The 57,286-nt window shown below is 71.8% G+C and carries 51 protein-coding genes, 3 pseudogenes and 1 riboswitch (1 of these 55 cut by a window edge); of the genes and pseudogenes, 21 read left to right on the plus strand and 33 right to left on the minus strand.

Annotated features, from left to right (window positions below; all coding sequences use genetic code 11):
* Window positions 1-760 (minus strand): ATP-binding protein (locus AB0M46_RS34265; protein WP_363342949.1); only part of this gene is annotated, 760 nt, incomplete at its 3' end.
* Window positions 761-910: 150 nt separating this feature from the next.
* Window positions 911-1,423 carry an alpha/beta hydrolase fold domain-containing protein gene (locus tag AB0M46_RS34270; protein WP_363342951.1) on the minus strand — a complete coding sequence of 171 codons (513 nt, stop codon included), beginning with the start codon at window positions 1,421-1,423 and terminating at the stop codon, window positions 911-913.
* A gap of 165 nt (window positions 1,424-1,588) precedes the next feature.
* Here AB0M46_RS34270 and AB0M46_RS34275 point away from each other — a divergent pair, with 165 nt between their 5' ends.
* Entirely contained in the window at window positions 1,589-2,206 is a 618-nt protein-coding gene (locus tag AB0M46_RS34275) for an adenylate kinase (protein ID WP_363342953.1), read from the plus strand.
* Window positions 2,207-2,232: 26 nt separating this feature from the next.
* Here the strand turns inward: AB0M46_RS34275 and AB0M46_RS34280 are convergent, their stop codons facing one another.
* Entirely contained in the window at window positions 2,233-3,090 is an 858-nt protein-coding gene (locus AB0M46_RS34280) for a helix-turn-helix transcriptional regulator (protein WP_363342955.1), read from the minus strand.
* A 145-nt stretch (window positions 3,091-3,235) separates the two neighbouring features.
* Between AB0M46_RS34280 and AB0M46_RS34285 the strand changes: the two genes are divergently transcribed.
* Entirely contained in the window at window positions 3,236-3,877 is a 642-nt protein-coding gene (locus AB0M46_RS34285) for an FAD-dependent oxidoreductase (protein WP_363342957.1), read from the plus strand.
* Between the two features lie 48 nt (window positions 3,878-3,925).
* The gene (locus tag AB0M46_RS34290; RefSeq protein WP_363342959.1) at window positions 3,926-4,846 is read left to right on the plus strand and encodes an LLM class flavin-dependent oxidoreductase; all 921 of its coding nucleotides are present in this window, start codon (window positions 3,926-3,928) and stop codon (window positions 4,844-4,846) included.
* Between the two features lie 76 nt (window positions 4,847-4,922).
* Here AB0M46_RS34290 and AB0M46_RS34295 read toward each other — a convergent pair.
* Window positions 4,923-5,081, minus strand: a pseudogene (locus AB0M46_RS34295) (epoxide hydrolase N-terminal domain-containing protein); the annotation flags it as partial.
* A 47-nt stretch (window positions 5,082-5,128) separates the two neighbouring features.
* Between AB0M46_RS34295 and AB0M46_RS34300 the strand changes: the two are divergent.
* Both AB0M46_RS34300 and AB0M46_RS34305 read left to right on the plus strand, forming a co-directional pair.
* A complete protein-coding gene (locus AB0M46_RS34300) occupies window positions 5,129-5,254 on the plus strand; it encodes a hypothetical protein (protein WP_363342961.1) in 126 nt (41 codons plus the stop codon).
* A gap of 225 nt (window positions 5,255-5,479) precedes the next feature.
* Window positions 5,480-7,105 (plus strand): metallophosphoesterase family protein, encoded by a 1,626-nt coding sequence (locus AB0M46_RS34305; RefSeq protein WP_363342963.1) that lies wholly within the window; start codon window positions 5,480-5,482, stop codon window positions 7,103-7,105.
* 54 nt (window positions 7,106-7,159) lie between these two features.
* On the opposite strand, the gene AB0M46_RS34310 is transcribed toward AB0M46_RS34305, so the two are convergent.
* The 8 genes and pseudogenes from AB0M46_RS34310 to AB0M46_RS34345 form a co-directional block, all read right to left on the minus strand.
* A complete protein-coding gene (locus AB0M46_RS34310; protein ID WP_363342965.1) occupies window positions 7,160-8,401 on the minus strand; it encodes a LamG-like jellyroll fold domain-containing protein in 1,242 nt (413 codons plus the stop codon).
* 157 nt (window positions 8,402-8,558) lie between these two features.
* Window positions 8,559-9,005: pseudogene (locus tag AB0M46_RS34315) on the minus strand (metallophosphoesterase); the annotation flags it as partial.
* 152 nt (window positions 9,006-9,157) lie between these two features.
* The gene (locus tag AB0M46_RS34320; protein WP_363342967.1) at window positions 9,158-9,778 is read right to left on the minus strand and encodes a dihydrofolate reductase family protein; all 621 of its coding nucleotides are present in this window, start codon (window positions 9,776-9,778) and stop codon (window positions 9,158-9,160) included.
* Complete coding sequence (locus tag AB0M46_RS34325; RefSeq protein ID WP_363342969.1) at window positions 9,778-10,272, minus strand: SRPBCC family protein; 495 nt, start codon at window positions 10,270-10,272, stop codon at window positions 9,778-9,780. Before AB0M46_RS34325 ends, AB0M46_RS34320 begins: the two co-directional genes overlap by 1 nt.
* Window positions 10,273-10,275: 3 nt before the next feature.
* A complete protein-coding gene (locus tag AB0M46_RS34330) occupies window positions 10,276-10,617 on the minus strand; it encodes a metalloregulator ArsR/SmtB family transcription factor (protein ID WP_363342971.1) in 342 nt (113 codons plus the stop codon).
* Between the two features lie 179 nt (window positions 10,618-10,796).
* Complete coding sequence (locus AB0M46_RS34335; protein WP_363342973.1) at window positions 10,797-11,306, minus strand: GNAT family N-acetyltransferase; 510 nt, start codon at window positions 11,304-11,306, stop codon at window positions 10,797-10,799.
* Window positions 11,307-11,497: 191 nt separating this feature from the next.
* Window positions 11,498-11,920 carry a VOC family protein gene (locus AB0M46_RS34340; RefSeq protein ID WP_363342975.1) on the minus strand — a complete coding sequence of 141 codons (423 nt, stop codon included), beginning with the start codon at window positions 11,918-11,920 and terminating at the stop codon, window positions 11,498-11,500.
* A complete protein-coding gene (locus tag AB0M46_RS34345; protein ID WP_363342977.1) occupies window positions 11,917-12,765 on the minus strand; it encodes an NAD(P)H-binding protein in 849 nt (282 codons plus the stop codon). The genes AB0M46_RS34340 and AB0M46_RS34345 overlap by 4 nt, the downstream gene beginning before the upstream one ends.
* 75 nt (window positions 12,766-12,840) lie before the next feature.
* Here AB0M46_RS34345 and AB0M46_RS34350 point away from each other — a divergent pair, with 75 nt between their 5' ends.
* Window positions 12,841-13,749, plus strand: a complete 909-nt coding sequence (locus tag AB0M46_RS34350) for an AraC family transcriptional regulator (protein WP_363342978.1) — start codon at window positions 12,841-12,843, stop codon at window positions 13,747-13,749.
* 54 nt (window positions 13,750-13,803) lie between these two features.
* Here AB0M46_RS34350 and AB0M46_RS34355 read toward each other — a convergent pair whose 3' ends face one another.
* The 3 genes and pseudogenes from AB0M46_RS34355 to AB0M46_RS34365 all read right to left on the minus strand — a co-directional run bounded on the left by AB0M46_RS34355 (window position 13,804) and on the right by AB0M46_RS34365 (window position 16,688).
* On the minus strand, window positions 13,804-14,499 hold the full coding sequence (locus AB0M46_RS34355; protein ID WP_363342980.1) for a GTP pyrophosphokinase family protein: 696 nt from the start codon (window positions 14,497-14,499) through the stop codon (window positions 13,804-13,806).
* 311 nt (window positions 14,500-14,810) lie between these two features.
* A pseudogene (locus AB0M46_RS34360) lies at window positions 14,811-15,185 on the minus strand (HAD-IC family P-type ATPase); the annotation flags it as partial.
* Window positions 15,186-15,260: 75 nt separating this feature from the next.
* Window positions 15,261-16,688, minus strand: coding sequence for an MFS transporter (locus AB0M46_RS34365; protein WP_363342982.1), 1,428 nt, complete (start codon window positions 16,686-16,688; stop codon window positions 15,261-15,263).
* A gap of 380 nt (window positions 16,689-17,068) precedes the next feature.
* Here AB0M46_RS34365 and AB0M46_RS34370 point away from each other — a divergent pair, with 380 nt between their 5' ends.
* Together AB0M46_RS34370 and AB0M46_RS34375 are read left to right on the plus strand one after the other, a co-directional pair.
* Window positions 17,069-17,440 (plus strand): BlaI/MecI/CopY family transcriptional regulator, encoded by a 372-nt coding sequence (locus tag AB0M46_RS34370; protein ID WP_363342983.1) that lies wholly within the window; start codon window positions 17,069-17,071, stop codon window positions 17,438-17,440.
* A complete protein-coding gene (locus AB0M46_RS34375) occupies window positions 17,437-18,396 on the plus strand; it encodes a M56 family metallopeptidase (RefSeq protein ID WP_363342985.1) in 960 nt (319 codons plus the stop codon). The genes AB0M46_RS34370 and AB0M46_RS34375 overlap by 4 nt, the downstream gene beginning before the upstream one ends.
* 35 nt (window positions 18,397-18,431) lie before the next feature.
* Here AB0M46_RS34375 and AB0M46_RS34380 read toward each other — a convergent pair whose 3' ends face one another.
* The 3 genes from AB0M46_RS34380 to AB0M46_RS34390 are packed head-to-tail and all read right to left on the minus strand — an operon-like array spanning window position 18,432 to window position 21,075.
* On the minus strand, window positions 18,432-18,932 hold the full coding sequence (locus AB0M46_RS34380) for an FMN-binding protein (protein ID WP_363342987.1): 501 nt from the start codon (window positions 18,930-18,932) through the stop codon (window positions 18,432-18,434).
* Window positions 18,933-18,956: 24 nt separating this feature from the next.
* On the minus strand, window positions 18,957-20,336 hold the full coding sequence (locus AB0M46_RS34385; protein ID WP_363342989.1) for a ferredoxin reductase family protein: 1,380 nt from the start codon (window positions 20,334-20,336) through the stop codon (window positions 18,957-18,959).
* Window positions 20,320-21,075 (minus strand): C39 family peptidase, encoded by a 756-nt coding sequence (locus tag AB0M46_RS34390; RefSeq protein ID WP_363342990.1) that lies wholly within the window; start codon window positions 21,073-21,075, stop codon window positions 20,320-20,322. The genes AB0M46_RS34385 and AB0M46_RS34390 overlap by 17 nt, the downstream gene beginning before the upstream one ends.
* A 6-nt stretch (window positions 21,076-21,081) precedes the next feature.
* Window positions 21,082-21,224: riboswitch (cyclic di-AMP (ydaO/yuaA leader) on the minus strand.
* A gap of 396 nt (window positions 21,225-21,620) precedes the next feature.
* Here AB0M46_RS34390 and AB0M46_RS34395 point away from each other — a divergent pair.
* Entirely contained in the window at window positions 21,621-22,619 is a 999-nt protein-coding gene (locus AB0M46_RS34395) for a C40 family peptidase (RefSeq protein ID WP_363342992.1), read from the plus strand.
* A 10-nt stretch (window positions 22,620-22,629) separates the two neighbouring features.
* Window positions 22,630-22,866, plus strand: coding sequence for a hypothetical protein (locus tag AB0M46_RS34400; RefSeq protein WP_363342994.1), 237 nt, complete (start codon window positions 22,630-22,632; stop codon window positions 22,864-22,866).
* On the opposite strand, the gene AB0M46_RS34405 is transcribed toward AB0M46_RS34400, so the two are convergent.
* The 7 genes from AB0M46_RS34405 to AB0M46_RS34435 form a co-directional block, all read right to left on the minus strand.
* Complete coding sequence (locus AB0M46_RS34405) at window positions 22,810-25,401, minus strand: hypothetical protein (protein ID WP_363342996.1); 2,592 nt, start codon at window positions 25,399-25,401, stop codon at window positions 22,810-22,812. The two genes, AB0M46_RS34400 and AB0M46_RS34405, sit on opposite strands and share 57 nt — an antisense overlap.
* Window positions 25,402-25,536: 135 nt before the next feature.
* Window positions 25,537-25,662 carry a hypothetical protein gene (locus AB0M46_RS34410; RefSeq protein ID WP_363342998.1) on the minus strand — a complete coding sequence of 42 codons (126 nt, stop codon included), beginning with the start codon at window positions 25,660-25,662 and terminating at the stop codon, window positions 25,537-25,539.
* A gap of 84 nt (window positions 25,663-25,746) precedes the next feature.
* A complete protein-coding gene (locus AB0M46_RS34415; RefSeq protein ID WP_363343000.1) occupies window positions 25,747-26,907 on the minus strand; it encodes an alanine--tRNA ligase-related protein in 1,161 nt (386 codons plus the stop codon).
* Between the two features lie 469 nt (window positions 26,908-27,376).
* Window positions 27,377-28,708, minus strand: coding sequence for a condensation domain-containing protein (locus AB0M46_RS34420; protein WP_363343002.1), 1,332 nt, complete (start codon window positions 28,706-28,708; stop codon window positions 27,377-27,379).
* A gap of 234 nt (window positions 28,709-28,942) precedes the next feature.
* Window positions 28,943-29,164: a hypothetical protein gene (locus tag AB0M46_RS34425; protein WP_363343004.1), complete on the minus strand. Its 222-nt coding sequence runs from the start codon at window positions 29,162-29,164 to the stop codon at window positions 28,943-28,945.
* A 137-nt stretch (window positions 29,165-29,301) separates the two neighbouring features.
* Entirely contained in the window at window positions 29,302-30,285 is a 984-nt protein-coding gene (locus AB0M46_RS34430) for a YihY/virulence factor BrkB family protein (protein WP_363343006.1), read from the minus strand.
* A gap of 107 nt (window positions 30,286-30,392) precedes the next feature.
* Window positions 30,393-30,851: an SPW repeat protein gene (locus AB0M46_RS34435; RefSeq protein WP_363343008.1), complete on the minus strand. Its 459-nt coding sequence runs from the start codon at window positions 30,849-30,851 to the stop codon at window positions 30,393-30,395.
* Window positions 30,852-31,027: 176 nt separating this feature from the next.
* On the opposite strand from AB0M46_RS34435, the gene AB0M46_RS34440 reads away from it, so the two are divergent.
* On the plus strand, window positions 31,028-31,852 hold the full coding sequence (locus tag AB0M46_RS34440; protein ID WP_363343010.1) for a universal stress protein: 825 nt from the start codon (window positions 31,028-31,030) through the stop codon (window positions 31,850-31,852).
* Between the two features lie 373 nt (window positions 31,853-32,225).
* Window positions 32,226-32,498 carry an adhesin gene (locus tag AB0M46_RS34445; RefSeq protein WP_363343012.1) on the plus strand — a complete coding sequence of 91 codons (273 nt, stop codon included), beginning with the start codon at window positions 32,226-32,228 and terminating at the stop codon, window positions 32,496-32,498.
* An 83-nt stretch (window positions 32,499-32,581) separates the two neighbouring features.
* Here the strand turns inward: AB0M46_RS34445 and AB0M46_RS34450 are convergent, their stop codons facing one another.
* Both AB0M46_RS34450 and AB0M46_RS34455 read right to left on the minus strand, forming a co-directional pair.
* A complete protein-coding gene (locus tag AB0M46_RS34450; RefSeq protein ID WP_363343048.1) occupies window positions 32,582-33,313 on the minus strand; it encodes a response regulator transcription factor in 732 nt (243 codons plus the stop codon).
* A complete protein-coding gene (locus AB0M46_RS34455) occupies window positions 33,310-34,632 on the minus strand; it encodes a histidine kinase (protein ID WP_363343014.1) in 1,323 nt (440 codons plus the stop codon). Before AB0M46_RS34455 ends, AB0M46_RS34450 begins: the two co-directional genes overlap by 4 nt.
* Window positions 34,633-34,829: 197 nt before the next feature.
* Here AB0M46_RS34455 and AB0M46_RS34460 point away from each other — a divergent pair, with 197 nt between their 5' ends.
* A complete protein-coding gene (locus tag AB0M46_RS34460) occupies window positions 34,830-35,519 on the plus strand; it encodes a DUF998 domain-containing protein (protein WP_363343016.1) in 690 nt (229 codons plus the stop codon).
* A gap of 122 nt (window positions 35,520-35,641) precedes the next feature.
* Here the strand turns inward: AB0M46_RS34460 and AB0M46_RS34465 are convergent, their stop codons facing one another.
* Window positions 35,642-36,673, minus strand: coding sequence for an acyl-CoA desaturase (locus tag AB0M46_RS34465; protein WP_363343018.1), 1,032 nt, complete (start codon window positions 36,671-36,673; stop codon window positions 35,642-35,644).
* A 115-nt stretch (window positions 36,674-36,788) separates the two neighbouring features.
* Between AB0M46_RS34465 and AB0M46_RS34470 the strand changes: the two genes are divergently transcribed.
* From AB0M46_RS34470 to AB0M46_RS34480, 3 genes are all read left to right on the plus strand, one after another.
* Window positions 36,789-38,090, plus strand: coding sequence for a sensor domain-containing protein (locus tag AB0M46_RS34470; RefSeq protein ID WP_363343050.1), 1,302 nt, complete (start codon window positions 36,789-36,791; stop codon window positions 38,088-38,090).
* The gene (locus AB0M46_RS34475) at window positions 38,042-38,677 is read left to right on the plus strand and encodes a response regulator transcription factor (protein WP_363343020.1); all 636 of its coding nucleotides are present in this window, start codon (window positions 38,042-38,044) and stop codon (window positions 38,675-38,677) included. The genes AB0M46_RS34470 and AB0M46_RS34475 overlap by 49 nt, the downstream gene beginning before the upstream one ends.
* Before the next feature lie 193 nt (window positions 38,678-38,870).
* Window positions 38,871-39,485 (plus strand): dihydrofolate reductase family protein, encoded by a 615-nt coding sequence (locus AB0M46_RS34480; RefSeq protein WP_363343022.1) that lies wholly within the window; start codon window positions 38,871-38,873, stop codon window positions 39,483-39,485.
* A 173-nt stretch (window positions 39,486-39,658) separates the two neighbouring features.
* Here the strand turns inward: AB0M46_RS34480 and AB0M46_RS34485 are convergent, their stop codons facing one another.
* On the minus strand, window positions 39,659-40,156 hold the full coding sequence (locus AB0M46_RS34485) for an inorganic diphosphatase (protein ID WP_363343024.1): 498 nt from the start codon (window positions 40,154-40,156) through the stop codon (window positions 39,659-39,661).
* Between the two features lie 619 nt (window positions 40,157-40,775).
* Here AB0M46_RS34485 and AB0M46_RS34490 point away from each other — a divergent pair.
* From AB0M46_RS34490 to AB0M46_RS34510, 5 genes are all read left to right on the plus strand, one after another.
* The gene (locus AB0M46_RS34490) at window positions 40,776-41,417 is read left to right on the plus strand and encodes a GAF and ANTAR domain-containing protein (RefSeq protein WP_363343026.1); all 642 of its coding nucleotides are present in this window, start codon (window positions 40,776-40,778) and stop codon (window positions 41,415-41,417) included.
* Window positions 41,418-41,468: 51 nt separating this feature from the next.
* Complete coding sequence (locus AB0M46_RS34495) at window positions 41,469-42,197, plus strand: GAF and ANTAR domain-containing protein (RefSeq protein ID WP_363343028.1); 729 nt, start codon at window positions 41,469-41,471, stop codon at window positions 42,195-42,197.
* A gap of 278 nt (window positions 42,198-42,475) precedes the next feature.
* Entirely contained in the window at window positions 42,476-44,890 is a 2,415-nt protein-coding gene (locus AB0M46_RS34500; protein WP_363343030.1) for a LuxR C-terminal-related transcriptional regulator, read from the plus strand.
* A 170-nt stretch (window positions 44,891-45,060) separates the two neighbouring features.
* A complete protein-coding gene (locus AB0M46_RS34505) occupies window positions 45,061-46,119 on the plus strand; it encodes a ferredoxin reductase (RefSeq protein WP_363343032.1) in 1,059 nt (352 codons plus the stop codon).
* 16 nt (window positions 46,120-46,135) lie between these two features.
* A complete protein-coding gene (locus tag AB0M46_RS34510) occupies window positions 46,136-47,212 on the plus strand; it encodes an acyl-CoA desaturase (RefSeq protein ID WP_363343034.1) in 1,077 nt (358 codons plus the stop codon).
* Between the two features lie 41 nt (window positions 47,213-47,253).
* Here AB0M46_RS34510 and AB0M46_RS34515 read toward each other — a convergent pair whose 3' ends face one another.
* The 4 genes in view from AB0M46_RS34515 to AB0M46_RS34530 are tightly spaced (each overlapping or abutting the next) and all read right to left on the minus strand, a layout consistent with a single transcriptional unit that may run on beyond the window.
* Window positions 47,254-48,033: an RICIN domain-containing protein gene (locus AB0M46_RS34515; protein ID WP_363343036.1), complete on the minus strand. Its 780-nt coding sequence runs from the start codon at window positions 48,031-48,033 to the stop codon at window positions 47,254-47,256.
* On the minus strand, window positions 48,017-50,407 hold the full coding sequence (locus tag AB0M46_RS34520; protein ID WP_363343038.1) for a right-handed parallel beta-helix repeat-containing protein: 2,391 nt from the start codon (window positions 50,405-50,407) through the stop codon (window positions 48,017-48,019). Before AB0M46_RS34520 ends, AB0M46_RS34515 begins: the two co-directional genes overlap by 17 nt.
* Entirely contained in the window at window positions 50,404-55,095 is a 4,692-nt protein-coding gene (locus AB0M46_RS34525) for a hypothetical protein (protein ID WP_363343040.1), read from the minus strand. The genes AB0M46_RS34520 and AB0M46_RS34525 overlap by 4 nt, the downstream gene beginning before the upstream one ends.
* Window positions 54,987-57,286: the 3' portion of a hypothetical protein gene (locus AB0M46_RS34530; RefSeq protein ID WP_363343042.1), read on the minus strand. It continues 1,093 nt past the right edge of the window; 2,300 of the gene's 3,393 nt are visible here — the last part of the coding sequence; its start codon lies off the right edge, out of view — the gene reads right to left on this strand; its stop codon occupies window positions 54,987-54,989. Before AB0M46_RS34530 ends, AB0M46_RS34525 begins: the two co-directional genes overlap by 109 nt.

Consider the following 57,286-nt stretch of genomic DNA (forward strand, 5'->3'; position numbering starts at 1 on the left):
GCTGCACCTGCGGGGCGAGGCCGGGCCAGCGGGCAGCGAGCAGCGCGGCCGCGGGCCGCAGGGCGAGGGGCCGCAGCTGCCGCTCGGGCAGCCGGAGCCCGTCGAGCGGGCCGTCGGCCGCGGTGCGGGCGGCGGCCAGCAGGGTCAGGGGCTCGTCGGTGACCCGTCGGGCGGCGAAGCCCAGCGCGGCGGCGCTCGCCCCGTCGACCCACGGCAGGTCGTCGACGACGAGCAGCAGCGGCCGCTCGGCCGCGGCCGCGCGCAGCAGGTCGAGCACGGCGGCGAAGACGGGCGGGTTGGGCACCGGACCGGGCGCGAGGCTGAAGACGTCGTCGAGCGCGTACCGGTGGCCGTCCGGCAGGCGGGCGGCCTCCTCGCGCAGCGGGTCGAGCAGCTGGTGCAGGGCGGAGTAGCCGATGCCGGCCTCGAACGACACGCCGCCCGCGCGCAGCACGGTCGCCCCGGCGGACTCCGCCCGCGCGGCGGCCGCGTCGAGCAGCACGCTCTTGCCGATGCCGGGGTCGCCGCGCAGCAGCAGGCCGGGCCGGTCGAGCAGGGGCGGGAGTGCCTCGGGCTCGGGCGACGGCGAGGAACACTCGGGGACGGGCCCGGCGTCGTCGAACGGCAGCGGACACTCCTCGCCGAACGGGGGCGTCGGGTCGGGATACGCGGGGTCGTCGTCGAACGGGCCGAGCAGCGAGTCGATCAGCCGGAGCTCACCGCCGCGGCCCACGAGATCCGGCACTGGTAGCGATGCCATCGCCTGACCGTTCTGCGGGTATTTGTCCGGAAATATCGGTTCTCCGGAAGTTGCGAGGGATTTGCTCCGAAAATGTTACCCGGTCTCCCCGACCCTGGCCACGCGCCCGTGCCGGGCCGGCCACTTCCGGTCCGGCACGACGAGCCGCCGTTAGGCCGAGCGCCGCTGGGCCGAGCGCCGCCGGGCCGGGCTGGGCAGGCCGAGCGCCGTGCGCAGCGACGCGCGCATCCGCGGGCCGACCGGGACGTACGCGACCAGCGATCCCTCGCCGCGATCGAGCGCCGTGACGACCAGGCGGGTGGCGAGGCCCGCGGCGCCCGGGTCGGCGACGACGGCGATCCGGCGGCCGTCGAGCCCGTGGCCGGCGCTGCCGGCGGCGGCCCACTCCAGCGCCGCGTGGGCCTCCTGCAGCGCCACCGGGTAACGGGCGCCCGGCGACAGGCTGTAGTCGACCGCGACCACCGCCAGCGGGAGGCCGGTCATGAGGCGCGTGGCCATGCGACGGATGCGGGCGTCGGCGGCGGACCGGGCGCCGTCGTGGACGTACAGCACGATCGGCAGCGGCCCGCCGGGCAGTGACGGGCGGAACAGGCGCAACCACGTCGAGCCGACGGGGCCACCCGGAACCGCGAGGTCGACGTGGTTCGGCACTGCAGCGGTCATCGGTACTCCAAGGAATCTCTCGGTACTCCAGCGGACCCATGCATCGTGCGCACCCCGAACGGCCCCGTGCATGGGTCATCTGACGCATGTCGCGGACGGCGGGGCGCAGCAGTATGCAGGGGGCACCCACGACGGTGCCGGTCAGAGCGTGAGGAGAGTCCGATCATGCGGCTGGTGATGATCGCGCCACCGGGGGCCGGGAAGGGTACGCAGGCGGCCCGGATCGCGGCACGTTTCGGCGCACCGCACATCGCCATGGGCGCGCTGCTGCGGAGCCACGTCGAGCGGGGCACGCCGCTCGGCCGCGCGGTGCGCGCCAGCCTCGATGCGGGCCGGCCGGTGCCGGACCGGGTCGTGCGGGACATGGTGCGCGAGGCGCTGGCCGACGCGAAGGCGGCCGGCGTCGGGTACGTGCTCGACGGCTACCCGCGCACCCGCGCCCAGGCCCGCGCGGCCTACCGGACCGCGGCCGAGCTGGGCATGACCGCCCACGCCGTGCTGCACCTGCGCGTCGATGACGAGGAGGCGGTACGCCGGATGCTCACTCGGGCCGCCCGCGAGCACCGCGTCGACGACACCGAGCCGGTGATCCGCCGGCGCCTGCGGCTCTACCACGAGATGACCAGGCCCGTCGTGGACGGCTACGCCGAGCGCGGCATCCTCGTGAGCGTCGACGGCATCGGCACCCCCGACGAGGTCACGGCCCGCGTGTTCGAGCAACTCGATGCGGTCGAGGCCGCCCCGCCGGTGGACCACGCCGCGAGCCTGCCGCTGTTCGCCTGAGCCGCGAAAGAAGCGGACAACCGGCCTCAACCGACCGCCAAGCGTAGGCCCGGTGATCGACGGCTGTTGAGGCGTTCGAGCGCGGCGGACGTCGCCGCGTCGGCGGGAAGGTAGACGATGAGGCGCTGGTCGTCGTCGGCGGGCAGATCGAGGATCTCGTAGGCGAGGCGGAGCGTGCCCGCGTCCGGATGGGCGAGCCGGACGACGCCGCTGGCTTTCGCCATCGCGGGAACGGTGCGGGTTCGTTGCGTGAAAATGTCGCCGGCGGCGAGGACCAGTTCGTCAGCCAGGGCGGCGACGTACGGGTCTGCCCGGAATGGGCCTTGCTTGAGCGCGGCGACCTGTTCGTCGGCGACGTGGTCCCAGTCCAGGTAGGCGCTACGCGCCCGGCTGTCGGTGAAAACGTACCGGGCGAGATTGGGTGGCGTGCCGTCCAGCAGGCCGATCGGTCTGGCCAGCCGTTCGTAGCCGACGGTGTGCGCAAGGATGTCGCTGAGCTGGTTGAGCAGCACGGCCGGGGTCGGGCCAAGACGGTCGAGCAGGGCCTGCACCGTCGGCCGCACAACGCGTGCCGGGGCGGCGCCGCCGCGGCAGTTGAAGCCGGGATCGGCCGCCTTGGTGAGGCGGTGCAGGTGAGCACGCTCACCGGAGGTCAGCCGTAGCGCGTCAGCGAGCGCGGAGAGCACCTGCGGAGACGGCCGGCGATCGCGTCCCTGTTCGAGCCGCGTGACGTATTCCACACTGACACCGGCGAGCGCGGCCACCTCGGAGCGGCGCAGCCCGGGCGCGCGCCGGCGTGGCCCTGCGGGCAGGCCCGCCTCGGCCGGGGTGACCGCTTCCCGATGTACGCGCAGGAACAACCCGAGCTCGTTGTCGCTCACCATCCGAACGTAGCAGCGCCGGCCGCCCGGATGGTGTCCCTGTCGCTACCAGCCTCGATCCGGCCTTCCTGGCGCCGTGCGCGCCCGCGACAGTCGGGGAGAGGCGCTCGACGCCGTCGAGCGCAACCCTGTCTTGGAGGCTGACATCATGGGTCGTACGGTCGTGGTCATCGGGGACCCGGCTGGCCACCTCGTCGCCGGTTTCGAGCCGGAACTGCGCGAGGACCTACACCGCCAGCTCGACGAACTGGACATCCGGCTCCAGCTGGGCGCCGGCCTGCGCGCAGATCCGGACACCGAGGCCGGCCGGACCGCAACCTTCACCGTCACCACCACCGACGGCGCGGAGATCACCGCCGACATCTGGTTCCGCGCCCACGGCGTACGGACCAACAGCGACTACCTCACCGACGGCAGGCTCACCACGCTCAACGCGCAAGGCCAGGTCCCGGTCACCGAGACCCTCAACGTCGGCGGGCACGACCACGTCTACGCGATCGGCGACCTCACCGACATCGCGGAGGCCAAGATGGCCGGGTACGCGATGCAGCATGCGCAGATCGCGGCGCAGAACATCACCGCCCAGCTGCACGGCGAGCAGCCCACGGCAACCTATCAGCCCCTCCCCCACCCCATGATCTTGCTCCCGCTCGGACCGCGCGGCGGCGTCGGTCAACTGCCCACACCGGACGGCCCGGCGATCGTCCCGGCCGCGACGGTCTCCCAGTACAAGGGCGCCGACCTGTTCACGGGCCGCTTCACCGAGCAGTTCGGCCCGACCGCCGCCTGAGGGTCACAACAGCGTGGCGACCCGGCACTCACATGAAAGGGCATGAGCATGTCCATACCTGACGTCGTGTTCGGCTTCGGTGCACACACCGGCATCGACGACGGGCCGGAGCTGCTGCGCATGGCCAGGCAGGCCGACCGGGACGGACTCGACATGTTCTCGTTGTCGGACCATCCGTACCTCGGCGGGCGCCTGGACGCGTACGCAGCCATCGGATTCGTCCTCGGGCACACACAGCGTCTCGCGGGCTTCGCCAACGTCACCAACCTGCCGACCCGGCCCGCGCCAATGCTTGCCCGCACCGTGACATCGCTATCGGCGCTGTCGGGCGGCCGCATCGTCCTCGGCATGGGCGCGGGCGGCATCTGGGACCGCATCTCCGCCATGGGCGTGCCGCCCCTGTCGCCGGCCGACGCCGTCGACGCCTTCGAAGAGGCGATCGTCCTGGTGAAGATGCTGTCGGGCGGCGGTCCACCGGTCACGCACCGGGGCCGCCACTACCGGGTGGACCAGATCGAGCCGGCGCCGGTCGCCGCGCTGCCCGTGTGGACGGGCTCGAACGGGCCAAAGTCGCTGGCCGCCACGGGCCGGGCGGCCGACGGCTGGATCCCCGGGCACGCCGCCGATTGGCGCAGCGAGCGGTACCGGCAGTCCCGGCCGATCATCGACGCGGCGGCAGCCGCCGCGGGCCGAGATCCCGCCGATATCCGCACGGTCTTCAACTTGCCGGGCCGCATCGCCGACCGACCGCTCGCCGCCACTCGCGGCCGCGACAGCCGCTGGATCGGCGGCTCCACCGACCAGTGGGTCGAGGAACTGACCGAGGCCGTACTGCAGCACGACGCGTCTGGCTTCATGCTCTTCTCCCCCAGCGGCGGCACGCCGGATACCGTCTCCCTTGGCCGCTGGGCCAACGAGATCGTCCCGGCGGTACGCGAAGCGACCGCCAAGGGCCGGGCGCCCAGGTGAACGCCTCGCGTTCGTCACTCGCTGGCTGCTGTGCTGGGCAGCACCTGCCCGCCGGCGCCGGATCGGACCCGGTGCGCCAGTGCTCGACCAGCCCGGTGAGGTAGTTCTTGCTGACGCCGTACTCCCAGCCGACGCCCGGCAGTTCGTCGGGCCAGCGGGTACTGGTCAGCCGGTGCCGCAGCTCATCGAGGTCGACCTGCGGGATGTCGATGCGGAACGGCTTCGGTGTGCTCATGCCGCGCCGTTGAGGGTGAGGGCCCATTGCGTAGGGCCGCGCCCGCCATGCCTGCGCTGACGAACACCGGCGCAGGTGTGACCGACGATGCGCCGGTGGTGTACAGCAGTGTTCCGGTGCCGGCGGCCACCATTGCTGGCAGCACTGCACGTGTCGCGGTGATCGCGCCGTAGCAGATGGCCGCCAACGCCATTCTCGACCTGCTGGACGTCCACGCCGCGCCCACCGCCCGACTCGCCCCATCCCGCTCGCCGGAACCGTAGCGTCGCAGCAGCGCCCATGACGCATGATCCCGAACGGTGGCTGGCGAACCACGACGCGGATCGGCAGCCGGTGGTCACCGGTTGTTTACCTGGAGTCGGCGGTGCGAGTCACCCGGGCGTCGACAGCATGGCCACATGACTTCAGATCAACATATGTCGACCGAGTCCGTCGAGAAGGCCGGCCAGGTCTCGCGGCGGGGGCTGTTCGCCGGGATCGGCGGGGCCGCGGCCATGGCGGCAGGCGGGGGCGCGCTGCTGTCGGGCGGGACCGCGTTCGCGAACGACGGGACGCCGCTGTTCTGGCGCCAGCCGGGGAAGACCGGCGCGCCTGAGGTACACGGCGTGCATCTGACGTTCGGCGCGGACCCGACGCGCGAGATGGTCGTGTCGTGGACGACGCCCACGTCGGTCACCGGCGCCAAGGTGCACGTCGGCACGCTCTCCGGCGGGTACGGGCGGGCCGTCCAGGCCGACACCGTGCACTACACCGACGCCAAGTCCGGCAGCGAGGTGCTCATCCATCACGCCCGGCTCCACAACCTGCGTCCCGACACCGAGTACGCGTACGCCGCGGTCCACGACGGCGGCACCCCGATGCCGGGCTTCTTCCGCACGGCCCCCCGCGGTCGCGCCCGCTTCACCTTCACCAGCTTCGGCGACCAGGGCACGCCGACGATGGGCAAGCAGATCACCCCGGCCGGGGCGACCTCGCCGATCTGGGTCAACGACAACCTCGGCTCGCCGGCCGCGGGCGACGTCGTGGCCGGCGTCGAGCGCATCGCGCCGCTGCTGCACCTCGTCAACGGCGACCTGTGCTACGCCAACATCTCCGACAACCGGGTCCGCACCTGGTCGGACTGGTTCATCAACAACAGCCGCTCGGCGCGCTTCCGGCCGTGGATGCCCGCCGCCGGCAACCACGAGAACGAGCTGGGCAACGGGCCGATCGGCTACGGGGCGTACCAGTCATATTTCAGCCTGCCCGACGCGGGCAGCGACGACGAGACCCGTGGCCTGTGGTACGCGTTCACCGTCGGCTCGGTGCGCTTCATCAGCCTCAACAACGATGACGTCGCGTACCAGGACGGCGGCAACTCCTACGTGCGCGGCTACTCCGGCGGCGCGCAGAAGCGCTGGCTGGAGGCGGAGCTGTCGCGGACCCGGGCCAACCGGGACATCGACTGGATCGTCGTGGTCATGCACCAGGTCGTCATCTCCACCGTCGACAAGTTCAACGGCGCCGACCGGGGCATTCGCGAGGAGTGGGTGCCGCTGTTCGACAAGTACGGCGTCGACCTCGTCGTCTGCGGCCACGAGCACCACTACGAGCGCTCGTTCCCGATCCGCGGCGCGCAGTCCAACGACACCTTGACCCCGATCCCGGTCAGCACCGACAAGTCGGTCTCGGACACCAGCAAGGGAACCGTCCACGTGGTGCTGGGCGGCGGCGGCACCTCGGCCCCGTCCAACGCGCTGTTCTTCGACCCGGCGCAGTGCCGCGTCATCACCGGCGTCGGCCCGGTCGGCAGCAACGGCAAGCGCCCGCCGATCTACGTCCAGGAGGATGCCCCCTGGTCGGCGAACCGCGACAAGACCAACCCGTACGGCTTCGCGGCGTTCACGGTCGACCCGGGCAACCACCCCGGCGACGCCACCCGCATGGAGGTCACCTACTACTCGGTGTCCGGACCGTTCGGCGAGCTGACCGCCGTGGACACGTTCACCCTGGTCCGCCCGCGCCGCGACGGCCGGCGCTCCTAGCCTCGCCCGGCCGGGCGCGGGCCTGTCCCGCGCCCGGCCACCGTGTCTTATCCGTCAGGCGCGCATGAACTGGCGGACCGGCAGCGGCCGGTCCACGATGCGGATGTCCCCGAGCCAGCCGTAGAAGCCCTGCTCGATGATCTGGTCGTAGTGGTACGCCCCGAGCAGCCACGGCTGGTTGCTGGTGGCCAGCCCGTTGGCCGGGGTGGACGGGTTGCGCAGCAGTTTCGCGCCGTTGACGTACATGGTGGTGGTCCGGCCGTCATTGACGACGGCGGCGTGGAACCACTCCCCGGCCCGCATCTCGTGACCCCAGTTGGTCGAGATGCCGTTCTGGTTGAGCGGGAAGACCGCCCATTGCAGTGCCATGCCGTCGGAGAGGCTGAGGGTCGCGAGCGGCTCGGCCGGATCGTCGCCGGTCTTGCCCGCGTTCTGGCCGCTGCCCATCCGGCACAGCAGGCTCATCCATGCGTGCTTCGTGGCTCGTACGTCCGCCGGTAGCTTGACGAACGCCTCGATGGTGTATCCGGAGGCGAACGTCAGCCGGTTGAGCGCCGCGTCGTCCGCGGTCCGCAGGTACGCTCCCCGCGCCGGCTGCTTCTTCCCGTTGAGGAAGATGCTGCCGTGTGCCGGCTGGTCGGGATGGTGCTCAGCGCTGGCGCGCATCGCGGTCTGGTCGCTGCCCGGGAGGGTGACCCGGGTCAGGTGGTTGCCGCGGCCGGAGAGGTCGGCGATCTGCGCGCCCTCGGGGACCGGGGTGCCGTCGGCGCCGGCCGCATCGAAGCGCCAGTACGCGACGGTGCCGGGGACGAGCAGCTGGCTGACCGGCCTGGGTCCGCGCGGCGGGACCGGCGCGAAGCCGGCGAAGCGCGTCGTGAAGTCGATCGCCACGCTGAACCGGTTCACCGGGTCGGTCAGTTCCACCTCCTGCTGCTCCAGGTCGTTACGCCGGCTCGGGTCCTTGTCGAGGATCCAGGGCGAGAAGGTCTCGACGTCGATGGTGTTGCGCACCAGGTCGAAGTGGTAGAGGCGGACCATGCCGCTGCCACCGTAGTAGCGGTCCTGGTAGTTGGTGATGTGGACGTGGACATCGTGCCCGGCGTTGTTGCGCAGCACGGTGCGGCCCGGCGGCCAGTAGTGACCGTTCAAGGTCAGGAAGATCTGGTCGTGCTCCTTGATCAGCGAATCCCATAGCCGCTGGCCGTTGCCGGACAGCCGCGCCTGGCCGTTGCTGTCGGCCGACGCGAGGTCGTGGGTGGTGAGGATCGCGGGCAGCTGCGGATGTGCGGCGAGCACCTCCCGGGCCCAGGTGAGCGTCCCCGCCGATGGGCGCCAGTCGAGAGCGAAGAGCAGCCACTCCCGACCCGCCGGCGGTGAAGATGTGGTACGTGTTGTAGCCGTCCGGGGTGGCGCCGCGGAAGGTGGACATCTTCCGGTACCGGGCTGGTCCGAACACGTCCAGGTAGGGACTGGGACCGCGCTGGTCGTCCTTCTTGTCGTCGATGTCGTGGTTGCCGGCCAGCACGCTGTACGGCATCCGCTGCCGGTCCAGGATCTCGAACACCTTGCCCGCCTGGGACAGTTCCGCCGCGGCCTTGTTCTCCACCACGTCGCCGAGATGCGCGGTGAAGACGATGTTCTCCCGGGCGCGGGCCGTCACCAGGTGCTGGAAGGTTGCCCGGAGCGGCGCGGGGTCGCCGCGATCCGCATCGAACAGGTACTGCGTGTCGGGGATGACCGCGAGCGTGAACCGGGGTGCGTGCGGATCGGGCTGTCGGCCCGACTCATCCTCGTCAGCGCCGTACGCGCCGGCTGGGGACAGGACCGTTCCCGCGGCCGCGCTGGCCCCCAACAGTCCGAGGCCCTGCAGAAGGCTGCGGCGGCTTGGGTTGTCTGGCATGTCTCGTACTCCTCGTATCCGCTGTGGGTACGGGGTCTATTGCCAACGAGCTGCCGAAACAAAGATCATTTTGTCGGACAATGGATCCGGAACGCCGGATGAAGGTCCCGCTGCGTGGGCGCTCGGGTCGCCAGGGTGGAGCGGCGGCACGGTTACCGTGGGTGTACGGCGTAGGTCAGGTGCGTCACCCGCGACGACGGCTCCGAACGGACCAGCTCCAGCGCGATCCTGGACGCGTCCACGCCGTCGAAGAGGCGGATTCCGGAGCCGAACAGCACGGGCGACAGCGCGATCGAGAACTCGTCGACCAGGCCGGCGTTCAGGTACTGCAGGATCGTCGCGCCGCCGCCCGCGATGCGGACGTCGCGGTCGCCGGCGGCCTCGCGGGCCCGGTCGAGCGCGGGCTCGATGCCGTCGTTGACGAAGTGGAACGTGGTCCCGCCCGGCCGCTCCCAGGGGTCACGCTGCTCGTGCGTCACGACAAAGACCGGCGTGTGGAACGGCGCCTCCTGCGGCCACGCGTGCTCGCCGGCGTCGAACATGCGCTTGCCCATGACGCTCGCGCCGGTGCGCTCGAACGTCTCCCGCACGATGTCGTTGTCGCGCCCCTCCTCACCGCCCCCGCCAAGCTTCAGGTTCTCCCGGAAGAACCGCTGCGGGAAGACCCACGCCTGCAGTTCCATCCACTGCCGCCCCATCAGGTCCCCGAGGGACGCGGGCGCGATGAACCCGTCCAGCGACATCGACACGCTGAAGAACACCTTGCCGGCCATCAGCCCTCCGCTCCCTTCAGAACGATCTCGGCAACGTAGGCAGCCAGGTTGCTCAGGGTCTGCTGGCCGCCCTCGATCGCGTGGTACTTCTCGACCGCGTCGTCGCGCAACTCCTTGGTGGGGAACACCGTGTGCATCACGATCCGGGTCGCCCTGCCGTCGGGCTCGAAGGTCAGGACCGACTCGAAGGCGTTCGGGTCGTCCCGCGACTCACCGTGCAGCAGCGCGATCCGCTCCGGTGGGACGATCTCGGTCCAGGTGATCCATTCGGAGTAGTCCGTCCCGTCCGGCCCATGCATGACGAAGTCCCAGACTGCGCCGACGCGGAACTCGAAGGACCGCGTGGTGGTGCTGAACCCCTCCGGACCCCACCACCGTGACAGGTGCCGCACCTCGGTGAACACCTCGAACACCAGCTCCCGCGGGGCGTCGATGACCCGGGAGATCACGATCTCCCGGTCGGCCGCCCCCGTTGCTTGCCTTGCCCCCGCCATTGGTCATTCCTCCTGCTGCGTCTGCTTGAGGTCCTGCACGTAGGCGTCCAGCCGATCGAAACTCTCGTTCCAGAACTGCTCGAACCCGCCGATCCACTCGTGGACCGGCCGCAGCCCGCGGGCGTCCAGGCCGTAGAGGCGCTGCTTGCCCGCCCCGCGGACCCGCACCAGCCCCACCTCCCGGAGCACCCGCAAATGCTTGGACGCCCCCGGCAGGCTCATCCCCAGCTCCTGGGCCAGGTCGGTCACCGGCCACTCCCCCGCCCGCAGCAGCGCCAGGATGTCCCGGCGCTGCGGCTCGGCGATCGCGTTGAACGCGTCCGACGTCGTCGCTGCTCGTGCCACGGCAGCCACCTTATTTTCCGATATGGGAAAACGTCAAGCCGGGTGAGAATCGGGCGAGTCTTGCCGGAGGACGCCTACCCAGCCTCTCCATTCGAGAACGCCGGCCGCCCTGGCCCAAGACTTCACCGAACGCTTCGTGCCCGAGTTCACCACACTGCCGCTGGACCACCAGGCGATGCTCAAGCCACCCGTTTGGCGAGCAGGATGTCGTCGACGCTTGCCATTGCGCCGCCCGGACCGACGGGAAGCTGAAACTCGCCGCGGAGCACGCCTTCGGTCTCGAAGCCGTGCCGGGCATACAGCGCAAGGGCGGCGACGTTGCAGCTCAACACGTGCAGCGTCAGGCGCGTGAACCCGCGCTCGGCTGCTACGCGCTCGGCGGCCTGCAGGAGGGCGCCGGCGACGCCGCGCCGCCGGGCGGCTGCGGCAACGCCAAGCCCCTCGATGGACGCCACGTGGGCGCGGCTCGCCATCTGCGAGGCGCGACGCACCACGAGGTATCCGATCGGTACGGCGTCGCTGACCGCGACAAGTACCTCCTCGGGACGGTGGTGATCGAAGAAGCTGCGTGGTCGGTATGGACCGGCTGGCGTCACCCTGGGTAGCCAGCTTCCGCGTTGCAACTCCTCGAGCCGGCTGGCATCGCTTTCGGCGCTGAAGCGAATCGTAAGTGCCTGCGGATCAGCCATGACGTCATTGTGTCGAGGCGCGACGCAGACCCGCCACCCGGTTCTCGAGGTCTCAACGCTCACCGGCCGCACCGAGCTGTGGTGCGCAGCGGCCACCGGTACCACGCCGTCGCGGCGCTGCCCAGCGGCAAACGCGAGGGCATGCGGGCGCCGTCAACAAGGGCCAGCCCGCAGCCAGGGCCCCGTCCTGCCTAACGCGGGGGGTTCCACGCTTTGTGCACGAACTCCAGCCGGTTGCCGTCGACGTCGGCGACGTTGGCGGCGTAGTAGCCGGGTGCGAAGTAGGTGCGCTCGGCCGGCTGTCCCTCGTCGATGCCACCGGCCCTGATGGCTGCGGCGTAGGCCGCGTCGACAGCGTCGTTGCTGTCACAGACGATGCCGAGGTAGAGGCCCGTCTCACCGGCATTGCGTTGCCGCAGCCAGATGCTCGAGCCGACGCCGGTGCCGGAGACGTAGGCGGCGTCACCGATGCCGAAGAGGTCGGGCACGTTGTCCGGCCCGGAGGAGGCCCGGTAGGTCCCGAACTCGCTCCAGCCAAGGGGCCTGAGGGCTTCGCGGTAGAACGCCAATGCCGTGTCGATGTCGGTGACCGAGATGTAGACGTGGTCGATCATTTCGGGCTCTCGCTCCATGCGGCGGCGTTCGCGTGCGTAAAGTCCCGGAAGGTCCGCGCCGGGTTGCCGGTGATCTTCTCGACGGTATCGTTGGGACGCGCCCCATTGCCCGACGCGATCGTTTCGGTCAACTGGCGAAGTACGGCGCCGTATTCTACCGGAACGCCCATCGCCAACACGCCTGCGACCCACGTCTCGCGGTCCAGGTCCTGGTGGCTGAGCGGGTGGCCAGAGGCCTCGCTGATGATGGCGGCGGCCTCAGCAACGGTGAGGGCCTGCGGCCCCGTCAGGCTGTACGCCGCGCGGGCGTGCGCAGCCGGGGCGGTCAGTGTGGTCGCGGCGACGGCCGAAACGTCTTCGACGTCGATGAATGCCTCGGCACCTTCGCCAGTGGGTACGACGATGGCGCCGTTCGTCGGCTTGAGGAAGGTCTCGCTGAAGTTCTGCATGAACCACGCCGGGCGCAGGATGGTGTGGGTCAGTCGATTTCGCTTGATCAGGTCCAGCTCGACCGCGCGAGTGGCGATCTGCTCCGGCGCGTGCTCCATCCCGTACGCACTGAGGAAGGTCACGTGCTCGACCCCGGCCGACTCGGCCTCGTCGAGGAACGACGAGACGTCCGCGGCAAAGTCGGTGCGCAGGACGGGCGCCACCAGATAGACCCGGGTGACGGCCTCGAGCGCTGGGGCATAGGTGCCGCGGCCGCTCCAGTCGAAGGCGACGTCCGCGCCGGATCGCGCGGCCGTCCGGACCGCGATTGCGCGGCTTCGGAGGTTGGAGACGACGCGGGAGCCGGTCTTGCCGGTCGCGCCGAGGACGAGGACCGTGGGCTGCGATTCGCTCATGCGTCTACGATGCTCTACCGCGATGCGCCTACCAATGCGTATTGCGCTCGGAATGCAACGCGTTACGCTCACCCTGTGGATGTGTTGCAGGACTACCTCGTGAGGGCTCGAGCGTCGGGAGCGGTCTTCGCGCGCTCCGTGGCCTTCCCGCCCTGGGGGTTGACCTTGCCGGGCACCATCCAGCTCTCGCTGCACACGGTGCTGCGCGGCCACGCATGGCTCTGGGGGGACGACGCAGCCGAGGCCGAGCGACTGCTGCCGGGCGACATCGCGGTCGTTGTCGGTGGGCGGGACCACCACATCGCGGACGAGCCGAACCCCGGCACATGCGTCTGCCATGAACAGTTCTGGGCGGCCACGGCAGACGCTGATGCCGCCGATCCGGGCGCATCCGTCTTCTTGTGCGGCGCCTACCGCCTCTCCGGTGACGTCGGTCGGAGTCTCATCCAGGCGCTCCCGCCCGTGCTGGTCATCCGGCCGTCCGCTCATGACCAGGTGCACGGTGTCGTCTCCCTGATCTCGCGGGAGCTCCAGGAGTCGGCGCCCGGCAGTCAGACGGTGCTCGACCGGCTGCTCGACGTGCTCCTCGTCCTTGTCATGCGCGCGTCCTACGAGCAGAGCTCGAGCGCGCCACGTTGGTACCGCGCCGCCGGGGATCCCCGGCTCGGCCGGGCGCTCCGGGCGATGCACGAAGCACCACACCGCGGCTGGACCGTCCCGGAACTCGCACGCCTGACAGCCATGTCGCGCGCGTCGTTCGCCCGCAACTTCGAGCGCGCGCTCGGACAGACCCCGATGCAGTACTTGACGGACTGGCGCCTGACCCTGGCCCGGGACTACCTGCTGGCCGGCGAGCTCACCCTGGAGCAGATCGCCCACAGGACTGGCTACACCTCACCCAATGCGTTCGCGGCGACCTTCCGTCGCCACCACGGCGTGCCGCCCGGCCGCTGGCGCGAGGCGCATGCGCCCGTACCTGGATAGTCCGGCCCTACGACCAACAGCAGCGGCTGCTGGCTTCGGCGCCGGTGGTCGCCATCAATGCGGGCCATGAATCTGGCGATGCAGGCGTTCCATCCGCTCGTCCAGCCGGGCCGCGTCGTCGGCCGCGGCCACGAGCTCGTCGCGTAGCGCGGCGGGGATGTCCGGGTCGTACTTGTAGTAGATCTTGTGTTCCAGGCTGGCCCAGAAGTCCATCGCCACCGTGCGCAGCTGCACCTCGACCGGGATCGCGACAACGCGGTCGGACAGGAACACCGGGATCTCCACGATCAAGTGGAGGCTGCGGTAGCCGTTGGGCTTCGGTACGGCGATGTAGTCCTTCGTCCGCAGGAGGCGCACGTCCGATTGCCCAGTCAGCATGTCCGCGACCGTGTAGACGTCGGAGACGAAGCTGCACACGATCCTGATGCCCGCGATGTCGTAGATGTTGGCGCCCACCTCCCCGACCGTCATCGCGCAGCCGATACGCGCCGCCTTCGCGCTGATGCTGGCCAGCGTTTTCAGCCGCGGGCTGACGTACTCGATCGGGTTGTCCCGGCCCTTGTGCACCAGTTCCTCGGCGAGGATCTTCACCTTCGTCTCGACCTCGGCCAGCCCGAACTTGTAGCGCAGCCTGAACTGGGAGAACTCCTCGGCCAGGTCTCGCAGCGTCTCCAACGCAAATGCGTCATCGAGCACGGACCCCAACTCATGTGAGGTGCCGTCGTCCGCAGTCTTCTTGCGCTGGTACATCTGCCACCTTCCGTCATCGGCGCGAGTGAGGTACCTGTGCGTCGCAGGTGCCTCACTGGCCAAGCATGACGTACTCCCGGCTGGCGCGGCCGTTTTGGCACGCCTATGCGGTGAGGACTTCCGCGCTGTCGCTGTCAGCCGTACGGCGGCGGTACGAGGAGCCGGAAGATCCCGTCGCTGCCACGTAGCATCGAGCCATGGGAACCTGGGGGAGTTTCTGGTGGCCGCTGCTCGTCCTCGCGCTGATCGGTCTCGCCGCCTGGGGGTCCAACCGGCGCCGCCGCCGGTGACCGGCTGCTGACCGTCCCGTCTCACACCGCCTCCGGGCTCAGGCGGACCCGGCGCAGCAGCTGGGCGTTGAGGGCCACCACGATGGTGGACGCGGACATGAGCACCGCGCCGACGGCGGGGCTGAGTGTGATGCCGGCCCAGGCGAGCACGCCGGCGGCGAGGGGAATGGCGATGATGTTGTATCCGGCCGCCCACGCCAGGTTCTGGATCATCTTGCGGTAGGAGGCTCGGGACAGCCGGATCACGCCGGTGACGCCGCGCGGGTCGGAGGAGGCCAGGACGACGCCGGCGGACTCGATGGCGACGTCGGTGCCGGCGCCGATGGCGATGCCGACGTCGGCACGGGCCAGGGCCGGGGCGTCGTTGACCCCGTCGCCGACCATCGCCACGGTCAGTTGCCGCGGGCGGCCTTGGCCGGGGCCGGCGATGCCGCCGACCCCGGACCCGCCGAGACCCCCTGGGGGTACCGTTCAGGGCTGCATGGCAGTCGCCGGCTCGGGCGTCTCGACCTGCGCCGGCGGACGGGTGCGCAGGGTGAGGGCGGCGACGATCGCGCCCGCGGCGGCCACGATGGCGGCGCCGATGAACGCGGCCGAGTAACCGCCGGTCAGGGCGGGCAGATCGCCGAGGCGGTCGGCGCCGGCTGCGGCGGCGACCGCGGTCATGGCGGCCAGGCCGAGCGCGGAGCCGACCTGGTAGCTCGTGTTGACGATGCCGGAGGCGAGGCCGCCTTCCTCGGGCCGGGCGGCCCCGATCGCGGTCCCCAGCGACGGGATGAACGCCAGGGACATGCCCAGCGCGGCGACGAGGGAAGCGGGCAGCACGTCGACGGCGAAGCTGCCGGCGGGGCGGACGAACGCCAGCCAGCCCAGCCCCGCGGCCAGGAGCGCGAGCCCGGCGACGACCATGGCCTTCGGGCCGAACCTGGCCATCGCCCGCGGTGCGACGGTGATCATGCCGGCCATGATGAGGACGGTCATGGGCAGCAGCGCGGCGCCGCTCGGGAAGGCGCTGTAGCCGAGAACCTGCTGCAGGTACAGGTTGAGGTAGAACCACATCGGGATCCACGCCGCGCCGAGCAGCAGCTGCACGACGTTCGCCGCGGCCAGCTGCGGCGCCCGGAAGATCGACAGCGGGACCAGCGGCTCCCGGCGCGCGGCCTGGATCGCCACGAACGCGGCGAGCACGGCCACCGCGCCGGCCAGGACCAGCCACGTCTGCCCGGAACTCCACCCGGCCTGCGGCGCGCGGACGACCGCGAACACGGCCGCACCCAGCCCGGCGGTCACGGCGAGCGCTCCGAGCAGGTCCAGCGAGCCACGGCGGGCAGCACCGGCCGGCATGACCGCCGGCGTCGCGACCAGGACCAGCAGGGCGATCGGGATGTTGAGGTAGAACACCCACGGCCAGCTGGCGTACTCGGTGATGACGCCGCCGAGGAACACCCCGGCGGTGCCACCCGCCGGCGCCGCCGCGCCGTACAGCGCCAGCGCCCTGGTCAGCTCCTTCGGCTCGGCACCGAACAGCGTCATGAGCAGCGTCAGGGCCGCCGGGGCGATGAGCGCCGCGCCGGCCCCCTGCACCGCCCGCGCGGCCAGCTCCACCGCGACGCCGTCGGCAAGGCCCGCGGCGGCGGACCCGGCCAGCAGGATCACCCAGCCGATGCCGAAGACCCGCCGGGCGCCGAACAGGTCGGACAGCCGGCCGCCGAGCAGCAGCAGCCCGCCGAACGCCACCACGTAGGCGTTGAACACCCACGACAGGTTCTCCGCCGAGAACCCGAGATCCTGCCGCATGCGCGGCAGCGCCACGCCGATGATCGACGTGTCCATGATGACCATGAACTGGGCCAGGGCGATGAGCCCCAACGCCCATCGCTTCCGGGATCGGGATGCCATCACACATCACTCCTCTATGCCCCTAGGGGGTATGGGTATCTGCACGGGACAGAATTACCCCCTGGGGGTATCAGTGTCAACCCGGCAGGACCCAGGGCACGCGACGCATCGATTACCGACCGCAGCCTGTCCGCAGCGTCCGAAGGTGCCTCCTATATTGGATAGGAGATGCCCTACCGCCCTGGTCACACCAGATCGCGACCTGCCGCATGTTGACGCGCTAGATCGGGCAAGGCGTACCGGTCTGGTTCGCACTCCGATGCAGCGTGCGAGGTTTCGCCGGGACCATGGCCGGTGCGGATGGGAGGTCGCCAGGCCGGCGGGCGCCGCCGTAGCATCGGGGGGCCGGGAGTACGCCGGCGCTCGTCCGGGAGGTGTCGGTGCACGGGTTCGGAGACCTGGAGGCCGCCGTGATGCTGCAGCTGTGGGCAGCGGACGGACCGGTCACGGTGCGGCAGGTGCACACCGCCCTGTCCGAGGAACGCGACCTGGCGTACACGACGGTGCTCACCGTCATGGACAAGCTGCACCGCAAGGGCTGGCTGCGCCGGGCCCCGCAGGGCCGGGCACACGTCTACGCGGCGGTCGCCACCCGGGAGCAGTACGGGGCCGGGCTGATGCGTGCGGCGCTGACCGACAGCGGCGACCGGGAGCAAACGCTGCTGCACTTCCTCGGCCAGATGACCCTCGATGAGGCGGCCGCGCTGCGAGCCGCGCTGACCACCTACGAGCGGAAGATCGCCGGATCGTGACCCCGCTCGTGCTGGCCGCCTACGCCGCGATCCTGGTCGGGATGGCCGGGCCGCGACTGGCCCGCGCCGGATGGGTGACCCGGGCACCGCGGCTTGGCATCTTCGCCTGGCAGATGTGGTGCACCGCCCTGCTGGGCTGCGCCGTTCTGGCTGGAGCGTCCTCGATGCTGCACTGGGACCGCACCCATGACCTGGTGTGCCGAGCCTGGCAGATCTGCCTGGATGCGCTGCTCGGCGCGCACGGACCGGTCGCACAGCTCGCGGCGGGACTCGGCGCCGGCCTGCTGGCCCTGATCACCGTCCGGGTCACACTGGCCGGGTGGCGGCTGACCAGCGCCGAGCGGCGGCAGCGGCGCCGGATGCGCCGGTTGCTGCGCCTCACCGGCCGGCCGCTGCCGGAGCTCGGCGCGATGGTGGTGCCGGCCGAGCAGCCCGCGGCATACCTGCTGCCCGGCGGCGGCGAACGGGACGTGGTCATCACCTCGGCCGCCGTCGACCACCTCACCGGCGAGGAACTGCATGCCGTCGCCGCCCACGAGCGTGCGCACGCCACCGGCCGGCATTACCGGCTGCTGCGCATGGTGCGGCTGCTGGACCAGGCGTTTCCGTGGGCGTCCTGCTTCGCCGCCCCGGTCCGGCAGGTACACCGGCTCGTCGAGCTGCGGGCCGACGACGTCGCGGTGCGCACCAACCCGCCGATCGTGCTGGCCCGCGCGCTCGTGGCGCTCGCCGAAGCCAGCGCCCGGCAGTCCGCCACCTGGCCCGGCGCAGCGGACCCGGGGATGCTCCTGGCCGCCCACGGCGGGGATGCGACAGAACGGCTGCACCGGCTGCTGCACCGGCCCCGGCCGCTCCCGGCCACGCTGACCCGCGCCGCCGCCGGCCTCTTCCTGCTGCTGCCGGCCGTCCCGGTGATGATCGCCGCCGTGGTCGAGCGGTCACCGCTGTTCCCATAGTCCCGCGCGGGGCTGCTCCTAGCCAGCGCAGGAGATCACGGGGTGACCCGGAACTGGGCGGTGTCGAGTGCGGCCTGCAGCGAGGTGCGGTAGCTCTCGCTGGTCTGGGTTGCGCCGGACACCACGTCGATGCGGGCGCTCTGCGACGTCAGGGCCTGGGCGCGCAGCCGCGGCACCGCGAGCGCGGTGAGTTCGCGGGAGAACCCGCCGGGGGCCTGCAGCACGGTGACATCGGTGATGGTGACGTCGTCGATGCGGACCTGGACCTGGACCGGACCCCAGATGGTACCGACGGCCGGGCCATTGACGACGAGGACAGCGCCGGACCGGGTCACGGTGCCGGGGCTGGGCGCAGCCGCGGCCTCGGTGGCGTCCGGCCCCGGCGAAGGGTTGCCAGGGTCCGTGGTCGCGTCGGCATGCTGCGGTGCCGCGGCTGCGGGCACCGGGCGGACCGGTCCCATGGTTGAGGTCCGGTAGGTGAACACCAGGACGATCATCGCGGCCGTGCCGGCCAGCCAGAGCGTGATTCTGCGCACGCGGAACGTCTCCTCCGAGCCGGGCTACCAGGCGAAGCATTCGAGGTGGATGCGGTCGGCGCGCACGCCCGCCTGCCGGGCGGCGCGGGCCACCGCCTGCATCCACGCATCCGGACCGCAGACGAACACGTCGTGCTGCCGGACACCGGGCACCAGCTCGTCCAAGGCGCTGGACCATCCGGCCGGCAGCCACGATCCGTCCTCGGCGCGGGCGCCCACCAGGTACCGCACGCGCACGCCGCGGGTGGCGGCGAGATCGTCGAGCTCGTCGCGGAACAGGACCTCTGGTTCGGTCCCGGCACGGTAGAGCAACGTCGCCTCGCCCGCGGCGTAGGGCAGCTCCTCCAGCAGCGCCCGCAGCGGGGTGACACCCACCCCGGCGGCGATCATCGTGACACGACGGGCGGTGCGCCGCTCGGCGGTGAGACGGCCGTACGGGCCCTCGATGACCGCCCTCGTGCCGGGCCGCAGCCCGGCCACGGCTCGGCCGCCGTCGCCGTGGGCCTTCACGGTGATGCGCAGCCGGTCCGGGCCCGGTGGAGCGGACAGCGAGTACGGATGGGCGCGGCTCCAGCCCGGGCCGGACAGGAACCGCCACTGGAAGAACTGGCCGGCACGGACCGGCAGTTGCTGCAGGCGCCGCCCGCGCAGGTGAATCGAGTACACCCCGGGCGCCTCGGCCACGACGTGGTCGACCTCGATGCGGTGCCGCAGCGTGCGCCAGGCGGGCAGCCCGAGCCGGCAGGCAAGCACCACGCCGGCGCAACCTCCGTAGGCGCTCCACCAGTACAGCCGGGCCAACGGCGCGGCGAGGAAGTCCGCGCCGGTCCACAACTGGTGCGGCAGGACCAGGCCCACGCCGAGATAGGCGTACAGGTGCAGCAGGTGCCACGACTCGTAGCGCAGCCGGCGCCGCGCCGCCCGGATCGAGGTGACGGTGACCAGGACCAGCGCCGCGGTACCCACGGCCGCCAGCAGCATCCCCGGGTAGTTGGCAACCAGCTCCCAGGCCTGGCGCAACAGGGACAGGTGCAGGGTTTGCGCGTAGCCGACGGTGATCAAGACGAGGTGGGCGAGCATCAGGGTGAACGAGGTGAATCCGATCCGCCGGTGCCAGCCGGCCAGCCGGTCCTGGCCGTAGGCGCGTTCCAGGACCGGCACCCGGGCCATCAGCAGTACCTGGATGAGCAGCAGATCGGCCGAGACCAGCCCGGTCAGCCGGCCGACGGACGTGACGCCGGCGGCCAGCGAGCCGAGGCCGTGCAGGCCGCCACCGGAAGCCCACATCGTGACCACGACCAGGACGCTGGACGCCAGGGCCGGGCCCAGGACGTCCGGCCACCACGACGCCGCCGGGCCGCCATCAGCCGATCGGCGCTGCCGGTGCTCAATACGAGTAGCCACGCTGGGAGATCCAGTCGGCCAGCTTCGGAGTGCTCAGCCAGTAGGTGCCGTCCCCGCTCGGGTCGGCCGGGTCGGCGATCTTCACCGCACCGCCGCCGTCGCGGTATCCGACGACCGTCAGGTAGTGACCGCCCTCGTAGGCGTGCACGGCACCGGCGGTGTCGGTCACATGGCCCGCAATGTTGGCGACGATCGCCCGTCCGCCGCCGACCGTGGCCAGCACGTCGGCCTGCAGCTGCGCGGCCTGCGCGGGCGTTGCCGGGTAGGCCGGGATCTCCCTGGTCTGGTACACCGTACTGCCGTGCCCGAGCACGCGGTTGAGCACGCGGGTGGTGTCGAAGGCCGAGTTCGTCCCGCTGGTGGTGGTGCCCAGCATGGCCGCGGCCTCGTCCTGGCTGACGGCGTGACCGGCCGCCGTCAGCGCGATCCGGGTGGCCGCCGGCCCGCAGAAGTAGTAGTTCGGCTGCAACTGGAACTGGTACTTGAGGAGCATCGTCGCCGGCGCGGCGGCCGCCGGCTTGTCGAGCGGCGGCGCGGCCTCGTCGGCCTTCGGCGGTTGCGTGGCCGGCACGGCTCCCGCCGCGACGGTGCGCTCAGCCGGCGGATCGCTGAGCTGACTGAGGACGATGCCGGCCACGGCCGCCGCGGCGAGCAGCGCGCACGCGATCACAGTGGTCCGCGGCCGGCGGATACCCTCGGCGCGCCGGGCATGGTGCTGTAGGGGGTGGCTGCTGTGCACAGGCAGATCTCCTTACGCGTCCGCCTACCGGGTTAGCTGACGGATTCGGGCGCGAAGGTCGCCCTACCGCGGGCCGTCGGCCCGCGGATTCACCCCAGATGTGCGGTGGGTCCCCGGCTCGTGCATGCACGACTCAGCGGGCCTGCCCCGGCGTCACCTGTGGTGAGCACGAACCGGGCCAAGCGAGCCATGACGTTACTCAAGGGCCACCACCCTGCCAAGGCCAGCTAGCTGGAAGAAGCCGCACATCGATCGACTACGCAACGCGTTGCCAGCATCACGACACGGGCTCGCCCAGCGAGTCTAGCAGGTAATATGTAGCTAAATCAATGCCATTTATCTCCTACTGTCCGTAGGAGATGGCCTTGTGCTCGATGGAGACAGTGCGTAAGGTCTGCTGCGGCCGGGCACCTGGCGTCGATCAACTCCGATCGACGCGGTCGCCCGGTGCCGACCCGGCGACCCTCGGGCGCGCAATCCGCGGCACAGCGCAGTTGCGGCCCGAACCCGCCAGGCGGCCGTAGCGAAGAAGGAGTCCGCCGCACGTGCCGCCACGCCGCCCGCACTGCGTCCCGACCACCAACCTCCCCGCACGCGCCGCGATCGCGGTGCTCACCGCGGTCGCGGTGCTGCTGGCCGGCACCGGGGCGGCGCAGGCCGAGCCGACCCCGGCGGAGCTGGAAGCCCAGATCGACGAGATGTGGAACCAGCTCGAGCCCACCATCGAGCAGTACAACCGGGTGCACACCCAGCTCAAAGACAACCAGGCCAGGGCCGCGGCTCTGCAGCAGCAGTTGCAGCCGTTGCAGGCGCAGGTCGACGCGGCGATGGGCAAGATCAGCGATATCGCGGTCCGGCAGTACAAGATCGGCCGGGTCACGACCATGCAGGTGCTGCTCGGCGGCGGCACTCCGACCGACATGCTGGATCAGCTCGCGGTCATCAACGCGATCGCCCGCAACGAACGCGCCGAGATCCAGAGCGTGGCCGCCGCCCGGGACAAGCTCGCCGGCGACAAGCAGGCACTGGACGCGCTCATCGCCCAGGAGGCGACGCAGGACGCCGACCTGGCGGCGAAGAAGACCCAGATCGAGGGCAAGCTCGCCGAGTTGCAGAAGCTACGCCAGCAGGTGTACGGCAGCAGCGGCGCCACCGGCACCCTCAAGCCCGTTGCCTGCCCGGTCGAGTACCTCGGCGGGCCCGGCGGCACCGCGGCAAAGAAGGCGTGCGAGCTCATCGGCAAGCCCTACATCTGGGGCGCGGCCGGCCCCAAGGGCTATGACTGCTCCGGGTTGACCCTGGCCGCATGGGCCACCGCCGGGGTGACGCTGCGGCACTACACCAAGTGGCAGTGGGACGACGCCAAGCCGGTCTCCAAGGCCGACCTGCGTCCCGGGGACCTGGTGTTCTTCTACAGCGACCTGCACCACATGGGCATGTACGTCGGCGGCGGCTGGATGGTCCACGCACCCACCACGGGCGACTACGTCCGCATGGCCAAACTCGATGGCCGGCCCATCACCGGCTACCGCCGCCCCGGCTGACACCCCGCCGGTGCTGCTCACCGGCGACAAGGTCGACCGGGTCCGCGCCATCCAGCGCGAGAACCAGCGGGTCACGGTCCTCGGTGACGGCGTCGACGACGCCCCCGCCCTGGCCACCGCCGACGCGGTCCTCGTCCGCAACGACCTGGCAGCCCTGCCCGCCACCTATCTGTCGATGGGGCACGCCCGGTCAGGACGCCAAGTCTGCGCCGGCCAGGGCGTGCAACTCGTCGGGGTGGTTCGGTAGCCCGTTACGGCCGAGGACCCCGGACAGGTTGACGTCGAACGTCCACACGTTGGCACTCTCGGCGATGGCGCGGATGACGGTGCGCTGTGGGTCGGTGAGGGGGTCGCCCTCCTGGTACGCCGCGGTGGGAAAGACGATGTCCAGCAGCGCGTTGGCGACAGACACGGCATCAACGGCGTTGACCTGGTCGAGGACCGCGCACAGTTCGGTCAGCTGCGCGCCGGCCTGGTCGGCCGGGAGCAGGGCGAGGGCGGTGGTGACGTCGGTCAACGGTTCTTCGCCGAGGAACAGGCTGCCGTAGCCGGTCGGCACGAGGTCGCCGCGCAGCGCGTCAACGAGCACCCGCACACCGTCGGCGGCGGGAGTGTGGTGCTGGCGGACCCAGGTCAGCGCGGCGCAGAACCGCAGCAGTGGGTCGTCGCCGCGCAGGTGCGGTTGGAGGGCCTGCCGGGTCTGCGGGCCGCTGTCGTGCAGCGCCAGGCCGAGCAGGATCGCCGCCCGGATCTTGCGCTTCGGTTCGGTCGCGAGCCGGTCCCGTAACGCATCCGCGGCGGCCGCGCCCGGTGCGGCGGCGAGCAGCGTGACCGCGCGGCGCCGCAACCCGGCCCGCCGGTGGGCGGCGAGCCTCGTCCAGGTCGGTACCGCGTCGGCGAGGCTGGTGAGCACCTCGTGGTAGGCGCATTCCGCACCGTGGTTTGTCGCGTCGCCGGGCAGGCTGGCGTGGATGCGTTTGAGGCGGTGTACGGCGGCGGGTGAGCCGTCCCGGGTGGCGATACCCATCAGCAGGTCCAGCAGCCGCTTCCGGTCGTCGTCGGTGGCGACCCGGTCGACCAATGCGGTCATGTACCGAAACGCCGGGCCCGTGGCCTCGGCGACCGTGTGCTGGTGCCACAGCAGGTTCGACAGCACGGCCAGGGCCACGGAGAAGGCGTGCGGGTCCGCCACGGTCAGTCCCTTGAGCAGGAACGGCAGGTGGCTCCCGCGGCCGTGGAACGTGTCGAGGTCGTCCCACGCCACCGCGTCCGCGCCGGCGAGCTCGGGCGGTGCCGGCGCCGCGTGCCAGGCGCGCAGGGCATGGGCGACACGGCCGAGGTTGGCGTTGTTCGCCAACCGGTCGAGGCCCTCGAACGACACGTCGCCGAGGTCGGTGCCGCCGGGGCCGAACAGCCGCCACTGCCCTACCGGCCCGCCGCCGGTGCCGGGCTCCACCGGCCCCTCGGCGATGACCGCGCCGGTGGCGTCCAGGGCCCGCCACCAATCGACCGGTTGACCGTCGACGGTGGCGTCGGTCGGGGTGACCTCGGCGGTGCGGGTTCCTGACTCGTCGAACCAGCTCTCGACCACGAACGCATCGTCCCGCGTGGTCCGCTCCATGCGGGCGACACCGTTGTCGTGGAACCGCCGGAGCGTCTCAGTGCCGTCGGCGGCCCACTCCCGCTCGGAGTCGAGGCGGTGACGGTGGTCCCATGCGCGCTTCAGCTTCGTGCCGTCCGACCCGCGACGCTCCAATCTGACCAGTCCGCCACTGCTGAAGTAGCTGCGCCGTTCGGCCCGTCGTCCGTCGGCGAAGTCGGCCTCGACGTAGCTGTGTTCGTAGTGTGACGAATACCGGCTCTGCTCCCAGATTCGCCAGGTCCCGATCGCGGTACCGGTCCCCTCGTCGACGTCGCCGACGACGTATGCGCGTAGGCCCGCCACCCATATCGCGTCGCCGGGCGCGCCGGCCGGCGGCGGACCGGGCGGTTCATCCTCGACGGCCGGTTCCGCGGCGCTGGCCGGTTCCCGCCGCAGGAGCCGCAGCGCCAGCTCCGGCAGCTCCTCGTACGCGACGTACCGCGCCGCCCCCGGCGAACGGCCCAGACCGGCGGCCAGGCACAGCTCGACCGAGGCGGCGTCACCGTCCCGGGCCGCCTCGACGAGCGGCTTGTCCCCCCAGCGTCCGACCTCGTGGCCGGCCCGATTGTAGGCAATCATGTGCGGCGTCCCGTCGGCGTTCCAATGCCGGGCCACCCCGTGCAGCTCGCCGCCGCGCCGCCGCACCATCGCCCAGAGCCCGTTCGGGTAGAGGTTGGCGATCTCCGGCACCCCGGCCGGTCGGGGCGGCATCGGTTCACCGGCAATGGTCAGCTCGCCGCCGTCCGCCGCGTAGCAGCGGGTCCGTACCAACACGTCCCCGTCGTAGTCGTTGCGAATGCTCCGGATCGCCGCCGCGCACCCGTCGAACGAGAACGGATCACGGCTCGGGTTGTCCGTCCGATACCCGTGCGCGAACACCACCACGTCATCGGCGTACTCGCAGGACACCGCCGGCGAACCGTCGTCGTGGAACCGCCGGTACGCCCCGCGACGCTTGCCGGCCCGCCACTCGCTCTCCTCCAGCAACGACCCGTCCGGCCGCCACACCCGCCATGTGCCGGAGCGTTCGCCACCATCCCACGACCCGGCCACCCACGCCGGCCACCGCGGACCCGACGGGTACACCTCCCACCCCTCGGCGAACTGCGCCTCCACCGGCACACCAGCAGGCCGATCCACGCCATAACCCCCACATCGCCGCCACGCGCCCGACGGCACGATCGCGGTCGCCAGCATAGGCAGCGCCCGCGACCGGCCGCCCGGCCGGCCGTTATCCAGGTTGCCGAACCGGCCCGTGCGGGCACCGGGGCGTGATCAACCGCTGAGGGAGAGCGGCACGTCCGGCCACGCGTCGATGCCGTAGCCGTCGTCGAGCAGCTCGAAGCCGTCCGGGACGTCGTGCACGAGACGCAGGTTGCGGTACACGCGCGTGGCGAGCAACCGCCACACCGCCCGGCTCAGCGACGGCGAATCCGCGCTCGGCGTCCCGTCCGGGCGCACCAGCTGCCGCTCGCCCGACGCCGTTCACTCCCGCCCGGCGGTGAGCATTTCCTCGACGAGGTCCGGGGGGATGCCGTGGGTGTCGTGCAGGTAGTGCAGGTCGTCGTCGGTGAGCGGTCCCCGCGCCACGAGCCGCTCGACGAGCGGCCTGCCCCGGCGCAGCAGCGCGGCGAACCGGCGCTCCTCGTACAGCAGCACGTCGAGCACGTAGCGCGGGTCCACAGTGAGGCCGTGATGCTCCACCGTGGACCCGATCGGCTCGACCGGCAGGTCCGCGAGGGTCCGGGACGGGTCGACCCGCCACAGGGTGCTCAGCGTCCGGCGGATCAGCCGGCGCAGGACGTAGCCCCGTCCGGTGTTCGACGGGTGTACGCCGTCGCCGATGACGACCACCGAGGCGCGGAGGTGGTCGTAGACCAGCCGCGACGGCGACCACAGCGACGACACGCTGCGCCGCCACGGCTCGAAGACGTCGATGTCGAACACCGTCGAGCGGCCCTGCAGCACCATCGCCATGCGCTCCAGCCCCATGCCGGTGTCGATGCCCGGTTGCCGCAGCGGGCCGAGCGTGCCGTCGGGATGGCGGCGGTAGCGCATCATCACGTGGTTCCACACCTCGCTCCAGCGCCGGTCGCTCGACGGTGTGCCGGTCGGCGGCCCGTCGCCGGTCCACACGAAGATCTCGGAGTCCGGGCCGCACGGGCCGCTCGGCCCGTTGGACCACCAGTTGTCGTCCTCGCCGAGGGCCTCGATCGGCACACCGAGGCGCTGCCAGGTCTCGCACGTGTCGCGATCGCCGTCGAGCACGGTGACGTGCAGGCGTCCGGCCGGGATCCCGAAGCCGTCGCGCAGCAGCTCGTAGCCCCACCGTAGGCTCTGCGTGCCGCCGTAGTCGCCGAGGGACCACGACCCGAGCATCTGGAACATGGTCAGGTGGGTGTCGTCGCCGATCTCGTCGAGGTCGGTGGTCCGCAGGCAGCGCTGCACGCCGGTGAGCCGCCGGCCCAGCGGGTGCGCCCGGCCCTCCAGGTATGGCGTGAGCGGATGCATCCCCGCGCTCGTGAACAGCACCGGATCGCCCGGCGGCGGAATCAGTGTGGCGTCGTCGAGCAGCGCGTGGCCGCGCTCCCGGTAGAAGTCGAGGAAGGTGCTCAGCACCTGCCGGGTCGACCAGGTCGAATCCATGTCGGGAACCCTTTCGGGACGGACCGGAAGCGCGGACCACGGCACACGAAAAGGCCGGCGGACCGTTTCCGGTCGCCGGCTGAAGCGGAGAGGAGATCAGGCCGCGGCGTCCGGCGAGCGGTAAGCTCGCGCGGCCGCGGCGACGGTACGCCTGATCGTCATGCCGCCACTGTAGCGCGGCCCCCGGCCCGGCTCACACGCATTTCGATCCGGGCTCGACGCGGCGGACGGCCCTGTCTCGATCATGGAGCGCACCGCGGATCCGTTGAAGGTCGCCCCCGGGTCGGCCGACCCGGCCCGTGGTCGAGGGTGCCGCGCAGCGTCCGCACGTCCGGCAGTCGACCCGGTCGTCCTGGTGGCCGGCCGGCTGCGCGGTGAACATCCGCGCAGACGCCGTCCGCGGTCATCAGCCCGTCGTGCGTGTTGCGCGACTCGTTCGTCGCCGGCGGCACCCGCCTGCGGGACTGCTTCAGCTCGGATGAGGTACCAGGTCGAGCGCGGCCTCGACGGCGACCTCTTCCATCCCGTACAGGAACGCCTCCGCGTCGCCGGGCGAGACGAAATGGGTGTCCATGAACAGGGTGATCTGCATGACGTCCTGGACGTCGTCGATGTGGACGAACAGCCGCTCGAAGGGATCATCCTGCCGGATCGTCCAGCGGAACGTGGTGGGGCTGTCGCCGAGCGCCTCGCGAATCTGTGCCGGCGTCGGTGTCGGGCCGCTCGAGCCTGCTCGCGTGGTGATGCGGCGGTCGTTGTAGAAGCAGCCGAGGTCGAAGTCCGGGCCCCGGTCCTGGGCCACGCTCGCGATCAGGTCGTCCAGGTGTACCGGATGGAAGTAGGCGTGCTTGTACGCCGCCATCACCGCCCGCCGGGTCCGCGTCAGTGCCTCCTGGAAGGGCACCCCCGCAACGTCCAGCGCGCACAGGCCGCTTTCGGCAACGGTGCACACCACGTCGGCGAGCCCAGGGCGGAATCGGTTGTTCACCGTAGGCCGGAACACCACCGGGTTGATCCCGGTCATCCGGTGCAGCGCCACCGCGTAGACGGCCATCAGCACCGGCGAGGCGTCCACACCGGCCCGGTCGGCGATCGCCTGCGTCGCCAGTTGCAGCGCCAGGGATCTGAACTCGCCCCGCCAATGGCGAGGCTGGCGCCGGTCGTCCGAGCCGGCGAACCGGCGCGCCGGGATGGTCCGCAGCAGCCGCTCCCAATAGCGCAGCGATGCCTCGTTCTGCCGGACACCGGCCGGCGAACGCTGCCACCGGGCCTGCTCCAGCGGCTGCATTCCCTTGACCGGCGCGGTTTCCCGGGAGTCGAGCTCGGCGATCATCAGCGCGGCGCCAGAACCGTCGGTGACCAGGTGACACATGATGATGACCATGTGCGTCGGCAGCCCGGCCCGCAGCACCACGCCCATGCGCAGCGGCCACTGCGTCACGAAGTCGTAGTCGGTCTCCTCGTACCGCCGCCGCATCGCCTCAGCGAGCTCCGCCGGGTCCTCGTCGCCCGCGTCGACGACCTCCAGGGCAGTCTCACCCGAGCTGGAAACCACTTGGGACGGCCGGCCGTCGGCATCGAAGCGCAGCCGGGTCCGCATCGACTGATAACGGCTCATCAGGTAGCGGAGGTTCTCCACGACGTCGGCGAGGCCGGTGCCGGCCGGCAGCGCCACCGCACCGCCCATGGGCAGCCAGGAGTTCTGGCGCCGCATCGCCATCCACAGGTCCAGCTGGCCCCAGGACAGGTCGTCAACGCCGGAACCCTCACCCTCAAAGGCGACCATGATCTGTTCTGCCATGCCACCGGCCCTTCCCTGATGCCACGAAGTACATCGATCACCCGAGCGGCATAGTACAGAGTCTTAACAGATACGCGGAACGGCGTCGCGGCGAATTCGGGCGGGTCGGCAAGATAGCGCGAACGCTCTGCACAGAAATGGACGGCTGGCCCCGCCCGTACCGCAAATGGGACGTCATGTCCCATTCGGCACTGATCTTGGTAAATGTTCACCAAGATCCTGACCCGAGCCGGGTCAGTGCAACCCGTGGCGGCGCAGGACCCAGTCGCCGATCACGACGACCAGCAGCAGCGCCGCGCCGACGCTCAGAAAGACCGTGGCGATGCTGTTCTCGTTGTCGTTGCCGAAGATTAGTGCGACCAGGACCAGCGCGATGACGGTCGCGCCGAGGCGGGCGGCACGCGGATGTCCCGGCTTGCGCTGGTCCGGGGAGGTCACGGGCTCGTAGTCGGGCATGGCGCCTCCTTTGCCGCAATGGCCGTACAGCCCAAGCATGGCACGCCGGTCGCTCGCCTCGCCGCCGCTGGAACCATCACGTGCGGCCGCCGGCCACGCGGACGCGCCGCGGCCGGCTTGCGGCCGGGTCGAGCACGCTACCGCTGCGATGGCGGGCCGAAGTCGACCCGCACCTCCTCGAAGTTCTTGAAGCGCTCGGCGGTGGCGTACATGGTGTAGAGCTGCCGGTCGGCCTCGGTCAGCTCGACGCTGTCGGCGAACGGCGCGAGCAGGGCCCGGGGCCACAGCCGGCGGTCCGCGACAATGTTGATCTCGGCGGCCAGCATGACCACGAACGACTGGAGATAGATCCAGGCGAATGCAGCGAGCACGAGTCCGAAGGCGCCGTAGAGCGCGCTGGCGCGTTGCAGCCAGCCGGCGAGCAACTGGGCGCCTTCGGTCTGCAATATCGCCCACGAGGCGGCGGCGACCGAAGCTCCGATGATGACCTGGCGGGTGCGCAGCTTCGTGGCCGTCAGCAGCCGCATCGCCGCGGTGAACAGTGCGGCGTTGATGGCGAACGGCAGCAGGTAGCCGAACACCCAGAAGCCGGACGCGAACCGTCCGACGAACGCATTGGCGAACGCCACGAACGTCCCGGCCACGGCCGACAGCAACACCGCGCTACCCAGCAACAGCAGCAGCCCGAGACTGCGAAACCGGGACCGCACCGGATTGGGCTGATCGGTGCGCGGGATGCCGTAGATCTTGTTGAAGCCGGCCTGCGCGGCCTGCATCGCGCCGAGCCCGCCGTAGAGCGCGCCCAGCGCGCTGAGCACCAGGCGCGTGCCGCTGCCGCGCAGCCCGCTGACGTTCTCCCGCAGCTGTGGCCCGATGATCGGCAGGTCCTCCACCGCGGTCTGCACGAGTTGCTCACGCAGGCCCGGATAGGCCTCCAGGAAGAAGCCGAGCCCGCTGAGGAACAGCAGCACCAGTGGGAACAGTGAGACGAAGCCGTAGTAGGCCACCATCGCGGCAAGGTGCGGGCCGCGGTCGTCGAAGAACTTGTAGCTCACCGCTATCGGGAACCCCAGCCAGGAGTGCCTGCGCTGGTAACGATCCAGCCATGCGACCACAGCCACCAGCTACCCGATCACCCAGGCGTCACGCTCGCCGGCACGACGGCACGGCCGCGGAGGGTGGGCGAAAACGGTCGACGGCCAGCGGCTGTGGCCTGAGCGTCGCCGCGCTACCGGGCCGATCGTGGCGCGGCCCGCCGGTCCGCCGACGTCAGCAACGCGGCCGCACCGAGGCCCAGCAGCGCCGTCACGCCACCGGTGATCTCATTCGTCCAGGCGATCCCCGCCGAGCTGACCGAGCGCTGAATGACGTACGGCGAGACGATGAGCCACCCCCCGATCGCGACCATCGACCAGGTCAGCCGGTACATCCGCGCCGGCGCCATCGTGAGCCCCAGCGCGATCGCGCCGATCATGGCTCCGAGGACCAGGTTGTTGACCGTCACGTTCGGCGCGTGCGCCCTGAAGCCCACCACCCACGGCGAGATGGCCAGCCAGCCACCGGCCAGCAACACCAGCCCGTCGATGACGACCGCCTGCCCGCTCGCGGCGACCCGCTCGTAGCGCTGCCGCACCTCGGCGATGTCCGGGTGTGCGGCGATGTCCTGGTACTGCGAAACCTGGGTCACGATCCGCCCCCTCCGTCGTCCTCAGCCGTTCACTACCCACCACCGCCGGGCCGGACCACGTTCGGTCGCATCTGCCGATCCCGGCACGGCGCGGCCGGCGGACCTGTCCGCGTCCGGTCCGGCGGTGCACCGTTGGAAGTGCACGTTGTTCCGCACGCTCGCCGACGGAGGTCGCCATGGATACCGACCGGTACCCGGTCGTCGTCGGGGCGGACGGCTCGCTGGCCGCTGCCGGCGCGGTCCGCTGGGCCGCCGACGAGGCCGCCCGGCTCGGCCGGCCGCTCCAGGTCACCCACGCCCTCGACGCCCCGGAGCCGCAACCGGACGACCGGGCCACCGGGCAGATCGCGCTGGACGCCGCCGCCGAGGCCCGCCACTGGCAGCCGGGGCTGCAGGTCACCCCCGTCACCCGGCCGGGCACCCCGGCCCGGGTCCTGCTCGAGGAGTCCCGGCAGGCCACGCAGATCGTCGTCGGCGGCCGCGGCACCGGCGGATTCCCGGCGCTGCTGCTGGGCTCGGTCAGCTTCCACCTCGCCGCCTACGCCGACTGCCCGGTGCTCGTCGTGCACCACGCCCAACGCTGGGCTCGCGCCGACTCACTGCTGCCGTCCCACGGCCCGATCGTGGTCGGCGCCGACGGCTCCGGCCCGGCGCACTTCGCGCTCCAGCTGGCCTTCCAGCAGGCCGCCGCCCGGCACCTGCCCCTGCTGGCCATCCGCGCCTACCACGAGCACGGGGGCGGCGCGGATCCGGCCGCGACGGCGTTCGACGAGCTCGGCGCCGAGGTGAACCCCTGGCAGGCGAAGTACCCGCACATCCGGGTCGAGCTGCGGGCGGCGCCCGGCAAGCCGGCCGAGGTGCTGCTCGCCGCGGCCCGCAACGCCGTCATGCTTGCGGTCGGGGCACGCGGCCAGGGCGGCTTCGCGCAGCTGCGCCTCGGCGGCACCGCCGGACAGGTCCTGCAGTACGCCGCCAGCCCGGTCCTGATCGCCCGGCCCTGACCGGCCGGCCCCGGCTACTTCCGTGCAGGACGCCCTGTACTCGTTGCCGGCGACGACCTGCAGCGAACCGGACGTGCAGGCCCGAACAGGTCCTCCGTTACCAGACGGGTAATCCACGCGGATGTCACTCCATCGGCATGATCGGCCCTTCGAACATGGGCTCCAGGAGGGGCCCCGCAATGGCAGCACGCAGTTTCACTCGCACCTGCGTTTGACACATCCGGCAATCCGCGCAAGTCTGGGCTGGTAGGGCGGACCGCCATCGCATCCGCGGTCCCGGAGTGGAAGGCCGGCTGCACAGCCGCGAAGCTGCGCCTCGTATCGCCACCACATCTGCTCGTATTGCTGCCAAATCCGGAGGAGCAACGTCGTCATGGTTTTGCTGACCGACAATGCAGTGATGGCCATCCAGAGCCTTGCCGCCCAGCCCGGGGCACCGGAGGGCGGCGGCCTGCGCATCGCCGCCGACGAAACCCGCGGGTCGCTGCGGCTGAGCCTGGCGTCCAGCCCGGCGCAGGGCGACGCGGTCGTGGAGGCGTCCGGCGCCCGCCTGTTCCTGGACCAGACGGCCACCGAGGTACTCAACGACAAGACGCTGGACGCCGGTGCCGACAACGAGGGGCAGATCGAGTTCACCGTAACGTAGCCGTCCGGCTGACCGGCGACGCCGCCGGTTCATTCCGCTCGAAGCTTCCTGAGGGCCGCCTCCTGCGGACCGTGGTCTTCGCGTCACGCAGACGTGTCGGATCGCTCAGCGGGCCCGCTCGTCCGGACAGGCGTGACGAGGCCGGTCTCGTACGCCAGGACGACAGCCTGGACTCTGTCCCGCAGGCTCAGCTTGCCCAGGATGTGCGCGACATGGGTCTTGACCGTGTGCTCCGAAACGAACAGGTCCACCGCGATGTCGGCGTTGGTGAGGCCCCGGGCGACGAGGGCGAGGACCTCCGTCTCCCGCGTGGTGAGGTCGGCCAGCCGTTGCGGCCTGACGGGCGGCGCCGACCGGTCGGCCCGGACGAAGTCGGCGATGAGCCGCCGGGTCACCGCTGGGGCCAGCAGACAGTCGCCTGCGGCGACGACCTGGACAGCTGTGACGAGTTCGGTCGCCGTGGCGTCCTTGAGGAGGAATCCGCTCGCGCCGGCCCGCAGCGCCTGGTAGACGTATCTGTCGAGGTGGAAGGTCGTCAGCACGAGCACTCGCGGCGGCTGTTCGGTTCCGTCGGCCGGATGCGGTTCCTCGAGCAGTCGCCGGGTCGCCTCGAGCCCGTCCAGCTTCGGCATCCGGATGTCCATGATCACCACGTCCGGCCCCTCGCCCCGCTCGCGTAGCTCCGCGATCGTCGCCAACGCATCCAGGCCGTCGCCGGCGGTCCCGACGACCGACAGGTCCGGCTGGGCGTCGAGCAGGTAGGTGAATCCCTCCCGCACCATGGCCTGATCGTCGGCGACGAACACCCGCGTCACCATAGTGCCGGCGCTCCGGTCCGGGCGGTGGTGACCGGCACCGCGGCGTCGACGGTGAACCCTCCGTCGGGTCGTGGCTCGACGGCCAGCTCGCCACGCACGACGGCCATCCGTTCCCGCATCCCCGCGAGGCCGAGCCCAGGTCCCGCCGCCGACCGGACGGGCCGGGGCGGCGGCGAGTTCTCGACCCTTATCCGCACCCGGTCCACCGCATACCACAGTTCGACCCGCACCGGCGCGCCCGGCGAGTGCCGCCGTGCGTTGCTCAGGGCCTCCTGCGCCACCCGATACAGGACCAGGCCAACGGTGGGCGGCACCGGGCGGGGGTGCCCGTGCACCGTGAGTGTCGCGGGCCCGCCGACGGCGCGTACGTCGGCCACCAGGGCCTCGACGTCGTTGAGGCCCGGCTGCGGGGCCAAGTCGTCGGACTCGGCCTCGTCACGCCGCAGTACACCGAGGAGCTGCCGGGTTTCGTTGAGGGCCTGCCGGGTCGCGTCGCCCATCGCGGCGAGCTCCGCCCGTACCGGATCATCCTTCGGCGCGGACCGGAGCGCGGCGAGCCGGTACGGCGCGGTCTCGGTCCGCACCGCGATGAGGGACAGGTGGTGGGCGACGATGTCATGTAGCTCACCGACGATGCGGGCCCGCTCCTCCAGCACGGCCCGGCGGGTCTGCTCCTCGGCCACGGACCGGTTCACCACGTCGAGTTGCTGCTCCATCCGGTCCTGCCGGCCGAGGCCCAGGCCGGCCAGTGTAGCGGCGCCCACCGCCAGGATCCCCGACACCGCGGCCCCGGACAGCGGCCCCGCGCCGACCACCAGCCCGGCCGGGACGACGAGCAGGAGGCTGACCCCGGCGACGGCCGTCGCGCCGGGCTGGGGACAGCGCGCGACCGTCATCATGACGACCGGGAGGTACAGCAGCATCCCGGGCGTCCAGGGCGTGCCGAGCTGGTATCTCTGGCCCCCGTCGGTGAGTATCGCAGCGACGACCAGCGTCAGCAGGGTGCCGACGACGGCGAGCCGCCAGGCCGTGAACGGCCAGCGCCGCATGAGGAACACCGGAGTCATGTGCAGCAGGACGACGACCGCGACTACCGGGCCTGCGTGGTCGTGCAGGTACCCGTTACTGACCTCGCCCGCGAACAGCGCCGCCACGGCCACCGCGAGCAGCGTCCGCTGGGCGTAGCGCCGCCCAGCGGTCCCCCAGCCGGACGGCGGGAGGTCCCGGTCCCGGCCCGTGATCAGCACGTGGCACAACGCAGACCAGACCCGACCCGGGAGTCTGCCGATGCCGCGCCCGCCGGCCGTACTGTCCATGCCGGGCAGGCTAGCCCGGCAAAGATCCGGTGCGCATCGTGAAGTTCCCCGGAGAACTTGAGGGCCAGACCTTAGGGGAAGCGGCGGCCCTCCGCTATCGCTCCGCAGACCTACCGACGATCGGCCGCGAGGACGAGGCAGGCAATCGTTCGGCGCGCTGAGGCGGATGACGGCTCACGATGTCCAGGCTTTCGCGCATGGAAAATGCAGACCCGACATCCCCGAGCCGGCTCGCCCGGCCGCTCGCCGGCGCCGGTTCGCTGTGGATCGCGTGCGCCGTCGCCATCGCGCTCGCCAGCGAACTCGGCCGGCCGAGCGGCATCGACCTGATCCACCCGACCTTCAGTGAACTCATGTTCACGACGCTGGGCGCGCGTTTGGTCGGCATCAGCATGGTCATGCTGTCCTTCGCATCGATCTGCATCATCTTCGCGCTGATCGACTGCCAGGCACCGGCCGGCCGGCTCGGGCGGATGCTGATCGGCGTCTGGAGCGTCGCGCTGGTGGTGGCCGCGATCTTCCCGCCGACGCCGGTGGGGACGCCGCCGATCTGGTACGACACACTGCACCGCTACGCCGCGCTGGTCGGCTTCGTCTGCCTCCCGCTGGCCGGCATCCTGCTGGCCCGCCGCTTCCGGACGCATGCGCGGTGGTGCCGGACGGCGACCGCCGTGCGAGCGTGCTCCACCGCGAGCCTGCTGGGCATCGCCGCGTTCGTCAGCACCTTCGTCCCCACCGGTCAGCCCGTGTGGCTGCTCGGGGCACGGCAGTACAGCGGCATCACCGAACGCCTGCCGCTGACCAGCAACATCGCGTTGCTCGCCACGCTGGCGGCGGCGGTCTTCTCGGCGTCGCGGCGCCGTCAGCCAGCGTCGATGCGGGGATGAACGCGCGGCCGGAGGTCGCCGCCGCTGTGCCAGCGCGACCCGTTGCTCAGGCCGGAGTACGGCGTGGGTCTTGTCCGGGTGTTGCCTGGTGGGGGTTTGCGTGCAGAGCGCTGCCAATGGGATCAGCGGGCGGCGTGTTCTGCGCGGGCCGGTGCACCCACCTGGTGCAGGTGTTGCAGGGCCTGCCGGTAGGAAGTGACGAGGCTGGTCTGTTCGTACGGGACGCCGATGGCTGTGCAGTAGGCCTGCACGATGGGCTGGGCCCGGCGCAGGTTGGGTGTCGGCATGCCGGGGAAGAGGTGGTGCTCGATCTGGTAGTTCAGGCCGCCGAGCGCTGCGTCGGTCAGCCAGCCGCCGCGCACATTGCGGGAGGTGAGCACCTGCTTGCGCAGGAAGTCCTCGTCACCGGCCGGGTGCGGCATGCCCTTGTGGTTCGGTGCGAACGTCATGCCCAGATAGACGCCGAACAGCGCCTGGTGCACGAGGACGAACGCGATGGCCTGCAGCGGGGACAGGACGATCAGCAGCGCCGCCAGGTAGCCGGCGGCGTGCAGGATGAGCAGCGCGCTCTCCAGGCCGCGGCGCTTCGTCACGCCGTTGCGCAGCGCCTTGACGCTGGAGACCTTCAGGTCGATGGCCAGCAGCGTGAGGAGCGGGAAGAACAGCGCCGCCTGGTGCCGGGTGATGAAGCCGGCCAGTCCGCGCCGGCCCGGGGCCGATGTGCTGGCCCAGATGAGGACTTCGGGGGCGACGTCCGGGTCGAGGTCGTCGTGGTTGGGGTTGTTGTGGTGGCGGGTGTGCTTGTCCATCCACCAGCCGTAGCTCATGCCGATGGCGAGGTTGCCGGCCAGCCGTCCGGCGAACTCGCTGGGCCGCCGGGTGCGGAACACCTGGCGGTGGGCCAGGTCATGGGCCACGAGCGCGACCTGGGCGAACGTGACGGCGAGGAAGGCGGCCGTCAGCAGTTGCCACCACGACGATCCGATGATGACGAACGCGGTCCAGCCGCCGAGCAGCATGAGCGTGACGACGCTCAGCCGGGCGACGTAGTAGGCGGGCCGGCGGTCCATCAGCCCTTCGCGGTTGATCCGGCGGGCCAGGACCGCGAAGTCACTGCCCGCCGGCGCCCGCGGCGGTGTCGTGGTGCTCGTCATTGCTTCATGACACCGTGCGGTGGGCAGTTCGTCAGGAGCGCCAGGTTGTCCGCCGTGGGGGTGCTAGCACCACCGCCGAGCCGCGGGCACCGCTGGCACAATGAGACGTGTGGGCATGACCGGGGCCGGCGCGCTGTCGGGCCGATGGGCTGGCCGGGGCGCGCGCGGCGTGCTGTCCGGCCTGGCGGCGGTCGGTCTGGCGCTCACCAACCTGCCGCTGCTGGCGCTGTCCATTGCCGTGCTGGCCCTGACACCGGTGCCGTTCCTCGGCCTGGCCCTGGTGCCGTGGACGATGAGTCTGGTCCGGATGCGCGCCGATCTGGAGCGCAGGCGCGCCTCGCGGACCGGCGTGCTGGTGAGCCGGCCGTACCATCCGGCGCCGGAGCGGGCCATGGCCGGTGGCTGGCGGCGCTTCCGGTGGACGGTGACCGACCCGGCCACGTGGCGCGACCTCGCGTGGCTCGCGCCGGGTGCGGTTGTCGGGTGCGGGCTGGGGGCGGTCGGTGTGCTCGTGCCGCTGTACGGTCTCGCCGGTCTGACACTGACGCCGCTGTGGATCTGGATCGGCACCGGCTGGTACGGCTACGGCGCCAGCTGGTCCATCGACTCGTTCGCCGAGGGTCTGCTCTGCGTGCCGCAGGGCGCCGTCATCCTCGCCGGCGGCCTTGCGGTGGCGCCCTGGTGGCGCCGCGTCGATGCCCACTTCGCGCACCTGTTCCTCGCGCCGACGAAAACGGCCCAGCTGCGGTTGCGCGTCACGCAGCTGACGGTGACCCGGGCCGACACGGTGGACGCCCAGGCCGCGGAGCTGCGCCGCATCGAGCGCGACCTGCACGACGGCGTCCAGGCCCGGCTCGTCTCGCTGAGCATGGTGATCGGCCTGGCCGACGAGCTGCTCGACCGCAACCCGGCCGGTGCCCACAAGCTGCTCGCCGAGGCCCGCGAGTCCAGCGGTGCGGCGTTGGTCGAGCTGCGGCACCTCGTTCGCGGCATCCACCCGCCGGTGCTGGCCGAGCGCGGTCTCGGCGGGGCCGTCCGCGCGCTGGCGATCGGCCTGCCCGTCGACATCTCGGTCGAGGTCGACCTGCCGGGCCGGCCAGACACGCCCGTCGAGTCCGCGGCGTACTTCGCCGTCGCCGAGACGCTGACCAATCTGGTCCGGCACAGTCACGCCCACCGCGGATCGGTGATCCTGCGCCACACGAACGGGGTCCTGACCATCGTGGTCACCGACGACGGGACCGGAGGCGCCAACCCGGCGGACGGCTCCGGCCTGCGCGGCATTGAGCGCCGCCTGGCCGCGTTCGACGGCACCATGACGCTGTCGAGCCCACCGTCGGGGCCTACCGTCATCACCATGGAGCTGCCGTGCGCGTTGTCATTGCCGAGGACCATGCCCTCCTCCGCGACGGACTGACCCGGCTGCTGCAGGCATTCGACTTCGACGTCGTCGTGGCGGTCGACAACGGACCGGCCCTGCTGCCCGCCCTCATCAGACACAAGCCCGACGTCGCGGTCATCGACGTACGATTGCCGCCGACCTTCACCGACGAAGGACTGCAGGCCGCGATCGCGGCCCGCACCCGCATACCCGGCCTGCCGATGCTGATGCTCTCCCAGCACGTCGAGCCGCTCTACGCGCGTGAACTGCTTGCTACCCCGCACGGCGGTGTCGGCTACCTGCTCAAGGACCGGGTGTCCCACATCGGCGAGTTCGTCGATGCCGTGCGGCGCGTGGCCGGCGGCGGCACGGCCATGGATCCGGAAGTGATCTCGCAACTGCTCGCCCGCCGCGAGCCGCTGGCGGTGCTCACCGGCCGGGAGCGCGAGGTGCTCGGCGAGATGGCCGAGGGCCGCTCCAACTCCGCGATCGCCGCCAAGCTCGGCATCACGGAGAAGGCCGTGAGCAAGCACATCAACAACATCCTCACCAAGCTGGACCTGCCACCCTCCGACGACGACAACCGGAGGGTCCGGGCCGTCCTGGCGTACCTCAACGCCTGAGCGGTTTACGTCCGACCGTGCCCCGCGCGCCTGGCATTGTGACGCGACCCCGACAACGACTTCGGCGACGTCGATAGATCTCCACGTTCGAAATGCCGGCTCTCCGTCGGGATAGATCTGTGGCCGGCCGATAAGTTTGGGATGCTGCGTCGGTCTACCTACCGACAGCACCTGATTCGAAGGGATCACTGCGATGGCAAAGGTCATCTCCACGCTGTTCATCTCGGCCGACGGTGTGGCTGAGATCGACCCCGAGTGGCACTTCCCGTACTTCGACGAGCACATGGGCCGCGCCGTCGGCGAGGACTATGACACCGCTGATGTGCTGCTCATCGGCCGCGAGACCTACGACAGCTTCGCCGGAGCCTGGCCCGGCCGCGAGGCTGCGGGTGGGGACGACGCACCGTTCGCCAAGCAACTCGGGGACATGCGCAAGGTGGTCGTCTCGCGCCAGCCGCTGGAGTTCTCCTGGCGCAACTCCGAGCTGATCAAGGGCGATCTGCTCGATGCCGTCACCTCGCTCAAGGCCGATGCCGGCATCAGAGGCATCCTCATCCCCGGGTCGATCTCCGTGGTGCAGCAACTGCTCGCCGCGGGGCTGGTGGACGAGCTGCGCCTGCTGGTACATCCGGTGGCGGCGCGTAAGGGCCGCAAGCTGTTCGACGACGGCGACGCGCCGTACCACCTGAGCATGACGGCGACGGAGGCGTTCCCGACGGGCGTGATCCGCGTAATCTACTCGCCGACCGCGGCACCCGCCAAGGTCGGCTACGACGAGGTCAAAGACCAGGTACCCGGAGGGAAATAGCCACCTTCGCAGGGAGGATCGCCGCATCGGCGCCCTGGACCAAGCCGCACGTCGGCATCGTCGAAGTTCGCGCCGCTGTTGCCTCGGTAGCGAGCTGCTCCCGGCCGGGTAACAATCCGTCAGCCGCCGTGATGAGACCGGTGGCATCGCCGGCGGGCCGCAGGCTTGGAAGCTCAATCCGATTCGCGGACGGCAGCACGCCGGCGTGATCGGGTGACCTCCGCTTCGGCCTCGGTGCGGTCGGCCCAGACGCCGTGCTCGGCATCGATGGTCTTGCCCGGTTCGAGATCCTGGTAAATCTCGAAGAAGTGTTGGATCTCCAGTTTATGGAAGAGTTCCAGGTCGGGCAGGTCCACCAGGTATGCCAGGCGCGGGTCGGCGATCGGGACGCAGAGCACCTTCGGGTCCGGGCCTCTCGCGTCGCGCATCCGGAACATGCCGAACGCCCGGCAGCGGACCTGGCAGCCCGGGAAGGTGGGTTCCCGGACCAGCACGAGCGCATCGAGGGGGTCGGTGTCCTCGCCGAGGGTGTGCTCGATGAAGCCGTAGTCCTCCGGGTACTGGGTGGCGGTGAACAGGGTGCGGTCCAGTCGGATCCTGCCGGTGTGGCTGTCCATCTCGTACTTGTTGCGTGTTCCTTTGGGGCTCTCGACCGTTACGTCGAACTCCATGCGGTTTCGCTCCTCGGCTCGGGTGATTCGCCCGTCCCCTGCAACGTGTAGCGATCGCGTGAACGCCGCAGCCCGATCCGGTGGCGGTGAGGTCGCCACGACGACGCGGCGTCTCAACGGTACTGCGCAGCGCCCGGTGATCGTTACGAACAAGACCAATGCCGCAGCCGCGGGGAACCGACGTCAGGCGTACCAGGTCGGTTTCGGGTCATGAACCCGAACGAGGGACTGGTGCATCTCATGCGCTGCCGAACGCTCAGCATCGTTGGAAGCTTCGATAGCAACACCGCAGGTGGACCCGTCCGCCGCTGGATCGCAGACCGGGACCGGCTGCCCTTGCCCATCTCCACGTCTCATGCCACCGGCCTGCGCTGCCCGCGTTGTCTCGGTGCATAGCAGGGAGTAGCGTCAGCGACACGACGCCGGTCCCGGCGCCTGACTGCCTTGGCGCCGGCAGTGCCGGTCTGCGGAAGGGCGCGGCGGATGCGTACACGCTACCGACAGGTAGCCCGACGTTGTGAGCCGTTGCCCTGGGCCGCCGCGATCGGCACGATCATTGCTCGTACGTCGAGCGCTACGCCTCATCTGCGCCGCCGGGATGTCGCGCAAAGCGGCCGGCGTGGTTGAGCTGTTGGAGCGAGTCTGCGTCGACGTCGCGCAGGCGCTGTCCGCCTCGGGAGCCGGGGTGAGCGTGATGGCCAGCGACGGCGTGCACGGCATGGCCGCGGCCTCGGACCCGCGCACCGCGCGGATCGAGGAGCTGCAGTTCACCCTCGGCGAAGGCCCTTGCATCGACGCCTTCGCGGCCGGCCGGCCGGTTCTGGTGAGCGATCTGGCAGATGGAGCAACGAGTCGATGGCCGATGTACACGCCCGCGGTCCGGGACGCCGGGGTCCGGGCAGTGTTCGCGTTTCCGTTGCAGATCGGTGCGGCCCGCCTCGGGGTCCTGGACGTGTTCCGCACCCGCCCCGGCTCGTTGTCCCGAGCGGAACTGGGTCATGCGTTCACGTTCGCCGATCTGATGGTGATGACGCTGCTGGACGGTCAGGAACGGGCCGGCGGCGGCGAGTTCGACGAGGTGTTCGAGCACCGCGCCGAGCTGTTCCAGGCCCAGGGCATGGTCATGGTCCAGTTGGGCATCCCCCTCGGCGATGCCCTGGTGTGGATCCGGGCCTACGCCTACGCCATGAACCGGCCGTTGGGCGAGGTGGCCTCGGACATCGTCGCCCGCCGCCTGCGGTTCGACACCGACCACGCATGACCACCGCATGGACCACCGCGACGACGATCGCAGGAAGGCCGGGAAGCTGTCATGACCACCGTATCCGAGCAACGCCTGGCGCGGATCTTCGTCGAGGTCGCCGACACCCTCGTCGACGAGTTCGACCTGATCGAGTTCCTGCAGATGCTCGCCGACCGCGCCGCCGGGCTCATCGACACCGCCACCGTGGGTCTGCTGCTGGCCGATGAGCAGAACCGGCTGCGGTTCATGGCCGCCTCGGACGAGACGACCAAGCTGCTGGAGCTCTTCCAGCTGCAGTGGCAGGACGGCCCCTGCCTGGACGCGTTCCGCGCCGCCGAACCGGTCGTCAACGCCGATCTGCGCTCCGCACGGGCCCGCTGGCCGCGGTTCGCGCCCTACGCCACGGCCGCCGGGTTCCGCTCCGTACATGCCTTTCCGCTGCGGCTGCGTAGCGACGTCATCGGCGCGATGGGCGTCTTCGGCACCGGCAGCACCACGCTCGACGACGCCGACGTACAGATCGTGCAGGCACTGGCCGACGTCGCCGCGATCGGCCTGCTGCAGGAACGGACGATCCACCGCGGCGAGATCCTCACCGAACAACTCCAAGGGGCGTTGAACAGCCGGATCGTCATCGAGCAGGCCAAGGGCGCCATCGCGCAGGCACACCACGTCTCCGTCGATGCCGCGTTCGAGTTGCTCCGGGCCTACGCCCGGCGGACCAACCGGCGGCTCAGCGACGTCGCCCGCCTCGTGGTCACCGACCTGGGCAGCCTTCCCGACCTCACCACTACCTGACGCACCGCGACGGCACCCCGACACAAGCCTGCCCGCCGGCCGGTCTTCGCATCAGGCCCCGCGCACGTCACAGCCGCGCGAACTGCAACGCCTGAAGCTGTCGCGGTCGTGCCGCACCGTCACCCAGCCTGGGTGACCGGGCCTGCGCGGCCGCTTCGCCGGCTGGGCTGGAACGGCCGACGGGGTTACGGTATCGTCGGATGTCACCTCGGACCCTGGTGGCGAATTCCGTAAGTCACGGATTCGACGTCACCCAGAGGGTCATGATGGTCGGTTATGTGTCCTCACCTGCGACCGCCGCCGGTGATCAGACCACCGCGGCGAACGCGTCACGGCATCTGCGCCGGACCCGGCTGCACGCGGCGTTGGCCGCGCCAGGCGGGAACTCGATCACAACGGTCTACGCTCCGGCCGGCGCAGGCAAGACCGACCTCGTCGTGGACTGGATCGAAGCGGTCGGCGCGGGGCGCCGCTCGGTGTTTGTGGACCTCGCCGCGTCCATCACCGCCCGATGGTGGCAGGCGCCACTATGGTCACCTTCGTGGTGGCCGTCGTGGCCGCTCAACACGGCCGAACTTGCCCAGGCGCTGCATGAGGGCATCCCTGAACACGCCGGCGGCTCGGTGATCGTGGTGCTGGACGGCACCGAGACGGTCGTCGGCACCGGCTTCCTGGCCGAGGTACGGCAGCTTGCCGCCGGCGAGGACCGCCTGCACGTCGTGCTGCTGGGCAGGTACGCCCCACCGGACGGCTCCCCGCATCCTCTGGCACACCCCCGGGTCGGCGCACTCCGTGGGCGTGACCTGGCCTTCACCGCCGCCGAAACGGCCACCCTCTGCGTTCAGCGAGGGCTTGACCTGCCCGCGGCCGTCAGCAGACGCCTGTATGCCATCACCGATGGGTGGGCTGCGGGTCTCGTGGTCGCGACCGCGGCGCTGAGCGGGCAACCGCATCAGCCGGAGGGCGTCCTGGAGCAGCTGCTGCGCACCGGCGCGGGGCTGTCGGAATACGTGATGCGCGATGTGTTGGGCCGGTATCCGGCCGACCTCCGCCAAGCCCTGCGCGACGCCAGCGTGGTCGAATCCGTCCGCCCGGACCTGTTCACCACGCTCACCGGCCGGACCGACGCCGCCGTCGTCCTGGCCGATCTCGCCCGCGACGGTATGTTCGCCACCCGCCTCGACGACACGTCCGCCTGGTACCGCTACCACCGGCTCTGGCGGGCCGCCCTCTACACCGCCCTCAGCGAGGATGCCCCCGCGCACGCGCGTCACCTGCATGCCACCGCCGCCGACTGGTACACCACACACGGCCAGCCCGCCGAAGGGCTGCGCCACGCGCTGGCCGCGGCCGACCGGTCGTCGGCCATCAGGATCGTGCAGCAACACGGCGTGCAGATCAGCGACGTTACGCCACAGGCGGCGGTCACCGCGGCGGCTCCGGGCCCCTGGTCATCGCTCGCCAACGATGCACCACTCGCCCACGCATTCGCCGTGCACCGCGGTCTCAGCAACAACACTGCAGACCCGCCGTCCACGGTCCGGCCCTCGGCGGCCGCCGTCCGGTGGGAGACAGCGGGGCCCGCTGATCTGATCCAGCCCTCGGCGCAACCCATCTGGCGCGCCTTACGCAGCGGGGACCACGAAGCGGCGCAGGCCGCGCTGATCTCCGGCGCGGCGGCGACCGGCCGCAGTCCGTTGCAGCGCTACACCATGCTGCGCCTGCACGCCGTCATCGCCCGTATGACCGGCCGGCTGCGCGACGCCGTCCGGCATGCCGACGCCCTCGGCGAGGACGTTCGCGCGAACGGCCTCGTGGGTTCCCACGACGACGGCTGGGCGCGGCTGGTCCTTGCCGAAGTGGCCGTCCAACGTGGCACACCCGACGCGGCCGTACAGCACCTCGACGCGCTCGCGGTCCAACTGTGGCAGTCGGTACCGGCGCTCGTCGCCGCCCAACAGTTCCAGTCCGCGCTGCTCTGCCAGCAACAGCACGACGATGCTGGTGCGTTGGACACCGTCGAACAGCTGATCGCCGACGGCGACGACGCGTTGCTGGTCCCGCGATGGGCCGCACGAGTGCTGCGGGTCGAACTCCTCATCGCCACCGGCCGGCTCCACGACGCCCACCGGCGCTGGCGTGCCGACGTTGCCGCCATCCCCGCATCGACCGCCACGATCACCACCGCGAAGCTCCTGCTCGCCCGGCAACCGCAGGCCCGCATCGACCTGCTGCTGCAGCCCCTCATCGACGATCCGCACATCTCGCTGTTCCACCAGGTCGAGCTCCGCCTGCTCATGGCGCACCGGGCGAACACCACCGGCGACACGCAGCGCACCACACGCCTGGTACGCCAGGCCATCGCCCTCGCCGACCCCGAACAACTCCAGCACCCCTTCCACGCCAACCACCACATGCTCGCCCCCACCCTCAACCAGCTCACCCCGCCGGTCGGCGGTCTGCTGAGCCCGGGTGAGATCTCGGTCGTGCGATGCCTCGCCGGACACCGAACCATTCGCGAAATCGCCGACGAGCTGTACCTCTCCCCGAACACCGTGAAGACCCACGTCGCGTCGATCTATCGCAAGCTGGCGGTCCACACCCGGCGCGATGCCGTACACGCCGCGCTTGCCCTCGGCATCCTCCCCACCGGCGACGTTCCACCGGCCCGGTCGCGACGGCTTCGCTCGTAGCCCTCGCCCGTTGGCGGCCGCGGTCGCCGGCCGGGCGAAGCGCTGTAGCCGGTCGCGCCGCGTTGCGGAGGTTAGCGCCCCGTGCACATGGGTAGACCGCGCGCCGTTGAGGGGGTGTGCCGTTGACGTCATCTGACACCTTGGCCACCGCCAACTGGCGGAGCCATGGGATGACCGTTCGTCGGCGTGTGCTGGACGCGGTGTCCTGGCTGACCACGCCGCTGTTGCCCGATGACTATCTCGGGCTGGTCAATCCGCTGTGGTCGCTGCGGGGACTGCGTGGCCGGGTCGAGGAGGTGCGGCCGGAGACCGCCTCCGCGGCGAGCCTGGTGATCCGTCCAGGGGTCGGCTGGACGGATCACCGCGCCGGTCAGTACGTGCGGGTGGGGGTCGACATCGACGGTGTCCGGCACTGGCGCCCCTTCTCGCTGTCCTCGTCACCGCACCGCCCCGACGGGCGCCTTACGATCACCGTCAAGGCCACCCCGGACGGGCTGGTGTCGCCATACCTGGTGCGCCGCGTGACGCCCGGGACGATCGTGCGCCTCACCCCGGCCGAGGGTGACTTCGTGCTACCCGAACCGACACCCCAACGGCTGTTGTTCCTGACCGCGGGTAGCGGGGTCACGCCGGTGGCGGCGATGCTGCACAGCCTGGCCGCCCTGGATCGCATGCCGGACGTAGTGCTGGTGCTGTCCGCACCGACCTCCGAGGAGGTCATCTTCGGCCCGGACCTGCGGACACTCGCCGCAGGATGCAAGAGCCTGCGATTGTACGAACGGCACACCCGCACCGGCGGCCGGATCACGATGGCGCAGGTCCGTGACATCTGCCCCGACTGGCATGAACGCCATGCGTGGGCGTGCGGCCCGGCCGGGATGCTCGACGACGCGCAGCGGCACTGGCGGCGGGCCGGCGTCGGCGACCGCCTGCGGGTCGAGCGCTTCCGGACCGGCCGGGTGTCCGGCGGTGCCGGCGGCCGTGTCAGGTTCGCCGCGAGTGGACGCACGGCGCATGCGGACGGCAGCACACCACTGCTGGCCGTCGGCGAGCACGCCGGTGTGCTCATGCCCAGCGGGTGCCGCATGGGCATCTGCCACAGCTGCGTGGTACGGCTGCGCTCCGGCCGGGTCCGCGACCTGCGCACCGGCCGCGAGCACAGCGACGAGGGCGAACTCATCCAGACCTGCGTCACCGCGGCGGCCGGTCCCGTCGAGATCGATGTCTAGGGGGAGACCCACCAATATGCCTACGCCCGAACATCTCACCGACGTCGACATCAAGGAGATCGGCCGCGAGCTCGACCGAATCCGTGACGAGGTGGCCGCCAGCCTCGGCGACCACGACGCCCGCTACATCCGCCGGGTCATCGCTGTCCAGCGGGGCTTGGAGGCGGGCGGCCGCACCCTGCTGACGGTCTCGATCCTGCCACCGGCGTGGCTGGCCGGCACCGCGGCACTGGCCGTCGCCAAGATCCTGGAGAACATGGAGATCGGCCACAACGTCCTGCACGGTCAGTGGGACTGGATGCGCGACCCCGACATCCACTCCACCACCTGGGAATGGGACCACGCCTCGCCGGCCACCATGTGGAAACACTCGCACAACGTTGTGCACCACACCTACACCAACGTGCTGGGCAAGGACCGCGACATCGGCTACAGCGCGATGCGCGTCAGTCCCGAGCAGCCCTGGCACCCGATCTATCTCGCCCAGCCGCTCTACAACGCCGCGCTGGCTGTCGTCTTCGAGTGGGGCATCGCCATCTACGACGTCGAGCTGGACCGTGCCTGGCGCGGCGAGAAACGCTGGGGTGAGGCACTGACCCAGCTGCGCGGGGTGCTGCGCAAGGCCCGCCGTCAGGTCGTCAAGGACTACGTGGCGTTCCCGCTGCTGGCCGGACCGTCATGCATCCCGGCCCTGCTCGGCAACCTCCTCGCGAACGTGGCCCGCAACGTGTGGTCACACACGATCATCTTCTGCGGCCACTTCCCCGAAGGCTCCGAAGTGTTCACCGAAGACCAACTCGACGACGAGACGCGGGGCGAGTGGTACGTGCGGCAACTGCTGGGCTCGTCCAACATCGACGGCGGCCCGCTGCTTCACCTCCTGTCCGGCAACCTCAGCCACCAGATCGAACACCACTTGTTCCCCGACCTGCCCAGCAACCGCTACGCCGAGATCGCCCCGAAGGTCCGCGACCTCTGCGAACGATTCGGGCTGCGGTACAACACCGGCTCCCTCGCCCACCAGACCGCCAGCGTCTGGAAAACCCTCTTCCGCCTCGCCCTGCCGCCCAACCGAGGGTCAGACGGTGCGTAGGTCGCAGGACCGGGCCGTAGTACATGGACGGAGCGGCACGGCTACTTCCAGTACCACTTCTGGTTGCTCTGACCGTTGCACGGGTACAGCTTCACGGCGCTGCCCGGGGCGGTTGCCTGCTGGTACACGTCCGCGCACTTGTTCGACTGCACGCCGACGAGGTTGTTGTTGCTGGTGCTCAGCCGCCACTGCTGGGCCGGTTTCCCGCTGCACAGCGCCACCTGGATCTGGGTCAGGCTGTCGGTCGACCCCCACGCGGCGTCCATGCACAGCCCGACCGAGCGGATCGTGCCGTCGGACAGCGCCTCCCAGTGCTGGACCGCGGAGCCGTCGCAGCGGGCGATGGTCAGGGCCGCGCCGTCTTTGCCGGCATTGGCGCTCAGGCACAGGCCCGACTGCAGGCCGGCGATCGCGCGGCCCGGGATCGTCGGCGGCGCTGGAGGTGCCGCGGCCTTGGTCGTGGCGGCGGTGGTCTTCGGTGCCGCCGAGGCCGCGGTGGTGGTCATCGCCGGCTTCGGCGGCGCCTGGGTGGTCTCCGCTGCCGGCTGGGCCGGTGCGGAGGAAGCGGGCCCCGGCGCGGCGGCGCTGCTCGCGGGGAGCTGCGGGACGTCCACCGCCGCGGGGTAGGCCGCCGGGGCTTCGGCGGCCACCGGGTGGCCGGGGTGGTGGCGATACAGCTGCAGCGGTACCACCACCAGCACCCCCAGCGTCACCAGCGCCGCGGCGGCGACCAGCACCCGCCGTTGCGGCAGCAGGCCGCGGGACACGGTCGCGGGCTTGCGGGCGTACGCGGCGGCGAACGAGTCATCGGACGGGGGCACGGTCGCTCCTCATGGAAGGCAGGTCCTCGGGCAGCAGCAGGACGAGGTCGTCGGGGCCGGCGCCGTCGAGCTCGGCGACGCGCTGCGCCTGCCGCTCGGTCAGCTCCTGGAACACCTGGCGCGCGAGGCGGCCGTTGCCGAAGCCCTCACCGCGCGGCAGGGCGTCGAAGTAGCCGGCGAGGCCCTTCGCGGCGGCCTCGGTCAGCTCGTAGCGGTGCTCCCCCGCCTGGTGCTCGACGATCCGCACCAGCTGCTGGGTGTCGTAGTCGTCGAACTGCAGCGTGCGGGTGAACCGCGAGGCGAGGCCGGGGTTCGCGCCGACGAAGCGGGTCATCTCGTCCGGGTACCCGGCGACGATGACCACGACGTCGTCGCGGTGGTCCTCCATCATCTTCACCAGCGTGGCGATCGACTCGTGGCCGAAGTCGTCGCCGAAGCGGGGCACGAGCGAGTACGCCTCGTCGATGAACAGCACGCCGCCGAGCGCCCGGGTGACGGCGGCGGCGGTCTTCGGGCCGGTGTGCCCAACGTACTCGCCGACGAGCGCGGACCGGTCGACCTCCACGAGGTGACCGCGGCGCAGCAGGCCCAGCGCCTTGAGCAGCCGCCCGTAGAGGCGCGCCACGGTGGTCTTGCCGGTGCCGGGGTTGCCGGCGAAGACCAGGTGGCGGCTCAGCGGCGGCGCCGGCAGCCCGGCCTCCTGGCGCAGCCGGACCGTCTGCATGAGCTTGACCAGCGTGTGCACGTCGCGCTTGACGCGCTCCAGGCCGACCAGGACGCCGAGCTCGCCGAGCAGATCGTCGAGGCTCTCGTCGGCCGGCTCCGGGTCGGCCGGCGGCTGCTCGCCGGAGCCGCTCACGCCGGCCGTTTTCGGCAGCGGTACCGCACCGTCGGCTCCGGGCCGCTCGTCGAACGTCGCCGTGCTGCGCTCGCCGACGTGCACGGCGGTGAAGCCGGGCTCGGTGATGCGGCAGTCGGCGTACGAGCCCCCGGCGTCGTCGGCGACGTAGAGGCCGTTCTTGGCCACGCCGTGCACCCGCAGCCCCGACACCACCGGCCGGGCGCCCGTCCACACGACCAGGCCCGAGCCGCCGCCCCCGGCGACGGTCGCGCCGTCGATGCGGACCTCGGCCGGGCTGTCCACGACGATCCCGGCCGCGCCCGCGTCGCGGACCGCGACCTCGGCCAGGGTGGCCGCCCCGGCCCCGGTCACCTCGAAGCCGACCCGAGCCGGGCGGACCACGGTGCAGTTGCTGATCGTCGCCGCCTCGGCCGAGGCCAGCTGCAGCCCGATGTCGGCGCCGTCGACGCGGCAGTCCCGCGCGGTCAGGCGCGCCGAGCCGGACGTGTGCACGCCACTCATGGCCAGCTCCGCCAGGTCGCAGCCGGTGAGCTCGACGTCGGCCCGGTCGGCGGCGTGCACCCCGTGCTCGGCGCCGCGCAGCACCCGGCAGCGCTCCAGCCTCAGCCGGGCCGACCCGGCGCCGTGCACCGTCCCGTACGCGGAGCCGACGAGGTGGCAGCCGGTCAGCAGGGCCCGGGCCGTGCCGGTGACGAGCAGCGCGTTGGCGCCGGCGTCGCGCACGGTGCAGTCCTCGGCGACGAGCTCGGCGTCGTCGGCGACGACCAGCCCGCTGGCGCCCGGGCCGGTGATCCGGCACTCGGTCAGCCGCACCCGGGCCGCCCCGTTGACCTGCACGGCCGCGGAACCGGCGCCGACGATGCTGCTCTGCTCGGCCAGGGCGGTCGCGGCGTCCTCCAGCAGCAGCCCGCTGCGCCCGGCCCGGTCGATGCGGCAGTCGGTGAGGCTGAGCCGGGCCGTGCCTCGCACCCGGATCGCCGAGCCGTCGGTGGCGTCCAGGCGCAGCCGGGTGGCGGCGAACTGCGCGTCGCCGGCGAGCACGATGCCGGCGCCGCCGCCGATGCGCACGTCGCTCGCCTCCGCCCGGGCCGGCCCGAGCAGGTGCAGCGCGGCGCCCTTGGCGCCCTCGATCGCGCCGCCGGCGAGGATCAGCGCGGCCGAGCCCTTGGCCTCGACCCTCCCGCCGCGGACCCGCGAGTCCTGCAGGACCAGACCGCCGTTGTCCACAATGGATACCAGGACCCGGGACGGCTCGTCGCCGGCGATCGTGAAGCCGAAGACCGAACAGTCCGCCGCCACGACCGTCAGCGCCGGCTCCGGGCCCGGCGGGGCGAGCTCGACGCTGCCCGGCCCGGCCTCCGGCCGCAGCGTCACCGCCCGCTCCAGCCGCAGCGCCTCGGTGTACCGGCCCGGGGCCACGAGGACCGTGTCGCCGGGCGCGGCGGCACGCACGCCCGCCGCCAGGTCCTGGTGCGCGCCCCGGCGGCCCGGCGCCACGAGATGTGCCGTCACGCGCCGCCTCCCGCTTGGAAGTACCACGGGTCGATGCTGACCCGGAACGCCTTGGACAGCTGGGAGGTCACCAGTTTCTCGGCGATCTTCCACGGCAGCTGCAGGCCGAACTCGGCCAGGCCCTGGCGGTGGAAGGCCCGGCCGCCGAGGCCGGCGTTGAACAGCGTCTTGCCGATCGTCGTGGTGACCGCGCCGGTCAGGCCGGCCGCGGCGCCGATCAGGCCGTCGATCGCGGCCGCACCGCCGTGCAGGTACACCGTCTGCCCGTCGGCGTTTGTGACGCCGAAGATCGAGGCGTTCATGGCGCCGTTGACGAAGCCGGTGAGCCCGGCGACCGGGACGTTGAACGCGAAGTCATAGGTGCCGCCCCGCCAGCGGGTCGCCGTCTCGTTCCCGGCCCACTCGTTGCTCCAGTGCTTGTCGTGGTTGAGCGGCTTGCGGAACCAGGCCTTGCCGCCGTCGATGTTGGCCAGGCCCGCCTTGAGGTCGGCGGTGCGCTGCAGCGGCCCGAGCCGGTTCTCGTGCAGCACCGAGCCGACCGCGCTCTTGACCGCCGAGCCCACCGCCGCGTTCATGAGCGCCTTGGTTACGTCGTCGCCGTTGAACTGCTTGCCGGCGATGGCATCGACGATCGCGTTGACCACCAGGTTCGCCGCGAACTCCAGCAGGAACTCCTGCGCGAACTCCAGCGCCACCTTCTGCGCCAGGTGCGATGCGTAGGAGCGGTACTTGGCCTCGCTGAACGCGCCGCCCGGGAGCTCGCCGCCCCACGCCATCCGGTTGCCCTCCCGGATGCGCCGGTTCCAGCCGCGGATCTGCGAGGCCCAGCCGCGGTAGTCCAGCTCCCGGCCGGCGAGGTCCAGGCCGCGGCCGGCGCCGGGGACGTACACCCAGCCGGCGTCGTCGCGGCGGGCCAGCACGTTGCCGACCCCGTCGTACTGCCGCCACTGGCCGCGCCACGCGTCCTTCTCCAGGAAGTTGCCGCCGGGCAACGAGGTGCGCTCGCGCACGACGCCGCCCATGTCGAACTCCTTCCACACGCTGCGGTCGCCGCCGGCGCCGTACTCGCGCACCCGCCGCAGGCCCGCGTCGATGTTGGCCTGCGGGATGTCGCGGACGAGGACCGGCCCGCCGGGTGAGGGCGTGACGTCGCGGAACCGGGTGGCGCCGGAGAACCACTCGCCCTGCCATCCGCTGCCGCCGCCGGGCAGGCGCGGGTTCCACCATTCCCGGGTCGCGCCGCCGGGGGCGGTGACGTTGCCGAACTTGTCGACGCGGCGCCACTCCCAGTGGTGTCCGCCGGCGGCGTTGTCGACCCGCCACGCGTCGACGTACGCGCCGCCGTCGAGCATCCGCCGCTCCCGGACCAGCACGTTCGCGCCGTTGATCGTCTGCAGGTCGCGGAACGAGTCGTCGAACGTCGTGTGCGGGCCGTTGAAGTTGCGGCCCCAGTCGCGGCTGCCGCTGTTCGTGCCGTCCGTCCACGTCCACCGGCGGGTGTCGGAGCGGGCGTCCTTGCCCAGCACGCTCTTCCAGCCCCGCGACTGCGGGCCGTGCGCCTCGACGTGGACCGTCCCGCCGCCCGGGGCGTTGGTGGGGAAGTCGTCGCGGCGGCCCACGATGATGCCGTGGATGTTGCGCTGCGTCCACGGGTTGCCGGCGCCCTCGAAGGCGTCGAAACGCGCGGCGCTGCCGCCGCCCCGGGCACCGCCCGGGGCGGGGATCGCCGGCGGGCGCTGGAACTCGCGGATCGAGCCGTCCTCGAACCCGGCGCGGGCGACGCGGAACTGCCCGGCGCCGGCGCCGAAGGTGTACCAGTCGCCGCCCGGCGCCGGATGGGCGGCGAAGCGGTCCTCCCAGACCCGGCCGTCCGCGCGGCTGCCGCGGGGGAAGAACACTCGGTGGCCGGAGAGGTTCCCGGCGCCCTCCGTCCAGGGCACCCGGCCCGGCGTCAGGTGCGCGCCGGCCGGCAGCGGCACCAGGTCGTCGCCGACCTTGAGCGTGTTGCCGTGCTCGAGCTTGCCGATGTACCGCACGAACCGCCCGTTGCGGCCGACGTCGTACACGGCGTCGCTCATCGACACGAACCGGAACCCGTCGGCGTTGCCCAGCGCGCCGCCGGTCCGGGTCCACGTGAACACCTGGAACCTCGTGTCGGTGCGCAGGAACTGGTTGCCGTGGGCGTGGAACACGCCGCTCGGCACCCCGGCGAGGAACCGGCGGGCCCAGTGCGGCGGCCGCTGCTCGGACCAGCGGGCCGTCTCCAGCGTCGCGTTGCCCGGCGCCGGCAGGTTCTCCAGCTTGCCCGCGTCCTTGCCGTGCGGGGAGTGCGTCTGCCAGGTATCGGTGCGGGCGCCGCCGGTGAGGCCGTACTCCCGGTACATCCCGGCGTTGTCCGGCCCGTGCCACGGCCCGTGCTGGCGCTGGGCGACGTCCCCAACGGCCTGGCCCGGCCGCGGAAGGAGCCGGTCGGTCCAGCCGCCGTCGCGGTCGAGGGCGCGGGTGCCGCCGCCGAGGGTGTTGCCGTGCGCGTCGAGCCGGGTCCACGTCCAGCGGCCGAGCGGGTCGCGCACGGCGATGACCTCGCCGGGGCTGATGGTCTGGCGGATCGAGTGCGACGGGGTGCCGATGTGGCTCACGTCGCGCCACGCCACCGCGGAGTTGTCGAAGCGCCGCACGCCGTGGTCGACGAGGTTGCCGGCGTGGTCGAACTTCGCCCACTGCGGCCGCTGGGCGCCGCCGCGCACCCCGCCGACGCTGCGGAACACGTCCAGGGTCTGGGTCGTGCCCGGGATGGCGCGGCGGTCGAACATCTCCGCGCCGGTGGCCGTCTTGAGCCGTACCCTGCCGTTCGCCGCCCCGCCGAGGTCCGCGGCACCGCGCTGGAACGGCCCCGGGTTCGCCACCGGTGTGCCACCGTCGGCCAGATGCCAGGTCCGGCCCGGCGCGTCGACCACGAACTGGCGGGTGGTCGGCGCGCCGTCGCGCAGCACGTTGAACGACTGCTCGCGCAGCGTGCCGTCGGCGTTGTGGACGCGGTACTCCCCGTTGCGCAGCCCGCCGGTGTCGGTGACGCGGAAGTCGCCGCCCGGCAGCCGCTGCACCCGCAGGTGCGGCAGCTGGGCGCCGGCCGCGTTCTCGGCGTGCCAGCCGCCCCCGGCGGGCTGGACGAACACCCGGTCGACGTGGCCGCCGATGTCGTCGGCCCGGACTCCGGTGTGGGTGAGGTTGCCGGCCCCGTCGAAGCGGTGGAACGCGCCCCGCCCGGCGGTGTCCACGATCCGCGCGCCGCCGCCCGCCTCGGCGTGCACGGCGAACCCGGCCCCGGCCTCGAAGGTGGCCGCCCCGCCACCGGTGTGGCTGACGACGAACCGGCCCGGCAGCACCGCACCAGCCGCGTCGGTGAGCGGCCGGCCGGTCTGCACGACCTGCCCGGTGCCGTCGACCCGCACGAACCCGCCGCCGGGCCGGGTGTCGGTGATCTGGTGCCCGGCCGGGTGCGCGGCCACCTGCAGCTGCGGGTCGCTGACCTCGATGTGCGGCGGGGTGCCGTCGGCGTGCGTGACCCAGCTGTGGCCGGGCAGGTCCAGGCCCGCCGGGTCTCGGACCGGGCGGCCGCTCTGGGTGGGGTTGCCCCGCAGGTCGAAGCGCTCGAAGCGGCCCGCGTTGGCGACGTCGTCGACCTGGAACGCGCCCGCATGCGGCGCGACCTGGAAGCCGGCGGGCACCTCGAGGCTGGGCGGGCCGCCGTGGTTGTCGACGTGGTACCAGTTCGGGTGCCCCGGCAGCGGGCGCCCGTACGCCGTCGCGGTGCCGCCCGCGTCGAACCGGTGGAACGTCCCGGTGGCACTGTCGGTGATCCGCACGCCGCCGCCCGCCTCGGCGTGCACGGCGAACCCGGCCCCGGCCTCGAAGGTGGCCGCCCCGCCACCGGCGTGGGTGACGACGAACCGGCCCGGCAGCACCGCACCAGCCGCGTCGGTCAGCGGCCGGCCGGTCTGCACGACCTGCCCGGTGCCGTCCACCCGCACGAACCCGCCACCCGGCCGGGTATCGGTGATCTGATGCCCGGCCGGGTGCGCGGCCACCTGCAACTGCGGGTCGTGTACCTCGACGTGCGGCGGGGTGCCGTCGGCGTGCGTGACCCACGTCCGGCCGGTGAGGTCCTGCCCGGCCGGGTCGAGCACGGGACGGCCCGTCTGTGTCGGGTTGCCCCGCAGGTCGAAGCGCTCGAAGCGCCCTGGGTTGGCGACGTCGTCGACCTGGAACGCGCCCGCGTGCGGGCCGACCCGGAAGCCGGCGTCGACCTCCATCGCCGGCGGGGCGCCGCGCTGCTCGACCAGGTGCCAGCTCGGGTGCCCCGCGACCGGGGTCCCGTGGGCGAGCGTGGTGCCGTCGCCGGCGAAGCGGTGGAAGCCGCCGGCGCCGTCGGTGACCTGGAAGCCGGTGCCGTACGGGGCCTGGGTGTAGCCGCCGCCGGTGATCTCGATGTGGTGCGCGCCGCCGCCGGCCCGCTCGACCACGAACCGGTGCCCGAGGTCCCGCCCGTCCAGCCCCTGCAGCGGGCGGCCGGCCTCCGTCAGGTGGCCGCCGCCGTCGTACCGGCGGAACTCCCCGCCCCGCTGCAGGTCGGTGATCTGGAAACCGCCGTCGCCGTGCGCGGCGGCCGTGTACCGCGGGACCGGCACGTCCCGGCGTCGACGACCCGCAGCCGCTCGCTGCCGTCGCCGGCGTAGTGGATGTCCACCCGCAGGTCCGACGGGGAGCCGTCGGCGTTGTGCAGCGTCACGTGCGGGTCGTACGGCTCCGCGACCGGCCTGGAGTGCACCGGGCCGCCGCCGAGCAGCCGCGGGCGCAGCTTCACCGACTCCGCGGTGAGCTCGGCGATGCGCAGGTCCATCGTCACCGGGTCGATCCCCAGCGACTGCAGGTCGCGGGCGATCCGGTCGATGCGGCTCAGCGCGGCCGCGTACGTGCGCTCGGCCCGCACCTGCACCGCGCTCGGGCCGCCGGAGGAGCCGCCGGGACGCTCCAGCAGGTCCTGCCAGGCCCGCTCGACCCGCCCGAGCTCGTTGCGGGCGCGGGTGTACGCCGCCCAGGTCTCGATCTTCTTCGTGCGCAGCGGGTCGCCGGGGCCGCCGAACAGCTCGCCGATCCGCTCGCTGTCGCGCCGCCAGGCCGCTTCGAGGCCGGCCGCGGGCACGGAGACCGGCTTGCCGGGGCTGCCGGCCCCGTGGACCGCGTCGTCGAGGCCGGTCCCGGACCGCAGCGCCCGCGCGCCCAGCTGGCTCTGCACGAGCCCGGCGACGGCGGTGGCGCCGACCGGGTCGATGCCGCCGTTCGCCGCGCCGTGGACGGTGTTCGTGCCCGCGTCGTAGGCGGGGTGGACGGGCGGCGGGGGCGGCGTGCGCTCGCCGAGTTTCGGGGCGGCCGCCATCGGTACGGCCACGACGAGATCGTCCACCTTCGGCGCGCCGGCGCTGTGGGCCGGGCTGGTGTTGCCGGGGTGGACGGTGGCCGGGTTCGCGGTGTGGGCGGCCGGCGGCGGCATTTCGCGGATCGGGGCCGGGTTCGCCGCGGCGGTGTGGGCGACGGTCTCGAGGTGACCGGTGCCGATCCCCGGGATGCCGTCGACCTCGGCCAGGTCGACGTGGACGGGCGGTGGTCCCGCGGCCACGTGGGCCGCGCCGTCGACGGTGTGGGCGGCCGTCGCCGGCGTCGACACCAGGTGGGTCACGGGGGTCGGGGTCGTCGTGGCAAGGTGCGCGACCGGGGCCGGCGGCGCGCCGGTGGCCAGCTGCGTGACCGGGGCCGGCGGGGCGCTGGTGACCAGGTGCGCGACCGGCGCCGGTGGCGTGCCGGTGGCCAGGTGCGCGACCGGGGCCGGCGGGGCGCCGGTGGCCAGGTGGGAGACGGTGGGCGTGGCCGGCGGGGCGACGTGCGCGACCGCCGGCGGGGTTGCGAGCGCGTTGACGGCGGGGGCCTCGACGTGGACCGGCGGGGCGTCGGCGTGCCGGACGATCGAGCCGACGTCGGTGCCGAGGTTCATGGACACGTGCTGGGCGTTGATGGCCAGGCTGGTGTGGTCGGCGATGCGGGCGCCGGCGCCGTTGAGGGCCGAGACCGGGGAGCCGTTCATCAGGTGCAGCGCCGGCGGGGTGACGGCCGCCGAGCCCAGGCCGTCCAGGGCGTGCACCGGGGCCGGCGGGGTGGCGGCGTGCAACGCGCCGGCACTACCCAGCGACGGCGTGTCCAGGTGCGGCGCCTGCAGGTGCGGCACGTCGAGGTGGTGCACGCCGTTGGCCGGCGCATTGAGGTGCAGGCTGGGCACGTCCAGGCGGTTCGCCCCGGTGGTGAGGGAGTTGGCGTGCAGGTTGGGCAGGTCCAGGGCGTGGACGGTGCTGCTCAGCGCGGGGTTGGCGGCCAGGTGGGGCACCGCCGGCGGCTGCAGGTGCACGGCCGAGCTGATGCCGGTGATGTGGTCGACGCTGCTCAGGACCGGATTGGCGGCGCGGTCGGCCCAGCCCTCCAGGCGTACCTTCGACATGGTGTCCATCGGGGACAGCAGCAGGGCGTCGAGGTTGCGCACGGCGTCGCCGCTGAGGTGCACCGAGTCGCCGAACGAGGTGTTGATGTGCATGCTCGGCGGGGTCAGCGACAGGCGCCCGAGCCCGTCGAGCCCGCCGAGTCTCGGCGTCTGCAGGCGCGGCGGCACCGCGAGGTCCCCGGTGCGCAGCTCGGCCAGGCGGATCTGGTGCGTGTCGACGTGCTGCTCGGGCAGGACCGGGTGCGGCCGGGGCAGGCCGAAGATGTGCTTGCCGAGCACGCCACGGTCCCACACGGCCAGTTTCGTGGCCTGCCAGACGCCCAGGTGCAGCT

It is taken from the genome of Dactylosporangium sp. NPDC051485 (assembly GCF_040682015.1).
In the GTDB taxonomy this organism is placed as follows: Bacteria; Actinomycetota; Actinomycetes; order Mycobacteriales; family Micromonosporaceae; genus Dactylosporangium.

Excerpts from the sequence above, each read along its gene's own strand:
- AB0M46_RS34300 (WP_363342961.1), top strand. The coding sequence starts at position 5,129 with ATGCCTGCGCTGACGAACACCGGCGCAGGTGTGACCGACGATGCGCCG.
- AB0M46_RS34275 (WP_363342953.1), top strand. The coding sequence starts at position 1,589 with ATGCGGCTGGTGATGATCGCGCCACCGGGGGCCGGGAAGGGTACGCAG.
- AB0M46_RS34285 (WP_363342957.1), top strand. The coding sequence starts at position 3,236 with ATGGGTCGTACGGTCGTGGTCATCGGGGACCCGGCTGGCCACCTCGTC.
- AB0M46_RS34480 (WP_363343022.1), top strand. The coding sequence starts at position 38,871 with ATGGCAAAGGTCATCTCCACGCTGTTCATCTCGGCCGACGGTGTGGCT.
- AB0M46_RS34455 (WP_363343014.1), bottom strand. The coding sequence starts at position 34,632 with ATGGACAGTACGGCCGGCGGGCGCGGCATCGGCAGACTCCCGGGTCGG.
- AB0M46_RS34355 (WP_363342980.1), bottom strand. The coding sequence starts at position 14,499 with ATGTACCAGCGCAAGAAGACTGCGGACGACGGCACCTCACATGAGTTG.
- AB0M46_RS34465 (WP_363343018.1), bottom strand. The coding sequence starts at position 36,673 with ATGACGAGCACCACGACACCGCCGCGGGCGCCGGCGGGCAGTGACTTC.
- AB0M46_RS34485 (WP_363343024.1), bottom strand. The coding sequence starts at position 40,156 with ATGGAGTTCGACGTAACGGTCGAGAGCCCCAAAGGAACACGCAACAAG.
- AB0M46_RS34440 (WP_363343010.1), top strand. The coding sequence starts at position 31,028 with ATGGATACCGACCGGTACCCGGTCGTCGTCGGGGCGGACGGCTCGCTG.
- AB0M46_RS34425 (WP_363343004.1), bottom strand. The coding sequence starts at position 29,164 with ATGCCCGACTACGAGCCCGTGACCTCCCCGGACCAGCGCAAGCCGGGA.
- AB0M46_RS34445 (WP_363343012.1), top strand. The coding sequence starts at position 32,226 with ATGGTTTTGCTGACCGACAATGCAGTGATGGCCATCCAGAGCCTTGCC.
- AB0M46_RS34320 (WP_363342967.1), bottom strand. The coding sequence starts at position 9,778 with ATGGCCGGCAAGGTGTTCTTCAGCGTGTCGATGTCGCTGGACGGGTTC.
- AB0M46_RS34305 (WP_363342963.1), top strand. The coding sequence starts at position 5,480 with ATGACTTCAGATCAACATATGTCGACCGAGTCCGTCGAGAAGGCCGGC.
- AB0M46_RS34290 (WP_363342959.1), top strand. The coding sequence starts at position 3,926 with ATGTCCATACCTGACGTCGTGTTCGGCTTCGGTGCACACACCGGCATC.
- AB0M46_RS34420 (WP_363343002.1), bottom strand. The coding sequence starts at position 28,708 with ATGGCAGAACAGATCATGGTCGCCTTTGAGGGTGAGGGTTCCGGCGTT.
- AB0M46_RS34340 (WP_363342975.1), bottom strand. The coding sequence starts at position 11,920 with ATGATCGACCACGTCTACATCTCGGTCACCGACATCGACACGGCATTG.
- AB0M46_RS34270 (WP_363342951.1), bottom strand. The coding sequence starts at position 1,423 with ATGACCGCTGCAGTGCCGAACCACGTCGACCTCGCGGTTCCGGGTGGC.
- AB0M46_RS34470 (WP_363343050.1), top strand. The coding sequence starts at position 36,789 with ATGACCGGGGCCGGCGCGCTGTCGGGCCGATGGGCTGGCCGGGGCGCG.
- AB0M46_RS34335 (WP_363342973.1), bottom strand. The coding sequence starts at position 11,306 with ATGGCTGATCCGCAGGCACTTACGATTCGCTTCAGCGCCGAAAGCGAT.
- AB0M46_RS34510 (WP_363343034.1), top strand. The coding sequence starts at position 46,136 with ATGCCTACGCCCGAACATCTCACCGACGTCGACATCAAGGAGATCGGC.
- AB0M46_RS34325 (WP_363342969.1), bottom strand. The coding sequence starts at position 10,272 with ATGGCGGGGGCAAGGCAAGCAACGGGGGCGGCCGACCGGGAGATCGTG.
- AB0M46_RS34415 (WP_363343000.1), bottom strand. The coding sequence starts at position 26,907 with ATGGATTCGACCTGGTCGACCCGGCAGGTGCTGAGCACCTTCCTCGAC.
- AB0M46_RS34365 (WP_363342982.1), bottom strand. The coding sequence starts at position 16,688 with ATGGCATCCCGATCCCGGAAGCGATGGGCGTTGGGGCTCATCGCCCTG.
- AB0M46_RS34505 (WP_363343032.1), top strand. The coding sequence starts at position 45,061 with ATGACCGTTCGTCGGCGTGTGCTGGACGCGGTGTCCTGGCTGACCACG.
- AB0M46_RS34495 (WP_363343028.1), top strand. The coding sequence starts at position 41,469 with ATGACCACCGTATCCGAGCAACGCCTGGCGCGGATCTTCGTCGAGGTC.
- AB0M46_RS34345 (WP_363342977.1), bottom strand. The coding sequence starts at position 12,765 with ATGAGCGAATCGCAGCCCACGGTCCTCGTCCTCGGCGCGACCGGCAAG.
- AB0M46_RS34280 (WP_363342955.1), bottom strand. The coding sequence starts at position 3,090 with ATGGTGAGCGACAACGAGCTCGGGTTGTTCCTGCGCGTACATCGGGAA.
- AB0M46_RS34460 (WP_363343016.1), top strand. The coding sequence starts at position 34,830 with ATGGAAAATGCAGACCCGACATCCCCGAGCCGGCTCGCCCGGCCGCTC.